Here is a 50,056-nt window from a genome sequence, read left to right as displayed (position 1 = left end):
ACAGCTAGTGAAAGGACAAGGATGATTCAGGTCGAAGGGCTGACCAAACGGTTCGGCCAGAAGCTGGCCGTGGACCGTCTCAGCTTCACCATTGAACCCGGCCACGTCACGGGGTTCCTGGGGCCGAACGGCGCGGGCAAGTCGACCACCATGCGGTTGATCATGGGGCTGGACCGGCCCACGGCGGGCCGGACCACGGTGGACGGCAAGCCGTTCACCGTCTGCGGGGCCCCGTTGCGCCAGGTTGGCGCCCTGTTGGACGCCAAAGCGGCCAACCCGAACCGGTCGGGCCGCGCCCATCTGCAGCAGTTGGCCGCCACGCATGGGATTGGCCGCCAAAGGGTGGACCAGGTGATCGGCATGACCGGCCTGGGCTCGGTGATCGGAAAACGGATCAAGACCTACTCCCTGGGCATGAACCAACGCCTGGGTATTGCCGCCGCCCTGTTGGGCGACCCGGCCAACGTGATTCTGGACGAGCCGGTCAACGGCTTGGATCCCGAGGGCGTGGCCTGGGTCCGCACCTTGGCCAAAAGCCTCGCGGCGGAAGGCCGGACCGTTTTCATCTCCTCCCACCTGATGGCGGAGATGGCGCTGACCGCCGACCGGCTGATCGTGGTTGGCCGGGGCCGGCTGATCGCCGATTCGTCAGTGGCGGACCTGGTGGCCGCGTCCAGCGGCGTGGCCGCCCGGGTGCGCTCGCCGCATGCGGGCCAGATCGCGGCCGCGCTCGCCTCGCCGGACGTCACCGTCACGGCCGAAGGCCCTGACACAATCATGGTCCGGGGGCTGTCGGTCGAGGCGATTGGGCAGGCTGCGGCCCGCCACGGCTGGATCCTTTACGAATTGACGCCGGTCACGGCGTCCCTTGAGGAGGCCTATATGAAGTTGACCGACACGGCCGTCGAATACCGCTCGGCCGCCCCGATCCCGGAGGAGGCGATCCGATGACCACCGCATTCATGGCCGCGCCCGTCGAGCGGCAGTACCAGTCCCGCGTTGGGCACAAACTGACCTTCGCCGGGATTGTCAAGTCGGAATGGATCAAGATCCGCTCGCTGCGTTCAACCTGGTGGTGCGGACTCCTGATGGTTGTGCTCCCGATCGGGTTCACGGCGTTGCTGGTCCCGAGCGTGGTCGGCTCGTTCGACGGCGGCGTCAATCTGCCGGTGGGGGACGACGGCTACGCGGTCAGCGTGGCCAACAACGGACTCTTCGCGATCGGCGAAGTCATCGCCATTGTCCTTGGCGCCCTGGCCGTCACCAACGAGTTCGGCTCCGGCTCGATCCGCTCCACGTTGGCGGCCGTGCCCCGCCGGGGCCCCGTCCTGGCCGCCAAGGCCATTGTGGTCGCACTGGTGACGGCCGCCTTCGCGGTTGTCGGCTTGGCCGGCAGCCTGGCGGTTTCCGCCGGGGTCATCGCCGCCAACGGGTACACGCCCCAATTCGGCCCGGACGCCCTCAAGATGGCGGTCGGAGTGGTCTTCTACCTGGTGGTCACCGCCCTGGTGGGCTTGGGCCTGGGCTTCTGCCTGCGTTCCAGCGCGGGGGCGATCGCCTCCGGGATTGGCCTATACCTGATCCTGCCCAACGTGATGATGATCGGCGCCACCAAGGAACTGGTCGCCCGCGCCATCGAGTTGCTGCCCAGCCAAGCCGGCGAATGGGCCAGCCGGATGACCTCGATGGTCAACCCTGAAGACCCGCTGTTGGGCGGCTACTGGGGCGCTATCGCGTGTCTGGCCGCCTGGGCCGCCGTCGCGCTGGTCGGCGGTTACATTGTCTTCAAGGAGCGCGACGCCTGAGCGTTTAGGCGCGCCAAGAAAACGCCGGGGAGCGTTCGCGGGAGGGGCGAACGCTCCCCGGCGCTATTGTTTGACCCGGCAAGGGGTTTCCAGGACGGCGGCGGGAAAGCCACCGTCCTCGGCCCAAGGCGGGGGTGGCGCTGGGAGGCGGGCGGACGGCATCGGGCACAACGGAATTTAGGCGACGTGACCGGGAGGTGGGGAGTTGGCGGAACAGGTTGGCGGCCAGGCGGCGGCCGATCCGGCCCTGCCCCAGCCGGGGCCGCTGCGGCGCTTCGCGGCGCGTCACCCGCGCGGCATGGACTTCGCCGCGGCGGGCTTCTACCTGGTGCTGAGCGGATCCTCCAACTCGCTGGCCGTGGAGCCCGGCGCGGGTCCCCTGACGATCATGGCCGCGCCGGACGCCCGCCCGGAACCGGCCCTCGCGGGCAGCCCAAGCTGGATGCTGGTCGCGTTCTTCGTCGGCTCTTGGCTGGCCGGCGGCGCCATGCTGCTGGCGTGGCGGCGGCCGAAACCGCTGTGGCTGTTGGCGGGCGCCTTGGTCGCTGACGCGGCCGGAGTGGTGGCCGCGGGGCGGTCGGAAGGTTGGCTGCTGCTCTTCGCGCTGTTCGCGGTGTCCCAGCGGGCGCCGGCCCGTTGGGCGTGGCTGGGGCTGGGCGCGACTTGCGCGGAACTGGTGATTCTGAACATGGTTTACCTGGGGCGCCAGAACGACTGGGCGTTGATAGTCCCCGAAGTGGCCATGTACGTGCTGGCCGTCAGCATCTTTGTGCATTTCGGCAACCGGCGGCGTTATGTGGCCGCCCTGGTCGCCAGCGCCCATCATCTGGCGCTTGAACGCGATCAGCGGGCGCAGATCGCGGTGGCGGCGGAGCGGGCGCGGATCGCGCGGGAGATGCATGACGTGATCGCGCACTCAGTGGCCGTGATGGTGACGTTGGCGGACGGTGCCCAGGCGGCGATCGACCGGGACCCAGACCGGGCCAAGGAGGCCTTGGCCCTGGTGTCCAAGACGGGACGGCACACGGTGGCGGACATGCGGCGGTTGCTGTCCGTGCTGCGCACCGAGCCGGAACTGGTGCCCCAGCCGGGCGCGGCGGACCTGGTGCCGCTGGTCGAGTCCTTCACGCGGTCGGGCCTGCCCGTGAGCCTGGAATTGGCCGCCGCGATCCCCGAGGACCAGGCGTTGGCGCTGGCCGTCTACCGGATAGCGCAGGAGTCGTTGACCAACGTGTTAAGGCACGGGGGCGGGCCCGACTGGGTGCGGGTCAAGGTCGACGAGCCAGAGCCTGCCACGTACCGGGTCGCCGTTGAAAACGGACCGCCCCGGTCGCCCGCCGCCGGGTCCGCCTCCAAGTGGGAGGGTTCGGGTCAGGGCCTGGTCGGCATGGCTCAGCGGGTTGCGGTCTTCGGCGGCGAATTGGAGGCCGGGCCCACCCCGGGCGGAGGCTGGCGCGTCGTGGCGACGTTGAAGGAGGAACGGTGACCGGGGATCTCATTCGGGTGTTGTTGGTGGACGACCAGTCGCTGATGCGGATGGGCTTCGCCATGGTGTTGGGGGGCGAGGAGGGGATTTCGGTGGTCGGCGAGGCGGCGGACGGCCGCGCTGCCCTGGACCAGGTGGCGGCGCTGGCGCCGGACGTGGTGCTGATGGACGTGCGGATGCCGCTGATGGACGGGATCGAGGCGACCCGCCGCATCGCAGATGCCTATCCCTCCACCCGCGTGATCCTGCTCACCACCTTTGACCTGGACGAATACGCGTTCGCCGGGCTGAAAGCCGGCGCCAGCGGCTTCCTGTTGAAGGACGTGCGCCCGGAGGAGTTGGTGGCGGCCGTGCGGGCGGTGGCGGCCGGCGATGCCGCCGTGTCGCCCCGTGTGACCCGGCGCATGTTGGAGTTGTTCGCGCCTCGTCTGCCCTCCGGCGGCGTCCCGGCCGGGGCGGGGGAAGACCAAGAGGCCGACATCACGGCTCGGGAATTGGCCGCTTTGACGCCGAAGGAGCGGGACGTGTTCGACCAGTTGGCCCTCGGCCTGACCAACGCGGAGATCGCCGCCAAGCTGTTCGTGTCCGAGGCGACGGTCAAGACCCATGTCGGCGGGGTGCTCCGGAAGCTAGGGCTGCGCGACCGCGTCCACGCCGTGGTCTACGCCTATGAGACCGGGCTGTTGAGTCCCGGCGACGGCAATCTTTGAGCCTTCGCCTCTCTCCGTCGCCTGGCGGATTCTGTGCCGGCGGGTTGCTGACTGGGCGGGCAGTTGGCGGGGTTTTTGTCCGCCAACTGGCGGTTTCGGCGGGTTTGGCCGAAGTGGTAGGACTTTAGGTATGGATTCGCTCCTCGCCATAACGCCCACTTTGACGATCCGTTCGACCTCGGTGTCAGACCTTGACAACAACGTCTACCTGCTGACCTCGAGCCAGACCGGCCACCAGATCCTGATCGACGCGGCCGACGACCCGGTGGCGATAGGCCGCCTGCTGGGCTCCGCGGACGGTGACGCGGCCGAGCCGCGTTTGAGCTTGATCGTCACCACCCACAGCCATCGGGACCACATCCGGGCTTTGGCTTCCCTGGTCCAGGCCGCCGGCGTGCCGGTGCTGGCGGGCCAGGCCGACGTTGCGGCGATCGAACGCCAGACCGGCGTGAAAATCGAGCGGGGCCTGGAGCACGGCAACCGCATGGGCGTGCCGGGGATTGTCCTGCGGGTGATCGCCCTGCGCGGCCACACGCCCGGCTCGATCGCGCTGGCGTACGAAGAGCCAGGCCATCCGACCCACCTGTTCACGGGCGACTCCCTTTTCCCGGGCGGCGTGGGCAACACGGACCACGACCCGACCCGCTTCGGTCAGTTGATGACCGACGTGGTGGACCGCGTTTTCGCGGTCTTCGACGACGCGACCATTGTCCATCCCGGCCACGGCGACCCGACCACCTTGGGCGCGGAGCGCCCTTCCCTGGACGAATGGTGGCGCCGCGGTTGGTGACCAACCGTCGTCAAGCGACTGCCGGTCACGGGCCGAGTAGCGCGGCGGGCACCACCAGCACATTGTCGGACTTGCGCCGGTACGGCTCGGGGCCGGTCGTGATGACCATGGCCTCCGCGAGCCTGGGGCCGAGTTTGCCGCGCAGCCAATTGAGGTGTCGTGCGTCCGCGTCGCCCACCGTGCGCGAGAGTTTCACCTCGACGGCGACAACCCGGCGCCCGCGCTGAATGATGAAATCGACTTCGTGGGCGCCGTCGCAGGTTCGCAGCCATCGGCTGACCAACCTGAAACAGCGTTCGCGTACGGCACTGGGCTAGCGTGAGCCGCCGAAGTCGGCACGGGAGTTGGCGACCGGGAAATGGGGACGGTACCCGTTCCCGTTGGAGGGCGGGTTCGGATTCCGCATTGTGCCTGGTCAAGCCTGTCAAGCACAAGGATCGCAGGTGTTCTAGGGTAAGGATCGCAGGTATTGCGGGGAGTGCGTCGGGCTGGTGTCTAGAGCGAGTCGCCGAAGTCCGCCCGGAACTTGGCCACCAATTCCTGTGCCCAGTCGCCGATGGGCGCCAGGCGGCCGTAGAAGAAGCGGAGGATCTCCGGCTCCTCGATCCAGCGTAGGCCGCCCACCAGGCGGCGGTTGGCGTGCAGCCAGCGCACCCGGTCTATGGCGTAGCTGACCTGGGAAAGCGTGAAGACCCGGCGTGGCACGGCCAGGCGCACCAATTCCATGTGGGCCAACGGCTCGGAGCCGTCGGGATTGCGCTGCTCGGACATGGTGCCGCGTTCCATGCCCCGCACGCCGGAGGCCAGGTAGACGGCCCCGGCCAGGGCCGCCGCCGGGTACTGGGTTTGGGGCAGGTGGTCTAGGAACCGCATCGCGTCGACATGGGCGCCCAGGCCGCCGGCGGGCTTGACCACGGGGACGCCGTAGGAGTCCAACTCGGTGACCATGTGCTCAATGAACTGGGGCCCCTGGTTGATCATGTCTTCGTCCATGGTCTCTTCCAGGCCCACGGTGATGGCCTCCATCTCGCGGACCGACATGCCGCCGTAGGTCAAGAAGCCCTCATACATGGGCACCAGGCCGCGCATCCGCCTGTAGGTCGCCTCGTCGCGGATGCAGATGCCGCCGCCGCGGCCGAAGCCCAGCTTGCGGGCTGAGAAATAGATGATGTCGCAGGCGTCCGCCATGGCACGGGTGATCTGCGGGATCGACAGGTGCGCGGCGCCCCGCTCGCGCTCCTTGATAAAATGCAGGTTGTCGGCCAGCAGGGAGGCGTCCATCACCAGGGTCAGGCCGTGCCGGGTGCAGGCCGCCCGCACCTGGCGGAGGTTCTCCAGCGAGAACGGCTGGCCGCCAATCAGGTTGGTTCCGGCCTCGACCCGGACGAACGCGATCGCCTCGGCCCCGCGCTCAGCCACCAAGCGGTCCAGGGCCGGCACGTCGAAGTTGCCCTTGAAGTCGCCGGGCGCGTCAACGGACAGGCCTTCGGGGCAGATTAGCTCCAGAACCTCGCCGCCCAGTTCGGTGATGTGGGCTTTGACGGTGGTGAAGTGGTAATTCATAGGCACCAAGGCGCCCGGCCGCACATACGTCTTGGCCAGGATGTGTTCGGCGGCGCGGCCCTGGTGCGCGGGCAGGAAGTACTGCATGCCGAACAGCTCTTTGAGCTTGGAATGCAGACGGGTGAAGGTGGCGGAACCGGCGTAGGCGTCATCGGCCAACAACATGGCCGCCTGCTGGCGGTCGGACATCGCGTTGACGCCGCTGTCAGTCAGCATGTCCAGGAAGACGTCTTTGTTCTCCAACAAGAACGTGTTGTAGCCCGCCTTGGTGATGGCGGCCAGCCGTTCCTCGATTGGCAGCAGAGTGAGCTTCTGGATGATTCGAACCTTGTGCATTTCCAGTGGCAGGCTCTGGCCGCTGTAATACGTCACCTTTGGCATATGGGGAACTCCTGAGATCGGTCCATTCGCCGCGCGCCGTAGCGCGGCCTGGTCCAGCCTACCGACCCCCGGCCAGCCGGAGAAAAGGGCCGTGCCGCCTCCACGTTGAGGCGACACGGCCCTGGATGCGTCCGAACCCGATCAGCCGGCGGGGTAGAAGCCCGAAGGCGACTCCGACAGGTTGATCATGATGTTCTTCTGCTGGGTGTAATGCTCCAGAATGACCTTGTGCGTCTCGCGGCCAATGCCGGAGGCCTTGTAGCCGCCGAACGGCGCGCCGGCCGGAATGGAATTGTACGTGTTGATCCACACGCGGCCGGTCTCAATCCCGCGGGCGACGCGGATGGCGCGGTTGATGTCCCTGGTCCAGACCGCGCCGCCAAGGCCGTAAACCGAGTCGTTGGCCATGGCGACGACTTCCTCCTCGGTCTTGAACTTGATGACGACGGCCACCGGGCCGAAAATCTCCTCCTGCGCCACCTTCATGTCATTGGTCACGTCGACGATCAGGGTGGGCTGCATGAACGCGCCCTTGGCCAACTCCTCGCCGGGTGCCCGCTCGCCGCCCACGGCGACCTTGGCGCCCTCGGTCTTGGCCTCCTCGACCCAGCCCAGAATCTGGTCGAGTTGGTTTTGGTCCACTTGCGAGCCCATCTGGGTGGAAGGCTCCCACGGCAAACCGACCTTGATCTTCTTGAACGCCTCAACCGCGTCCGCCACGAACTTGTCGTAAATGTCCTCGTGGACAAACACGCGCGAACCGGCGCAGCAGACCTGGCCCTGGTTGAACAGGATGCCTAGCTGCAGGCCGTCCATGGCCATGTCCCATTGGGCGTCCGGGAAATAGATGTTGGCGGACTTCCCGCCCAGTTCCAACGTGGCCGGGATCAGGCGGTCGGAGGCGGCGTTCGCCACTGCGCAGCCGATCTCGGTGGAGCCGGTGAAGGCCAGCTTGCGGAAACCCTTGTGGTCCAAGATGGCCTGCCCGGACTTCGAGCCCTTGCCCGTGACCACGTTGAACACGCCCTTCGGCAGCACGTCGCCAATCAGCCGGGCCAACTCCAACACGCTGAGCGAGGTCAGCGAAGAGGGCTTGAAGACCGTGCAGCAGCCGGCCGCCAGCACCGGCGCCAGCTTCCAGGCCGCCATCAGGAACGGGAAGTTCCAGGGCACGATCTGCCCCACCACGCCGATCGGCTCCCGCAGCACCAGCGACAGCGTCTCCTCGTTCAGGAGCGTGGCCGTGCCCTCTTCGGTCCGGACCGCGCCCGCGAAATAGCGGAAGTGGTCGGACGCGAACGGAATGTCGATCGCGCTGGTCTCGCGGATGGGCTTGCCGTTGTCGAGCGACTCCACCAGCGCCAGGTGCGCGGCGTTCGCGTCGATCACGTCCGCGATTTGGTTGAGGATGGCGGCGCGGGCCGCCGGTTCGACTTTCTTCCAGGATTCGAAGGCCGCCCACGCCGCGTCCACGGCCGCGTCGACGTCCTCCTTGGTCGCCTCCGCCACGCGCGCCAAGGGCTCGCCGTTGGCGGGGCAAGTGCTGACAAAAGTGGCGCCGTCGGAAGACGGACGCCACTCGCCATTAATGTACAAACCGTAGGTTTCTTGTAGATCGGCTTTGATCATCTGACACCTCTCACTTGGGGGGTTACGCCATGCAAGGTGCTTTCAGCTTACCGGCCGTTTCCTTTTCTGTCACCGGTCTTTTGCAAATCGCCGCGCCAGGCGTTTTCGCTGGTCGGAGTGGTTTCTTGGCGCACGATGCCGACCGGTCGGCCCGCCCGCCCCGGTCACGGTTTGGGGGTTGGCGGCGCCAGGGGGCGGCGCCGTTGGCAGCGGGCGCACAGGTGCGTGCCACGGCCGGCCACACGCGTCTTGAGGATGGGACGGCCGCAGCGTTCGCAGGGCTGGCCCTGCCGGCGAAAAACCTTGGCGAAGTCGAGGTAGGCGCCCCGTCGGCCCTCCGCGTCCACGTAGTTCCGGTCGGTTGAGCCGCCCAGGGACAAGGAGAGCGCCATGACCTCTGCGGCGGCTTCCAAGAGCCGCTTCAACGCCCTGTCTGACAGCGCCCCGACCGGAGTCTCGGGGTGGATGCGGGCGGCCCAAAGGGCCTCGTCCGCATAGATGTTGCCGATTCCCGCCACCACCGACTGGTCCAGGAGAACGGCCTTGACGGGCGCGCGCTGATGGCGCCGCGCGCGGCGGCGGAACTCCGGCCAGGCCTCCTGCTCGAACGGCTCGGGGCCCATTTTGGCGAGCAGCGGAATCTCTTCCACCTGGTCGGTGGGCATGACCGCCAACCAGCCGAATTTGCGCTGGTCGTTGAAGTAAAGGCGGGCGCCGTCCGCAAAGCCGATGATGACGCGGGTGGAATTGTCCGGCAGCGGGCCGATCAGGGAATCGGAGGGATGGCCGCCGCCCCACGCGCCGGGCGGGGCGGTTGGACCGGGCGCCAACGGCTGAGCCGAGGCGGCCGGGCCGGCGGGCGGCGGCCCGGCGGGACCGGGCGCGCGCCCGGAGGCAGTGTGGGCGGAGGGTGTGGCGGGCGTTGGGGCGGCGACCGGATCGGGGGAACTGCCGGTAGCTTTACCTAGGCGAGCGGGTGCCGGGCTGGCGGCGGACGACGCGGCGGCAGTTGCCGGGCGGAAGACCAATTGACCTGTCATCTTCAGGTGTGCCACCAAGGAATAGCCGTCTTGCAGGTCAACGATGAGGACTTTGCCGCGCCGGCGGGCGCCCAGGACGCGCCGGCCGAGGGCGCTGGCGACATCCCCCCGCAGGCTGGACGGCTGAAGGGGCTCAACGCTCGCGATGGTCGCGCCGACAATGAGGCGCTCCAACCCGGCGCGGACCGTCTCGACTTCAGGCAATTCCGGCACCGCCCCAGTCTAGGACGGCCTTCAGAGGGCTTGGCCGCCGTCTTGCCTGGTAGGCGCCCACTGACGGGGAAATTGTGCTCAGCCCAAATGGAATAGGCTGGTCAATCAGCGAAGTCGAAACGGCGCCGGGAGGCGGGGACTGCCCTCCTGCTGGCACTGAAAACGACCATGAGGGGGTAAAGGCGTTGAGGAAACACGAAGCTGGCGCGCAAGGGCGACAAGACGCCAAGGCCAAAGGAAACGTGGATAACGGGGGCAGCGCGGCTGCGCCCGCTTCAACGCTTGGATCCAGGCGCGCCCGCGTGGCGCGCGTGTTAGCCGCCTTCGTGGCGGCGGCCATCTGCGTTCCCGCGGTGCTGGTGAGCACCAGCCCCAAGGCCGACGCGGTTTTCGCGACCGGGGGACTGGGGCGGTTTCGGGGTCTGATCGACTGGTTCGAATGGGGCACCAGCGCGGCTGACATCCAACCGGGACCGGTCACGAACACGCGTCAGGTCGGAACCAACGAATTCCTAACGACACAATGCACGCTCTCTGATTTCGGGAAACATGCAGCAGGGGGGACTGACCAAATCAAGGTTTACGCGCCCGGCGGATGGCGGAACGACGGCTTGGATGACCTATACAACGACGGGAAAACCGGAACCAATAACAAGATGTACGTCGGGATAGCGAACTCCACAAGCGGCGCGACAGTTTCCTTCAGAGTCTCTTGCAGCATGTCGTTGCGGAGTCCGGACAATCCGGGCGGCGTGAACGTGCCGGTGCCGCTGCCGGTGCCGGGGCTGGTGGTCTCCGACTCCGAATCCTCGAACGACAAGCAGGGGGAATACGTCAAAGCCAAGCCGCTCGAAAGCGGGGTCACCTGGCGGATCATTGACCGCTACCGGATCGCCGGGTGCGCCGAATACACGGTGGCGGACCTCGCGGCGGACAATACCTTGACGCTCAAGCCTCCCGCGGGCGGAAAGGAATGCGAGCAGGGCGGCCCCGCCGCCGTGGCCTTCATGGAGGGCGCGACCGGAGCCGACATCGAGATCAAAGGCGGCGGCACCTCGGCCATCGCGATCGGCGTGGTCAGCTTTATCGACTGGGGGGACGCCCAAAACACCTACCCCACCGCCGGGGCGCAGGCGTTCCCCCAATGGAGTGGCGGCATTGTGGGACCGGGGCCCACCGAACAGAACGTGTTCGACCCAGCGTTCAGCTTGGCTGACCTGGTCCAGCCGCCCTTGCGGCTGGGCGCCGTGGTGGACGGCGAGGGCACGCAGCCGTACACGGCCACGGCGACGGGGGACGACGTCAACGCCCAGCCCAACGACGAAGACCTGGCCATCCCCAAGGCCCTCTCGGCCTACCGGGGCGGGACGGTGGTCCTGCGGGACTTGGCGTGCCAGGACTCGGGAAGGGACGCCAACGTCTGGGGCTGGATCGACTTCAACGGCAACCGGGTGTTCGAAGAGTCGGAGTTGTCCGGGCCGGCGCCCCCCGCCGGGCAGGCGGTCACGCCGAGCAAGGTGCCCTGCCCGGATTCGGGCCGTTTCACCCTGGCGTGGAACGTCCCAATCACGACGGCGCCGCAAGCGCAGGTGATCGGCAGGTTCCTCATCACGGACGACCCGCGCGTTGACAAGAAGCCGGTCGGAGTGGTCATGGACGGAGAAGTCGAAGACCACGCCATCGCGCTCACGTTGGACCCGTACACCATCACCAAGCGGTCCACGGCGGCCGGCACTCCCAGGCCGGACGACCAGATCACCTACACGTTGGAGATCGCGGGCCCGGCCAGCGCCGGTCCGGCCGTGCCGCCCGCCACCATCACGGTCCAGGACAATTTGGCGGGGGTTTTGGATGACGCGACTTGGCTGGGGGTCACCAGCGACAGCGCCAACCCGCACGGCGTGTTCACCTTCACCCCGTCCACCAAGCTGCTGACCTGGGTTGGACCGGCCCCGCCCAGTGGGCAGTCCGTGATCTTGCAGTACACCGTGAGGTACACGGAGGCCGGGAACCGGTCCCTGGACAACGTGGCCTGGGTTGACAATCCGAACGTGTCCACCACCCCCACTTGCGCGATCGACGCGCCCTCCGGCACCGACAGGGTGACCGGCGAGCCGTGCGCGGTCAACGACTTCAGCGCGCCCCACCTGGTCTTGTCGAAGTCTTCGAACCATCAGGCCGCCGACCGGTCGAACAGCCTGATCACCTACACCGTCACGGCCAAGAACGAAGGTCCGGGCAGTTTCACCACCGCCAACCCGGCGGTCATCCGCGACTACCTTGGCGACATCTTGGATGACGCCACCTACCAGCGCGACTTGAGCGTTGCCGGGGCGGCCGGCGGCACCCTGCTGGGCGCCAACGAGGCGGCCCCCCAGTTGATCGGCTGGAGCGGCCCGCTCGCCGCCGGCCAGACCGCCACCCTGACCTACTCGGTCCGTCTGAACTCCAGCGGGAACGGGACGTTGGAGAACGTGGCCTGGGCGCCGAACGACCCGGCCGACCCGGACCCGCCGACTTGCGCCTCGAGCCCAGATCCGCAGACGGGCGAGATCTGCGCGGCCTTGTCGTTTGGCCGGCCTTTGGCGCGGATCACCAAGCGCATGGTGGACCCGCCCTCGGACCTGGTTTCGGGCGCCGTGCTGAAATTCGAGGTCACGGCGCAGAACACGGGCCAAGAGCCGTTCACGGCGGATCGGCGGCTGTTCGTGGCCGACGACCTAGCCGACTTGTGGGACGGCACCAACTACGTGGCCGGCAGCGCCCAAGCCAAGGTCAACGGCCAAACGGTCGCGGATCCGACAATCGACCCCGCCAACGCCCGTCTCTACTGGTCCGGGCCCTTGGCCGTGGGCGAAACCGTGGTCATAACCTACGAGTTCCAGTTGACCGGCACCGGCAACGGCGTGATCGGCAACACGGCGTGGGCGCCGCGCGGCCAGACGCCGCCCACGGGCTCCGACCCGCCGCCCGTCCCGCCCGCCCAATGCGATTCCTCGACGGGCCTGGACGCGGTCACGGGCGAACCCTGCGCGGTTGTCCTGGAGTCCCGGCCGCTGCTCCGCTTGTCGAAGACCGCCCAGACCGACCCGTTGAACGGGCCGGCGCCGGGCACGCGGGTCCGCTACACCATCACCGGCGTGAACGTTGGCGCGGCGCCGTACGCGGTGCCGGTGCCGATTTGGGACGACCTGTCCGACGTCCTGACAGACGCCACCTTGGATCCGCTTTCCCTGACCGCCTCAGTCGGGGCCGCGCCGGTCTTCGACTCCGGCGATCAGACCATCCGCTGGTCCGGCACCCTGGGCACGGCGCCGGGCGAAAACACGGTTGTGATCACCTACGAGGTGACCCTGAAGCCGACCGGCGACGGGAGCCTGCGCAACGTCGCCTGGGTCCCACGCCACGATCCGCCGGCCGTTCCCGCCTGCGCGGGCGGGGTGACCGATCCGGACGACTTGGTGACCAGCGAGGTCTGCGCCGCGGTCCAGTTGGACCGCCCGCTGCTTGAGGTGGCGAAAACGGCCGACAACGACCCGAGGGGGGCCAGGATAGGCGACACAGTCCACTACACGGTCACCGCCAAGAACGTGGGCGGCGCCGATTTCACCACCAGCGTGCCCGCAGCCGTTTATGACGATTTGTCCGGCACTTTGGACGATGCCGTGGAGCCAGTCGGCCTGGCCGCCGCCTTGAGCGGTCCGGCCGGCTCGCCACGCCCGCCCGAGTTCGAGCGGGCCGCCGCCAGGATCGCCTGGTCGGGCGCGTTGCGGGTGGGCCAGACGGTCACGATCACCTACAGCGTGACGCTCACCGCCAAGGGCGACCTGACGGTCAAGGACGTGGCCTGGGTGCCGACCAACGGGGTCACGCCCCAGCCGCCCGCCTGCGCGGGCCCCGGCGGACTGATCGCCTCCGGGGCCGACCCGTCGACGGGGGAGCCGTGCGGGGCGGTCAGCTTCCCGCTGCCCAAGGTGGCCATCACCAAGGTCGTCTCGCCCGCCACCGGCGCGGCCAGGGTGGGCGACCACGCGACATTCACCATCACGCTGGAGAACGTGGGCCAAGTCGACTACAGCGCCGAGCGGCCCCTGGTGGTCAGAGACTTCTTGGCGGACACTCTGTCTGATTCGACCCTGGACCCCTTCAGCCCGCCCACGTTGAAACCCGGCGACACGGGCTCGGTCGGCTTCCCCGCCGCGCCGAACCCGCCGTTGGTCACCTACACGGGCGCGCTCGCCAAAGGCGACACCGCCACCATCACCTACGCCGTTCAGCTGACCGCCGCCGGCGACGGCCGGATTGTCAACGTGGCCTGGGCGCCGACCGACCCGGCCAGCACCGCTCCGCCGGCTTGCGCGTCGGCGCCGGACGGCCGAGACCAGTCGACCGGCGAGGCGTGCGCCCGGGTGGTCCTGGATTTCCCAGTGCTACGCGTCTCCAAGGCCTATAACGTCACCCGCGACTCGCAGGCTCTGGACACGCTCAGCTACACGGTTCGGGTCACGAACATCAGCCCCGTCCCCTATCAGGGGGCGGTGATCTGGGACGACCTCAGCGACGTTCTCGCCAGCGCCACCTGGGTTGACGGCGGGCTCAGCGCTACCGTGGGGACCGCCGTCTTTGACGAGCCGCAAGAGAGGATCACCTGGACCGGCGACTTGGCGGCGGCGGGCCAGCCCGACTCCTCGGCCGTCATCATCTACGAGTTGACGGTTGGCGGCAGCGCCGCCCCCGTGGTGGTCAACGTCGCCTGGCAACCAGACGATCCGAGCGACCCGGCCGCTGCCGCGCCCGCCTGCGACCCGGCCGTGGGCGGCCTAGACGCGGTCACTCAAGAGGCTTGCGCCCGGGCGGAGGCGCCCCAACCCGCCGTCGAGTTGGCCAAGACCCACCGGTTCTTGGACGCGGCCGACCCGTCCGTGGAACTGACGGAGGCGGTTCCCGGCGCCACGGTCGAGTACACCATCACGGCGAAGAACATCTCCGACGTGGACTACACGGCCGGCGCGCCGCTGGTGCTGCATGACGATTTGACCGCGATCCTGGCCGGGGCACAACTGCAGGCGGGCTCTTGGACGCAGGCGTGGGATGTGGACGATCCCCGCAACGAAGGCGCCTTCGAGTTCGGAAACAACCGCCTGATCTGGAGGGGCACGCTGCTCAGCGGCAAGAGCTTGGCGCGCGCCGCCGGCCAGACGGTGACGTTGACGTTCCGCGCGACCTTGAGCTCAGGCGGCGCGGGGACCATCGCCAACGTGGTCTGGGAGCCGTTCGACCCCTATGAACCGCTGCCGCCCACACCCGTCTGCGAGTCGAACCGTCTGCGCGAGGTCGAGGAGGCGTGCGGGGTGGACGTGATCAGGCGACCGGCCCTGACGGTCACCAAGACCTCGGACCCCCAGCCCGGAGCGGGCACGTTGCAGACGGATGACGTGGTCACCTACACGGTTGTCCTTGAAAACACCGGCGACGAGGACTTCACCACCACCAACCCGGCCCGTCTGCGCGACTCGCTTGTCCAAATGCTGCCGGGCGTTACCTACCAAGGCGACGCCACGGCATCGTGCCCCGGGAACTCCTTCCCCTGCGGAAACCCGGTTCTTGACGCGGGCGTGCTCACCTGGGAAGAGCCGCTGGCCGCCGGCGAATCGGTGACCATCACCTACAGCGTGGCGCTGACCGGCGCGGCCCCGGCCTCCTTGGTCAACGTGGCCTGGGCACCCCATGGCCCGGCCGACTTGGACCCGCCGGACTGCCGAGGTGGGACGGTTCCCGGAACCCCGCAGTCCTGCGCCCAGGTGACCATGCCGCGCGCGTTAGTGCACTTGGAGAAGACGGCCCAGGCGCCGGCGGTGCCGCGTCAGGGCAGCGAGGTCACGTACGTGATCCGGTTCACCAACATTGGCGACGGCGACTTCACGGCCTCCAACCCCGCCTACCTGCTGGACGACTTGAGCGACGTGCTGGCCAACGGCGTGTGGAAAACGGAGCCCTATGTGGCCCAGGCGCCGTCAACCGGGGCTGGGACGTTGAACTGGGACAGCCAACGGCTGAGCTGGACGGGCCAGCTCAAAGCGGGCCAGACCGTGGCGATTGTCTACTCGGTGACGCTGACCGCCCAGGGCGACGGCGACCTTTACAACGTCGCGTGGTCGCCGGTCGACCCGGGGGACACCACTCCGCCGGATCCCAGCGCTTGCCCGGTCACGCCGGACCTGCCGGACCCGACCACGGCCGGGCGCTGTGCGGCAGCCCATGTGGGGAAGGCCAACCTCGCCGTGGTCAAGACCTTGGTCAACCCGCCCGCCGCGCCTCACACCGGCGACCTGCTGACCTACCGGATAACGGCGACCAACACGGGCGGCGCGGCCTTCACGAAAGCCAGCCCGGCGCTGATCCGCGACGACCTGACGGGAATCCTGGCGGGGGCCGCCTTCCAGCGGCCCGCGTCCGCCACCTACAATCCGGCCGGAGCCGACCAGGCGAGGGAGCCGGACTACACGCAGCCGGTCCTGACCTGGGACGGACCGTTGGAGGCCGGCCAGAGTGTGGTGATCGAATACTCGGTCCGCCTGGTCGGGACCACTCAGACCGCCTCGACCGTGCTGGCCAACACCGCCTGGGCGCCCGCCAATCCGTTCACGCCCGGGGTGCCCGCCACGCCCGGTTGCGTGGACGGCCAAGGCGAGCCGCTGAGCGGCGGGATTGACCCGGCCAGCGGCGAGCCGTGCTCCAAGCTGCAACAGCACAGGGCTTTGCTGACGCTGTCGAAGCAGGTGGACGACTCAAACCCGGCACCCGGCGACACCCTCACGTACCAACTCCTGGTGGCGAACATCTCCGATGTGGCGTACACCGAGACCGAGCCGGCGGTGGTCTGGGACGACCTGTCCGGGATCCTCGACGAAGCGGACTGGGTCACCGGTTCTGAGACGGCCTACCAGGCGGGCGCGCCGGGGGTGTTGGCCGGCGAAGCCACGTATTATCCCGTGACCGGGCTGCTCCGCTGGGCCGGCCCAATCCCCGCTGGCGGCCAGGTCGTGGTCGAATACAAGGTCAAGGTCAACCCCGCCGGCGACGGGGCCTTCCGCAACGTGGCCTGGGCGCCGTTCGACCATGACGCCGTGGACCCGCCGCCGCCCACACCACCGTGCGTCCCCTCGACCGACGGCCAACCCGTCACCTCGGTGACGACGGGCGAGATCTGCGCGGGGCTCAACCTGCGCGGTCCTTTGCCGGCGCTGTCCAAGTCCTCCTTCCCCATGGGCACGGTGACGGCGGGCGAGGAGATCGCCTACACGCTGACGGCCACCAACGTGGGCCTGGGCCCCTACACCGACGCGGAGCCCATGGTGGTGGAAGACGACCTGGCGCCGGTCTTGGACGACTCCTCCTTGGTGGAGGGATCCCTGACCGCGAGCGTCGACGGGCAGCCGGTGGACGGCCAGCACCAGCCCGTGTTCGATTCGACAACCGGACGTTTGCGCTGGTCGGGTGCGCTTGATCCGGGCGCGAGCCTGGTGGTCAAGTTCGCGGTCAAGGTTCACGGGGGCGGCGACGGAGACGTGCGCAACGTGGTCTGGGCGCCGTTCGACCCGGCGGACCCCGCCCATCCCAAGGCGCCGGACTGCGACCAGGGCGTGGGACCGTTTGATCCGGACACCGAGGAGGCCTGCGCCGCCGACCACCGCCAGATTCCGCAGTTGACGGTGACGAAGAAGCTGACGAGCCAGCCGCCGCACCCGGCGGGCGCGACCTTGGCCTATGAGGTCGTCATCACCAACGTGGGGCCGGCCGACTTCACCGTTGGCCACCCGGCGGTGGTCGTGGACGACTTCCGCCAACTGCTGGACGGCGCCTCCTATGACGGCAACGCCGCCGTTCAGCCGGACGTCGGGGAACTCGACTACCAGGATCCCTATCTGACCTGGTCGGGTCCACTGGAGCGGAACGGCGGCACGGTCACGCTGCGGTACTCCTTCACCAAGGCGGCCCACGGCGACGGCTTCATCCGCAACGTCGCCTGGCAGCCGGACACTCCGCACCCGTCGGTGCCGCCTGAGACGCCCGATTGCGACGGGCCGGCCGGGGCGATCGTTGACCCGGACACCATGGAGCCTTGTTCCGCGATCGGCGAGTACTACCCTTCGCTGAAGATCGAAAAGACCTCGGACGGCCAGGGCCGCCAGCTTGCCCCAAGCGACGTGGTGACCTACACGATCCGCGCGACGAACATCGGCCAGGCGGACTACACCGACGCCAACCCCGCAGTGGTGATAGACGACCTCGCCACCGTCTTGAACGGCGCCGTCTTCAACGATGACGCGGAGGCGCGCGTGGGCGGGGCCATTGTGACGGCCCCGGCGCTGGCCACGCCGACCAGGCTGGTCTGGCGCTCGGCGCTGGCTCAAGGCGACACCGTGGTGATCACTTTCTCGGTCACCTTGACGGGCGGCGCGAACGGGATCACCCGGAATGTGGCCTTCACCCCGCAAGACCTGGGCGACCCGGACCCGGAGCCCCCCGCGTGCGACACCCAGGACCCGTCCGACCTGCTGGACCCCGTCACCGGCGAACCCTGCGCGGCCGACGAGTTGGTTCGGCCGGTGCTGGCGGTCGCCAAGTGGTCTGACGCGCAGAGCCCGAATCCCGGCGACACGGTCGAGTTCACCGTGTCGGTCAGCAACACGTCCTTCATGGACTTCGACGCGGACCATCCGGCCGTGTTCGTGGACGACATGCGAGACGTGTTGGATGACGCGGACTTCGGCGGCCTGGCCGACGTGCAGGTCACAGCGGATCCCCCCGGCGAGTTGACGTGGAACTCTCCTCTGCTCCGCTGGGAGGGGCCGTTGGCCTCCGGCCAAAGCGTGGTGCTCAAAGTCAAGGTGTTGCTGAAGGACACCGGCGACGGGTCGGTCCGAAACATTGTCTGGCGGCCCAACGACCCCGGCCGCCTCGACAAACCGGATTGCGACCAGGCCTCCGGCGGAGTCGACCCGAAGACCCAGCAGCCGTGCTCGGTCGAGGCGTTCGACAAGAGCGGGCTCCAGGTGACCAAGACGGCAACTCCGTCCGACCCGATGCCCGGCCAAACCGTCACCTACCGCGTCACCCTGCACAACACTGGCGCCTTCGATTTCAACGAAGGTTCCCCCGCCTGGCTGCTCGACGACCTGTCGGGTGTGTTGGAGTTCGGCGCCTTTGTCGCCTCGTCGGTTGCGGTGAGCCCAAACGTGGGCCAAATCGACCTAAGTCCGCTGGACACGGCGGGGATGCTCTTGTGGTACGGCCCGTTGGGGCAAGACGAGTCGGTGGTCATCACCTACCAGGTGCGCCTCGGCGACACCATGTCGGCGACCAGAACCGCCAACGTCGCCTGGACTCCGCGCGACCCGTTTGACCCGGTCACGCCCGCTTGCGACCTGCCGGACGGCATGGGCGCCGGATCGGACCCCGTGACCGGAGAGGCCTGCGCGAAGGTCCAACTGACTCCGCCGGTCCTCGACATCGCCAAGACCTCCGTGGTGGAACGGCCCGGCGAGGCGACCCCGCCGCCCTACGCGCGGCCCGGCGACCAGGTCAAATACACGCTGACCATCACGAACCGGGGTTCGGGCGCCTACACGGCCGCCCATCCGGCGGTGGTTGTCGACACTCTGACCGACGTGCTGGACGACGCGACCTGGGACGACCAGGCCGTGATCGTCAGCGGCGGCGGCCAACTCGACTGGGTCGAGTCGGCCGACCGGCTCAGCTGGACCGGCCAACTGGATCCGCTGGAAACCGTCGTGGTGACCTACTCGGTGACGTTGAAGCCCGGCGGGGACGGACGGCTGTCGAACGTGGTCTGGGTGCCGGACGACCCGCTCGATCCGGGGCCGCCGCCGTCCTGCGAGCAGCATTCCGGGCCGTGGTGCGCCAGCGACGAGTTCCCCATGCCGGAGTTGTCGATCAAGAAGACGGTGCGCCAAGACCCGCCCGACGGGAACTGGCAGGCGGGCGTGCGCCTGGTCTACACGTTGACGTTGGAAAACACCGGACCGGGCGACTTCACGCAGGCCGTACCGGCGGTTGTTCGCGACGACTTGAGCGGGGTTTTGGACGATTCCGTTTGGGTCGGCGTGGTTTCCGGGCCCGGCGCCGGGTCGACTGTTTGGGCGGACCCGGTCTTGACGTGGTCGGGGCCGCTGGCCTCGGGCGAGTCCGCAGTGTTGGAGTACGCGGTCAAGCTGACGGGCGGCGGCGACGGCGACCTGCGCAACCTGGCCTGGTTCCCCAACAATCCGGCCGTCCCGCCGCCGCCTCCGGACTGCGAGGCCCCGGTGGACGGCTTGGATCCGGCCACTGGCGAGCCGTGCTCGCTGATCGACCAGTCGCGGCCCATCCTTGAGATCGTCTCCAAGAGCGTGGACGGCGGGGCCTACGCCCGGCCGGGCGACTGGCTGACGTACACCGTGGTGGCCGCCAACGTGGGACCGGCGGCGTTCACGGCGGCGCGGCCGGCGGTGATCGAGGACTCGCTCGCCGCCGTTTTGGACGATTCCCGGCCGTTCGACCTGGCCACAGCCTCAGACGGCGGCGCGGGCGGCCAGTTCGCCTACGCGGAGCCGTTGCTGGAATGGCGCGGGCCGCTGGCGGCGGGGGCCGAAGTGGTGCTCACCTACCGGGTCCAACTGGGTGAGGGCGGCGACCACCGGATCGACAACGTCACCTGGGTGCCCGCCAATCCCAGCGAGCCTTTGGCTCCCGCTTGCGTGGAGCAGTCCACCACCCAGTCGGGCGCCGGCTTCACGCGGGCCGGGACGGGCCGGGTGGACCAGACGACCGGCGAGAGCTGCGCGGTGTGCGACCTGCGGCAGCCGGTGCTGGCGATCGCGAAAACGTCGCGGCTGGTCAGGGATGGCCAAAGCGACGAACCCGCGCACGCCCGGCCGGGCGACCGGATCGAATACACCTTCCGGGTTGAGAACACCGGCCAAGGCGATTACACGCCGGACCATCCGGCGGTCGTGGTCGACTCGCTGGCCGGCGCGCTGGACGACGCATTGCCGTTCGACCTGGCCACGGCGTCTGACAACGGCGCGGGCGGGCAGCTCGGCTACGAGGAGCCGTTGCTGAAGTGGTCCGGGCCTTTGGCGGTCGGCCAGCATGTGGACGTCACCTATTCGCTGACGTTGAGGCACGGTGGGGACGGGGACGTCAAGAACGCCGTTTGGGCCCCGGCCGACCCGGATGATCCGGGAGAACCGCCGGCCTGCGACAATCCGGGCCAGGACTGGTGCGCGAACGACCAGGTCAAGATGCCTTGGTTGAGCATCGCCAAGACGGTGGCGGAGAGTTCGGACGGAGCCGGCTGGCCTGCGGGCGCCCGCCTGGTCTACACGTTGACGTTGGCCAACACCGGGGCGGGCGATTTCACCGCCGAGGACCCGGCGGTGGTGCGCGACGATCTGTCCGACGTGTTGGACGATGCGGTGTGGGCCGGTTGGGAGAACCAGCCGGCAGCCGGTTCGGCGACCTGGGAGAGCCCGGTGGTCGCGTGGTCCGGGCCGCTGCCCGCCGGGGAGCAAGTCGAACTCGCCTACGCGGTGGAGTTGACTCTGAACGGCGACGGCCGGTTGCGGAACCTGGCCTGGTCGCCGAACGACCCGTCGCTGATGTCGCCGCCGGAGCCGGGCTGCACCGCGCCGGCCGGCGAACCGGATCCGGCGACCGGCGAGCCCTGCTCGGCGGTGGACCAAGAGCGCCCAATCCTGCAGGTGACCGCGAAACGGGTGGACGGAGAAGTGGACGGCGTGGTGGACGTCCGGCCGGGCGAGCCGCTGACTTACCGGGTTGAGGTGCGCAACGCCGGGCCGGCGGCGTTCACGGCCGCCAATCCGGCGGTGGTGGCGGACTCGCTGGCGGACTTGCTGGACGATTCGGAGCCGTTCGATCTGGCCAGCGCCTCCGACGGCGGGGCCGGCGGAACCTTCACCTACGAACAGTCGGTGCTGGAATGGCGCGGGCCGTTGGCGCCCGGCGCCACTGCGACGCTGACCTATTCGGTGACGCTGAAAGAGGGCGGGGACAGGCAGCTCAAGAACGTCGCCTGGGTGCCGCGCGACCCGGCGGTCCCCAATCCGCCGCCGCCAGGCTGCGACGACCCGGAGAACACCGGTGTTGACCCGATCACGGGCGAGGCGTGCGCCTCCTCCGACGTGACAACCCCGGTGATCGAGGTGGCCAAGTCTGTCGCGGCGCCCAGCCCGGTGGGGATCGGCAGCGTGCTCCGCTATTCGATCGTCGCGACCAACACCAGTCCGGTCGACTTCACGGCGGAACGCCCGGCCGAGCTGGTCGACGACCTGTCTGACGTGTTGGACGACGCGGTCTACCAGGGCGACGCCCGGGCCAGCCTGGGCGCCGTGGTCTATGCGGCGCAGCGGCTGCGCTGGTCGGGCCCGTTGGGCGCGGGGCAGAGCGTCACCATCACCTATTCGGTCAAGGTGGCGGGCAGCGGCGACGGCCTGGCCCGCAACACCGCTTGGGCGCCGGAGTCGACATCCTCGACCGCCACCCAAATCCCGCCCGCCGAGTGCGTCAAGTCCTGTTCGAGCGTCACCGTCGAGGTGCCCGGCCGCCTCCCGTTCACGGGCGCGAACGGCCTGTTGACGCTGGCGGCGCTGGCGGGCCTGGCGCTGATCGCGGGCGTGGTCCTCCTAATAATCCGCCGCAAGACCAAGACCAAAAACGGGGACGGTACCGTTTCCAGCTAACTCCCAGCTAAGAAATGGGGACGGTACCTTTTTCGGCTTGGGCCGAAAAAGGTACCGTCCCCATTTCCGGCGTCAGGCCGCAGCCGCCGCCGCGTCGACCAGCCACAGAGTGCGTTCGCGGCCCGCCACCCGCGCGGCCGGGACGGGAGCGCGGGCCGCGTCGGCCGGGCCGGCGGATTCTTGTTGCGGGGCCGGGCGCGCCGCCAAGCCGAGCGCCGCGGCCACCGCGTCCCGTTTGGCCGAACCGGCCGCCACCAGCCAGACCTGGCGTGCGGCGTTGATGGTGTCCAGAGTCAGCGACACCCGTGCCGGGGGCGGCTTGGGCGAGTTGGGCACGGCGAACGCGCCGGGCGCCGCCAGGCCCGTGCCGTCGCCAGCGCCAGGGAAGATCGACGCGACATGCCCGTCCGGCCCCACGCCCAACAGCACCAGGTCGAACCGCACCTGGTGGCGGCGCAGGTCAGCGGTGTAGCGTGTGGCGGCCTCCTCAAGCGACAACCCCTCATTGGCGGCGGAGACGGGATGCGTCCCGCCCGGCGCCTCAGGCAAATGATCCAGCAGCGCCCGGCGGGCTTGGGAATCGTTGCGCTCGGGCGACCCGGCGGCCACGAAGCGCTCATCGCCCCACCAAAAGTGCACGTCCGGCCAGGAAATCGCGCCCAACAGCGGGTTGGCGCGCAGACGGTCCAGCACCGCGATCCCGGTCCCGCCGCCGGTCAGCGCCACATGGGTGGCCGAGGCCAGGGACTGGGACTCAAGCAAGAACCCTGCCAGGCGCTGCGCGGCGGCCTCCGCCACCGCCATGGGGTCCGGCAGAACGATCACGTCCCTCATGAGGCGCCGCCCGTCGCCGCGCTTCCCGTCGCCGCGCTTCCCGCCGCGCCCAAGAGCGGCGGCGGGTCCTGCTCCCCGGCGGCGCCGGCACCCATCGCCTCCACGAACGCGGGCACGGCATCCAAGACCAGATGGCCGTAGGCGGCGTCCGGTTCGAGCCGCCGAAGCTCCTCCGCCAGCGCCTCGGCCCGGCTGCGGCGGCTGAGCGTGATCACGCGGTCCACCTGCCCGGTGATGCGCAGCACGGCTTGCGACTCCTCCAGTTCCTTGTCCAGCAGGATCCGCCGGCCGCCGGACAAGTGGAACTCGACGGCCGTCAGGAACGGCGAGTCGTTCGCCTGGTGCCGCGTCGGCACCCGCAAACGGTCGGTCAACCACGCCGCCATCAAGTACGATGCCGTCGAGCAAGGCCCCCTCACAGTCGCCGATGTGACGGGTTCGGTTGGCGGGATCTCCAAAGCCGCCGCCAGCCCCGCCCGCCAGGGCGTGAGCCTGGTCCAAGTCAGATCCGTGTCGCCCGGCCGGTAGCCCGAGGTCAACGCCGAGAGCAGGGGCGCCGCGTCGGCATCGCCGGCCAAGTGGCGTTCCGAGGTGGTCGCGTCGGTGATCCGGCGCGAGGCCAACGCTCCCAACCGGTCCTCAGCCGGCACGGCGGGACGCTGGTCCGGCCACCACGCCACGACGGGCGTGTCCGGCAGCAGGAGCGGCGTGGCGACCGCGTCGAGGTGCCTCCCCGGCTCGCCGCGGAGCCTGAGGACGATCACTTCTGAGGCGCCGGCGTCCGATCCGACCCTGATCTGCGCGTCCATCGACGCGGGTCCGTCCAGGTCCTCGGCGGTCAGCACGATCACCCGGCAGGGGTGTTCCATGGAGGCCAGGTTCGCGGCTTGGATAGACGTCTCGATGTCCCCGGCCTCGCACTGGATGATCAACGTCAGCACCCGCCCCAGGGCCGCCACCCCGCCGTCTTCCCGCAGTTCGACCAGCTTGGTGGCGACCTGCGCGGTGGAAGTCGCGTACAGCGGAATGATCACGGCCGCCTCCATTCCCGGCCGTCCCGCCTGAGCAGGGCGTCCGCTCCCGCCGGCCCCCAAGTGCCGGCCTCATACGGTTCGGGCCGGGTGTCCAACGAGGCCCAGTAATCCTCCACCTGGTCGATCACCCGCCAGGATTCGTCCACCTCGCGCGACCGGGGGAAGAGGGGGTCTTGGCCCAACAGCACGTCCAGAATCAGCGGCTCGTAGGCGTCCGGCAGCGACTCGGTGAAGGCGTGGCCGTAGGAGAAGTCCATGGTCACGTCCCGCACCTCCATGTTGGTTTGGGGCACTTTGGCGCCAATTCGCAGGGTGATGCCCTCGTCCGGCTGGATTCGGATGACCAGCGCGTTGGCTCCGGGCGGCGGCCCCTGCGCGGCGGCTCGGAGCTGGTCGGCGGTGCGCCGGAAGGTGATCGCCACCTCGGTCACGCGCCGTCCCAGGCGTTTGCCGGTGCGCAGGTAGAACGGCGTGCCCCGCCAGCGGTCGGTTTGGACCTCCAACTTGAGCGCCCCGTAGGTGTCCGTCCTCGAGTCGTCCGGGATCCGCGGCTCGTCCAGGTAGCCCGGCACGGGGATGTTGCCTTGCCAGCCGGCCGTGTACTGGCCCCGCGCCGCGCATTCGGCCACCGGGCCGGGAATGCGGACCGCCGCCAGGGCGGCCTCTTTGGCCGCCCTGAGGTCGGCCGGGCCGAAGGAGGCCGGCTCCTCCATCGCGGTGATCGCCAGCAGTTGGAGAAGGTGGTTCTGCATCACGTCCCGCGTGGCGCCAATCCCGTCGTAATAGCCGGCCCGCGAGCCGACCCCCAACTCCTCCGCCATGGTGATTTGGACGTGGTCCACGTGGTCGCGGCACCACAACGGCTCGAAGACCTGGTTCGCGAACCGGGTCGCCAACATGCCCCGCACCGTCTCTTTGCCAAGGTAGTGGTCAATCCGAAAGACGCTGGACGCCTCGAAGACCTGGCTGAGCGTCGAATCGAGCGCCCTCGCCGAGGCGAGGTCATGGCCGAACGGCTTCTCTATCACCACCTTGGCGTCCTTGCCCTGGCCCGCCAGGCCGGAGGTGGCCAGGTGGCCGCAGATGGCGTCGAAGGTGGCGGGCGGCATGGACAGGTAAAAGACGCGGCGCCCGCCGGTGCCGAAGCCGCGGTCCGAATTGTCCAGCACCTCGCCCAGGCGGGCATACGTGTCCGCGTCCTGGATGTCGCCGCTGACGTAGGCCATCGACGCGGTCAACTGCTCCCACACCCGCTGGCGGAAAGGCGTCCGGGCGCCCGAGGCCACCGCCGCGTGGGCTTGGCCCACAAACTGGGCCGTGGACCAGTCGGAGCGGGCCACCCCGGTCAAGGAGAACCCGGCGGGCAACAGCCCCCGGTTCGCCAAGTCGTAGATGGCGGGCAGCACCTTGCGGCGGGCCAAGTCGCCGGTCACGCCGAAGATCGTCAGCGCGCACGGCGCCGGGATCCGGGGGACGCGTTGGTCCAGCGGATCGACCAACGGGTTGACCGTCATGGAGTCCGCGCGGCCGCGATCGACTGCCGGGCCGCCTCGGCCACGTGTTCGGCGGTGAAGCCGTTCCGTTCGAACAGCTCCCCGGCCGCCGCCGACTCCCCGTAGGCTTCGACCGAGACGCACCGACCGGCATCGCCCACCCACTGGCGCCACGGCATGGCGATCCCGGCCTCGACCGAGACCCTGGCCTTGACCGCCGCCGGCAGCACGTCCTCGCGGTATTCGGGCGTCTGCTCCGCGAACCACTCCAGGCAGGTCGCGGACACGACACGGGCCCCGATCCCCTCCTTGGCCAGCAGCGCGCGGGCGCTCAACGCGAGTTGCACCTCCGAGCCGGTGGCCAACAAGACGACGTCGATCCTCGGCAGTTCCGAATCCGCCAGGACATAGGCCCCGCCGCACAGGTCGACCGCTTGGCCCAGCCCTTCCCCCAGCCGGTCGAAGACCGGAAGGTTTTGCCGGCTCAGGATCAAAGCGGCCGGACGGCGCCGCGCCAGCACATGGCGCCAGGCCCAAGCGACCTCGTTGGCGTCCGCGGGCCGGATCACGTCCAAGCCCGGGATGGCCCTGAGCGAGGCGAGTTGCTCGACGGGCTGATGGGTCGGGCCGTCCTCGCCCACCCCGATCGAGTCATGCGTCCAAACGAACGTGACCGGCAGGTTCATCAGGGCCGTCAGCCGGACCGCGCCCCGCATGTAGTCGGAGAAAACCAGGAAGGTGCCGCCGTAGGGGAGGGTCGGGCCGTGTAGTGCGATCCCGTTCAGGATGGCCCCCATCGCGTGCTCCCGCACCCCAAAGTGGATGGTGCGCCCGCCCGGGTTGTCCGGCAGGAAGGACGTCGCCCCCGCGATGGTCGTGTTGTTGGAGCCCGCCAAGTCCGCCGAGCCTCCCCACAGTTCCGGCAGGACCGGTCCCAGCGCGGACAGCACCTTGCCCGATGCCGCCCGGGTCGCCATCGAAGACCCCGCCGCGAACAAGGGCAGCGCGTCTTCTATGTCCGCCGGGAGCGCCTTTTGGCTCAGCCGGTCCCAGAGTTCCGCCCCCGCCGGGTTGACAGCGCGCCACTGGTCGAAGCGGGCCCGCCAGGCCACGTGGGCCTTCGCGCCGCGCTCGCGGGCCTGGCGGGTGACCGACAGGACCTCCTCCGGCACGTTGAACGTCGCGTCCGGGTCCAGGCCAAGCGCGCGCTTGAGCCCCGCCACCTCCGGCGCGCCCAGCTTGGAGCCGTGGATGCCGCCCGTGTTCTGCTTGGTCGGGGCGGGCCAGCCGATGATCGAGCGCAGCCTGACCAGGGACGGCCTGCCCGTTTCCGCCTTGGCGGCCTGGAGCGCCTGGTAGAGCGCCTCGTAGTCTTCGTGGTAGCGGCCGCCGCTGGTCCAATCGACCGTCTGGGTGTGCCAGCCGTACGCCTCGTAGCGTTCGACCACGTTCTCCGTGAAGGCCACGTTCGTGTCGCCCTCGATCGAGATCTGGTTCTGGTCGAACAACACCACCAGGTTGCCCAGCTTCTGCGTGCCCGCCAGGGAGGACGCCTCGGAGGTGATGCCCTCCTCCAGGTCGCCTTCGCCGGCGATCACCCAAATGGTGTGGTCGAAGACGCTGTCGGGGCTGGTGGTCGGCCCGGCGGCATCGTCGGCCTGGGGGGCCGGATCGAAGAGGAAGCGCTCGCGGCGGGCGGCCATGGCCATGCCGACCGCGCTGGCCAGACCCTGGCCCAGCGGGCCGGTCGACATCTCCACGCCGGGGGTCATGCCCACCTCGGGGTGGCCGGGGGTGATGGAGCCCGCGGTGCGCAACGCCTTGAGGTCGTCTAGGGAGACGTCGTAGCCGGCCAGGTACAACTGGGTGTAGAGCATGACCGACGTGTGCCCGGCGCTGAGGATGAAGCGGTCCCGGCCCGGCCACGCCGGATCGGCCGGATCATGGGTCATGAGGCGCTGGAAGAGCAAGTAGGCGGCGCCGGCCAGCGAGATGGCGGTGCCGGGATGGCCGGAGCCAGCCTTCTCGACCGAATCTGCGGCGAGGGCTTTGGCGGCGGCGACGGCCTCATTGTCAAGGTTGGTCCAGTGGAACGATTGCGACATGACCACAATCCTAGGGGCGGCCTGCGCGCCGGACTGGGCCGATCCACCCGGTGCGCCAGTATTGAGATGTGCTGATCACGGCGGCTCGGAAGCGGTTCTTGGCCCACTTGCGGGTCGAGCGGGCGGTCAGCGCCGCCACTATCGAGGCCTACGAGCGCGACCTGGAGCGGTATTGCGCTTATGTGGGCCAGGTGGAGTTGGCGGCGGTCGGGCCGGCGGTGATCGAGGGGTTCCGGTCCGGGCTGGTCGCCTCCGGGTTGGCCGCCTCCTCGGTGGCGCGCGCCTTGTCCGCCGTGCGCGGCCTGCACAAATTCGCGTTCATGGAGGGCTGGACGCCGGACAACCCGGCGGCGGAGGTGAAGCCGCCCAAGGCGGGTTTGCGGCTGCCGAAGGCGCTGACCGTGGAGCAGGTCGAGTCTTTGATCGCCGCGTGCGGGGAGGACTTGACGGCGCGCGCCTTGGTCGAGTTGCTCTACGGCACGGGCGCGCGCGTCTCCGAGGCGCTTCAGCTGGATCTGGACGACCTCCCGGAAATGGGGACGGTACCTGTTTCTGGCAAGCCAGAAACAGGTACCGTCCCCATTTCCGATCCGATGCCCGCCGAACAGTCATGGGTGCGCGTGCTCGGCAAAGGCGGCAAAGAGCGGGTCATACCGATGGGCGTGTGCGCCCGCGTCGCGGTTGAGCACTACGTGGTGCGGGAGCGGCCGGCCCGTGTGGCGCGGGGCCGGGGCACCCCCGCCCTGCTGGTCGGCCCGCGCGGCCGCCGGTTGTCCCGACAGGCGGCGTTTGAGCTGGTCAGAGCTGCGGGCGTGGCGATCGGCCAGCCGCAGGCCACGCCGCACACGCTCCGCCACTCTTTCGCCACCCACCTGCTGCAAGGCGGCGCCGACATTCGCGTGGTCCAGGAGTTGCTGGGCCACTCCTCGGTCACGACGACTCAGATTTACACCAAGGTCACCCCGGAGCACCTGCGCGAGGTCTACGCGTCCGCGCACCCCCGCGCGCTCGGGGCATGACTGTGTAGCTGTGATACTGTGTGACTGTGAAGAATGTGACGTTGAGCGTGCCAGAGGACGTGTACCGGTCGGCCCGTATTCGCGCCGCGGAGGCGGGCACTTCGGTCAGCGCGCTGGTGGCGGCATATCTGCGGTCGCTGGGCGGGCCGGACGGGGAGTTCGAGCGGCTGGCCGAATTGCAGCGGCGGACCATGGCCTCCATCGGCGGCTTCTCCGCCCGCGACCGACTCGACCGCGAATCGGCGCATGACCGTGCGCTTCGTTGACACGAACGTGCTGCTGTACGCGATCTCCACCGACCCCGGGGAGGCGGACAAGGCGGCGGTGGCCCGCGACATCCTTGACGGCGCCGATCTGGCGCTGTCGGTCCAAGTGCTACAGGAGTTCTACGTCCAGGCGACCCGCGCCACCCGGGCCAATCCGGTGAGCCACGAGCAGGCCGCGGACTTGGTCGAATCGTTCACGCGCTTTCCCGTTCAGGATCTGACCCTGCCCGTTGTACGCAACGCCATGCGGACCCGCGAGCGCTACGGGCTGTCATATTGGGACGCCGCGATTATCGAGTCGGCGCGGACCCTCGGCTGCCGCGTCGTCTTGTCCGAGGACCTGGGCCATGGCCAAGAGTATGGGGGCATCACCGTTGTCAACCCGTTCCTTGGGGGCCAAGCCAATGCGGCCGCCTGACAATCCCGCGCCTTGCCCGCCGCCGGCGGGGACAGGAGCGGTTACGGGACCACAAGAAAAACGGTACCGTCCCCATTTTGTTAGGGATGGCGGGAGCGGCGGATCAGGCCCAGGACCAGTAGGTTCAGGCCGATCAGGAAGACCGTGGCGCCGACCACGCTGCCTGCGATCTCCCAGTGGGCGGAGTTGAGGCCGGCGCCCATCATGCCCAAGAGCCCCAGGCCGAAGTCGACTGCGGGGCTGATCACGATGAGCGCCACCCCGATTATCGGCATGGCGGGGCCCGGGCGTTTGCCCGCGTCAGCCCGGAGATCGGGCGCCATCACGCCTGCCATGGGGTCAAGCTAGACCGGGTGGCGCGTCTGGTTCAGCCGATTGTGATCCATCTCACATGGCGGCCAGCGCGGCCGTGCCCCGAAATGGTCAAGAGCCCACCAAAGGCGAGAGATAATTGGATGGAAAGGTAGTAGAGTAGCATTTACCTCGACGTCGAGATACATGCACCGGGCACCCCCGCGACGGGAAGCCCAGAAAGGGATTTTCCACACTCATGGCCTCACTTGATACATTCGGCGCCCGCTCGCAGTTGAGCGTTGGCGGCAACAACTACGAGATATTCCGCTTGAGCGCGGTCGCAGGGCTGGAGAAGCTGCCCTTCTCGCTCAAGATTCTGGCGGAGTCGATCCTGCGCAACGAGGACGGCGCCACCATCACGGCCGACCAGGTCAGGGCGCTCGCCAACTGGGATCCGGCCGCCGACCCGTCGGTCGAGATCCAGTTCACGCCAGCGCGCGTGGTGATGCAGGACTTCACCGGCGTGCCCTGTGTGGTGGATCTGGCCACCATGCGCGAGGCGGTGGCGGAACTGGGCGGCGACCCGAACAAGATCAACCCGCTCGCCCCCGCGGAGATGGTGATCGACCACTCGGTGATCATCGAGTACGCGGGCACCGACAAGGCCTTCGACCTCAACGTGGCCATCGAATACGACCGCAACCGCGAGCGCTACCAGTTCTTGCGCTGGGGCCAGGGCGCCTTCAGCGAGTTCAAAGTTGTGCCCCCCGGCACTGGCATTGTCCACCAAGTCAACATCGAGTACCTGGCGCGCGGCGTCATGGAGCGCGGCGGCCAGGCCTACCCGGACTCCTGCGTCGGCACCGACTCCCACACCACCATGGTCAACGGCCTGGGAATCCTGGGCTGGGGCGTGGGCGGGATCGAGGCGGAGGCCGCCATGCTGGGCCAGCCGGTCTCAATGCTGATCCCGCGCGTGGTGGGGTTCAAGCTGCACGGCGCCATCCCGCAGGGCGTGACCGCCACGGACGTGGTGCTGACCATCACCGAGAAGCTGCGCCAGCACGGCGTGGTCGGCAAGTTCGTCGAGTTCTACGGCGAGGGCGTCTCCCAGGTGCCGCTGGCCAACCGCGCCACGATCGGCAACATGAGCCCGGAGTTCGGCTCCACCTGCGGCATCTTCCCGGTTGACGGCGTCACCCTGGACTACTACCGCCTGACGGGCCGCTCCGAGGAGCAGGTCGCCCTGATCGAGGCCTACTGCAAGGAACAAGGCCTCTGGTTCGACCCGGCCAGCCCCGACTACGTGGAGCCGGTCTTCTCCGAATACCTGGACCTGGACCTGTCCACGGTGGTGCCGTCCATCGCCGGGCCGAAGCGGCCGCAGGACCGGATCGAACTCGCCCAGGCCAAACAGGCCTTCCGGCGGGACTTGCCGAACTACGCGGCGGATGTGGCGGCGGCGGCCGGGGACGAATCGGAAGCCGAATCCTTCCCGGCGTCCGACCCGGCGGCATCGGACCCCGTCAAAGCCAAGGCGGTCCCCGTGAGCGTGCCCGGCAAGGGCGAGTTCACGCTCAACCACGGCGACGTCTGCATCGCGTCGATCACGTCCTGCACCAACACGTCGAACCCGTCCGTGATGTTGGCGGCCGGCCTGCTGGCGCAAAAGGCCGCTGACAAGGGGCTCAAGTCGAAGCCCTGGGTGAAAACGTCCATGGCGCCCGGCTCCAAGGCCGTGACCGCCTACTACGACAAGGCGGGCCTGTGGCCGGCGCTGGACGCGCTGGGCTTCAACGTGGTGGGCTACGGCTGCACCACCTGCATTGGCAACTCGGGGCCGCTGGCGCCGGAAATCTCGCAGGCGATCGGGGAGAACGGCCTGGCCGTGACCGCTGTCCTGTCCGGCAACCGCAACTTCGAGGGCCGGATCGGGCCGGACATCGCCATGAACTACCTGGCCAGCCCGCCGTTGGTGGTGGCGTACGCGCTGGCGGGGACGCTCGACTTCGACTTCGAGACGGACCCGCTGGGCTTTGACCAGGACGGGCGGCCGGTTTTCCTGAAAGACGTCTGGCCCACGCCGGAGGAGGTCCAGGCGACCATCGACGCCACGATCTCGCGGGGCATGTACGAGGCGTCCTACGCGGACGTCTTCGCGGGCGACGAGCGCTGGCGCTCGCTGCCCACCCCCGAGGGCGCGGTCTTCGAATGGGACGACGCCTCCACGTACGTGCGCAAACCCCCCTACTTCGAGGGCATGGGGGCCGCGCCGGAGCCGGTGGCGGACATCGCCGGCGCCCGGGTGCTGGCCAAGCTGGGCGACTCGGTCACCACGGACCACATCTCCCCGGCCGGCAACATCAAGGCCGACTCGCCGGCCGGCCGCTACCTGGCGGACCACGGCGTGGCGGTGAAGGACTTCAACTCCTACGGCTCGCGCCGGGGCAACCACGAGGTCATGATGCGGGGCACGTTCGCCAACATCCGGCTGCGCAACCAATTGGTGGACGTGGCCGGCGGCTACACCGTCAACTTCTTGGACGGCGGCGTCCAGACCACCATCTTCGAAGCCGCCGAGGCATACAAGGCCGCCGGCGTCCCGCTGGTGGTGCTGGGCGGCAAGGAATACGGCACCGGGTCGTCCCGCGACTGGGCTGCCAAGGGCACGCTGCTTTTGGGGGTCAAGGCCGTCATCACCGAGTCGTTCGAGCGCATCCACCGTTCCAACCTGATCGGCATGGGCGTCCTCCCGCTGCAATTCCCGGCTGGCCAGTCGGCCGATTCGCTGGGGCTCGACGGCACGGAGGTGTTCGACATCCAGGGCGTTCAAGAGTTGAACAACGGCGTCACCCCCAAGACCGTCAGGGTCACGGCCACCAGGGCGGACGGCACGGCCGTGGTGTTCGATGCCGTGGTCCGTATCGACACGCCCGGCGAAGCCGACTACTATCGGAACGGCGGCATTTTGCAATTTGTATTGCGTCAACTGACCGCTTGAACGCTGGCCGCAGTGGGGTGAAGGGGCTTTCAAAACTCTGTCGGCCCAGCGTCTGAGGCGGGGCGTTCCGGTTCTTCCGGGCGCCCCGCCGTATTATTGAGGACCAGCAACGTTGAGGCACAACAACAGAAAGGTGCTGCGCTGTTGAATGCCGCGCGCAGGGATCTCGGCCGAGGCCGGACCCGCCCGCCCGGGACGGTGTTGTCCCAGGTGTCCAACCCAAGGCTGCTGAAGAAGCTGCCGCCGGAGCTGATCGGGGATTTGGCGGCGGACATCCGCGATTTCCTGGTGGACAAGGTGTCCAAAGCCGGCGGCCATCTGGGGCCGAACCTCGGGGTGGTGGAGTTGACCATAGCTCTGCACCGGGTGTTCGACTCGCCGCGAGACACCATCGTGTTCGACACGGGCCACATCGCCTACGTCCACAAGATCCTGACCGGCCGCCAGGACTTCGACCGTTTGCGGCAGGAGGGCGGCCTGTCCGGCTACCCGTCGCGGGCCGAATCGGTCCACGACGTGCTGGAGAACACCCACGCCTCCGCGGGGCTGTCCTGGGCGGCTGGGATAGCGGCCGGCCGGCGTCTGGCCGGGCAAACCGACCGCTTCACCGTGGTGGTGGTCGGGGACGGCGCCCTGACCGGGGGCATGAGCTGGGAGGCGTTGAACAACATCGCCGAATCAGACGAGGGGCGGCTGATCATAGTCGTCAACGACAACGGCCGCTCCTACGCGCCCACCATTGGCGGGCTGGCGCATCACCTGTCCGGGCTGCGCACCACGCCCTATTACGAGCGGCTGCTCGGCTGGGGCAAACGCCAACTGCGGTCCCACGGCGGCCGTTTTGGGCGCTTCGTTTACGGCGCCTTGCACGGTCTGAAGAAAGGCGTCAAGGACGTGGTGGCCCCGCAGGCCATGTTCGAGGATCTGGGCCTGAAATACATCGGCGCCGTGGACGGGCACGACGAGGCGGCCGTGGAACGGGCGTTGCAGCAGGCGAAGGCCTTCGGCGGCCCGGTCTTGGTCCACGTCATCACCGAGAAGGGGCGGGGCTACGTCCCCGCCGAGGGCCACGGGCCGGACCGTTTCCACTCCGTGGGCCGCATCCACCCGGAGACGGGCCTGCCGCTGGAGCCCTCGCGTTTCGGCTGGTCCTCGGTGTTCTCCGACGAGGTGGTGCGGATAGGGCGGAAGGATTCGTCGGTGGTGGCGATCACCGCCGCCATGTTGGAGCCGGTCGGATTGGTGCCTTTCGCGGCGGAGTTCCCGGACCGGGTCTTCGACGTGGGGATCGCCGAACAGCACGCCGCGGCGCTGGCCGCCGGGTTGGCCTTCGCCGGCGCGCACCCGGTGGTGGCCGTCTACGCCAGCTTCCTCAACCGCGCCTTCGACCAGGTCTTGATGGACTGCGCCCTGCACCGCGCGGGCGTCACCTTCGTGTTGGACCGCGCCGGCGTCACCGGCCACGACGGCCCCAGCCACAACGGCCAATGGGACTTGGCCCTGTTCCGCCTGGTCCCGGGCCTGCGCCTGGCCGCGCCCCGTGACGCCGCCACTCTGCGCCGGCTCTTGCGCGAAGCCGTCGCCGTGGCGGACGCCCCCACCGTCATCCGCTACCCCAAGGGTCCGATGCCGCGCGACCTGCCCGCGCTTAGCCGCCAGGACGGTTTGGACTTGCTTTTGCGGACGGGCCCCAACTCGGTGGTCTTGCTGGTCGGGATAGGCAATGAGACCGGCACGGCGTTGGCCGCAGCCGAACTGCTGGGGGAGCGCGGCGTGGCCGCAACCGTGGTGGACCCGGGCTGGGTCTACCCAGTGGCGGAGGGACTGCCGAGGTTGGCCGCCGCCCACGAACTGGTGGTGACGGTCGAGGACGGCATGGTCTCCGGGGGCGCGGGCGAGGCGATCGCCCGCGCGGTCGCCGCCGAGGGCCTGACCCTCCCGGTTGTCAACTGCGGCCTGGCGAAGCAGTTCTTCGCCCACGGCGACCGCGAGGACATCGCCGCAGGCCAGGGCCTGACGGCCCAGGCGGTCGCCGCCCGTGCCCTGGCGACTCTCCCGGCGGTCCTCTGACGGGTCCGAAAAACGGGGACGGTACCGTCCCCGTTTTTCGCGTTCAGTTGACGGGCGCCGGACCCGAACTGCCCCCGATCACAAGGCGGCAGGGCAGCAGGGCCAGCGTCGGCTCGCGCTCCACTCCCGGCGGCGCCTGAAGGGCCGCGATCAGCAGGCGGGCGCCCATGCGGCCCAGTTCGATCGCCTGGGGTTCAAGGGTTGTCAACCGGGGCCGGAACATCTCCGTGACGCGGGTCGAGGAGGCGATCGACACGACTGAGAAGTCACGGGGCACGTTCGCGCCGATTTGCTCTATGGCGCTGAGAACGCCGGCGGTCGCCCGGTCGTTCATGATGGCTATCCCGGTCAACTCCGGATCGGCCGCGATCAACTCGTGGAACGCGGCCTCCCCGGACTCGGTGTCCTCGCCGCACGGCCGCTCCAGGTACCCGACCGAGAATTCGGCGGCGGCTCGCCGGAAGCCAGCCGCCGCCCGCACGGACGGACCGTAGGAGGCCGAGACGTCCGAGGCCGAGTGGTTGAGAAAGGCGATTCTGCGGTGCCCCAGTTCGACCAGGTGCTTGACCGCGTCTCGGGCGGTCTGGTCGAAGTCGATGTCGGCGCAGTCGATCCCGTCTGGGTCCTGCGGCCGCCCGATCATTGAGAACGGGATGCCCGCGTCCCGGAGCAAGGCGATGCGCTCGTCGTTGAGGCGGACCTCCATCAGGATGGCCCCCGCGATCAGCCCGCCCTCGTTCAGCTCCGCCACCTGATCCGCGGTGTTCTGGTTTGTCACCGACAGGACCAGTTGGTGGTCCAGTTCCCTGGCGGCCTGCGCCGCGCCGGTCGCGAACTCCATCTCGGTGAAGCCGATTCCGCGCTGGGATGCGGGGAGCAGCAGCGCCACAATCCGGGACCGCCGACTAGCCAGGCTGCGCGCCAGCTCGTTGGGCTTGTACCCGAGTTCCGCGATGGCCTGGAGCACGCGCTGGCGGGTGGACGGCGAAATGGTTCGCTGGCCGCTGAGAGCGTAAGAAACTGTGCTGGGAGCGACTCTTGCCCTTCGCGCGACGTCGATCATGCGGGGATTCGCCACGGGCCTTCCTTTCGATTCGGCTGAAGGCAGCTTACGCCGCGCGTCGGCGAACTAACGAGGAGCGGCCCGGAGGGGCGCTCCACCGGAATGGAGCCCGTGCCGAAGCCCCTGATCAACAAGGTGGCCCGCGCTTGACAGGGTCACATTTTGGCTTCAGCTATTGACGCGCGAGACCCCGTGTGCAAGTATTCGAAGCGCTTCGAGTCTCACAGCGGGGGATGTTGGCTCGCTCAAATTCATCGGCAGTGATGCCGCAACGGCGAAGCTGCCGCTACCGAAGGGAATCAAAGGAGATGCACCAAACCGGTCGGCTAAGTGCCGCCAAACGAACTGTCGCGGCTTCGGTGGCTGCGGCGGTGGTTGCTTTTGGGTTGGTTACCACCCAGGACGTTCAGACTATGGCCGCGCCCGCCAGCGCGAGCGGCGTGGCATACCCGTTCCAAGACACCTCGCTCAGCGACGACGCACGCGTGAAGGACTTGATCTCGCGCCTCACCCTGGACGAGAAGGTGGGTCTGCTCCACCAGTTCAGCACAGCTATCATCCGCCTCGGCGTGCCCCAGTTCCGCACCGGCACGGAGGGCCTGCACGGACTGTCCTGGTTGGGCTATGCGACGGTTTTCCCGCAGAACACCGGCATAGCGATGACCTGGAACCCCGAACTGGCCGAGAAGATTGGCGACGTGGTGGGCGCGGAGGCGAGGGCTTACAACTCCGTGGACGCGCGCTTCAACGGGATCGACATTTGGGCCCCAGTGGTCGACCTTGCCCGTGATCCAAGGGCCGGACGTGCTTCGGAATCGATGGGCGAGGACGCCTATCTGACCGGCACCATGTCCTCCTCAATGGCTGCGGGCATCCAAGGCGGCGAAGACGGCTACTACCAGGCCATACCGACCTTGAAGCACTTCGCCGCCTACGGCCAGGAGTCGAACCGCACCGGGTATTCGGCCAACGCCGGCCCCCGGAACCTCTACGAGTACTACCTCCGGGCCTTCAGTCGCGGCATTGCGGACGGCAACGTCAACGGCATCATGACCGCCTACAACCTGGTCAACGGCAAGCCGACCATGGTGATGCCGGAAGTCATGAGCGAACTGTACGGCGAGTGGCTTGACGGCGGGTACGGCACGGGCGGCGGGTCCTTCTTCGCCGTGACCGACGCTGGATCCCCCGGGAACCTGTCCGGCTCGAACCTCTATTACCCCGCCAGCACCCTGGGGCAGGCCGCGTCGATGGCCGACTCGCTCAAGAACGGCATCGCCGTCATGACGCCGTCCGACACGGACACGCCTACCACCCGGCGCTGGTTCTACGAGGCGCTGGCCCGCGGCATGATCACAGAGGCGGACATCGACGAGGCCATCTACGGCATCTTGCTGGTCCGCCTCCACGCCGGCGACCTGGATGTGGACGCGGGCAACCCGTACAAGGCCTACAACAAGCTGAACGCGCTGGACACCGCAGAGAACCGGGCGGTCGCCGCCCAGGCGGCGAAGGAACAGGTGGTCTTGCTGAAGAACGAGGGTGGGATCCTGCCTTTGTCCAAGTCCGCCAACGTCGCCTTGGTCGGCCCGTTGGGAGATGAGAACTCCACGGACTTCTACGCGGGCACTTACCCCTACACCACGTTGATCAAGGACCAGATGGCCCAGAAGCTGGCGGGCTCCGGCTCGCTCGCGTTCAGCCGGGGCGTTGACACGGTGGCCTTCCAGGTCACCGGCACCTCCGCGACCACGGCCGTGACCGGCAAATTCCTGGTGACCGGGGCGACGGGCGCCGACCCGCTGACCGGCACCGGCACGTCATCGGCCGACCCGAAGGCCCAGTTCTACCTGTATGACTACGGCTACAACAACATGTTGCTCCGTTCGGTCGACACCGACCGGTACCTGGCCGCCCGCGGTTCTGGCAACACGCTGGTCGCCAACGCCGACCCACCAGGCTACGAAGGAGCCAACCGGGCCAGCCAGCAGTGGAGCACCGACCAGAACCTGGGCATTGTGCAACGGTCCGGCAACGTTGTCTCCCTGCGCTTCACCAAGGGCACGGGCGTGACGGCCACCACAGCGCAGCCTGCGGTTTACGTGAACCAGAATTCGCCCTACAACGTGCTCCACAACGGCAACAACACCTCCGCAAACCGGCAGTTCGAGTTGATCACGGTCCAGGACGGCGTTGACGATGCCGTCGCGAAGGCCACAGGCGCTGGAGTCGCCGTCGTCGCGGTTGGCGATCAGCCGCACTTGACCTCGCGCGAGACCTACGACCGGCAGGCGACCGCTCCCGACATCCAGTTGGCCCCCGAACAAGTCGAGTTGATCGACGCCGTCGCGGCGGCCAACCCGAACACTGTGGTCGTGATTGTGGGCTCCTACCCGTTCGACGTCAGCGCCGTCCAGGCAAACCCGAACGTCAAGGGCATTGTCTACACCAGCCATGCGGGCCAAGAACTCGGCACCGCCGTGGCGGACGTGCTGTTCGGCGACTACGCCCCGGCCGGCCGGCTGAACCAAACCTGGTATGCGGGCCTGGGCGATCTGCCGCCGATCACCGATTACGACATCATCAAGGGCAACCGCACTTACCAGTACTACGACGGCACGCCGATCTACGCGTTCGGTTACGGCCTGACCTACACGACCTTCGCCTATTCGGGCGTGACGCTGAACCCGGCGACGGTCGCAAACACCAACCTCAACGCCACCGTGCCCGTCACCGTGACCGTGTCCAACACGGGAACCAGGGCCAGCGACGAGGTGGTGCAGATCTACTCATCGTTCAACGGCGCCGCGAGTTCGCGGGTCGAGTACCCCAACCGGACGCTGGTCGGCTACAAGCGGATCAACGTGGGCGCGGGCCAGACCCAACAGGTCACAATCAACGTGTCCCTGCGCGACATGGCGATCTGGGATGCGGCCGGCGAGCGGTATTTCCTCGAGCCGGGCACCTACACCATCGCGGCGGCCCGGTCCTCGGCGACAGCCGACCAGCTGGCCTCCGCCAACCTGACGGTGACCGGCTCTGGGCTGCAACCGCGAGACCTCAGCACCGCCAAGTCCGCGTTCAACTTCGACGACTACTCGTTCACATCGGTGACGAGCACCGGCACGCAGGCGGACGTGATCCCGAGTTCGGTGCATGAGACCGACTCCTACGGAATCACCTACCGCGCCGCGACTGGCGGCTGGGTCAAGTACGCGGACGTCAACTTCGCATCCCAGACGGCCTTCGCAGTTCGGGCCTCCAACTCGAACGCCGCGCCGGTGGCTTTGGAGGTCTGGCGGGGCGGCCCGGACGCCGTCTCCGGCGGCACTCCGATGGGCACCATCAACATCCCGCCCACCGGTCACGTTCAGACCTTCGTGAGCGTGGGCGCCACCCTGGCGGCGGCTCCGTCCGGCACGGCCGACCTCTACCTGGTCAGCCCGTCGAGCGGCGTGTCTGTCGCCTGGTTGCGTCTTGGCGCGTCCTTCGCCTCGGCACAGAACTCCGACGTGTCGATCACCCCCAACCACTACAACACCAACATTGCGACCTCGCTGACGCGGTATCACGTCGAGGTTCCGGCGAAGATCGAACAACGGTCGGGTAACCTGGTGCTTGAGGCCAAGATCGCGGCACCCAGGGTTGTGACCGGCGCGGCGACGTGGACGGTGACGGATTTGTCGGGCAACCCGACCACTCTGGCCACTATCAACGCGAACGGACAGCTGACTGCGGCCGGCACGGCCGACGGCTTTGTGCGGGCGGTGGTCACCTACCCGACTACCGCTGGCCAGGCGTCGGCTTCGCTGGACGTGGCGCTGAGCAACCAGACCGTCGCGGCGGGCACCAATGCGGAAGCGGTCATCATCCGCAGTGGTTGGGATTCCCGGCCCAGCGACATCTCCTGGGGGCCGAACCAGTTCGACACCTTCGGGGCCATCCACCAGTACAAGGGCGAGTTGCTGCTGAGCGCGGTCACCTACCCGTTAGTCACCACCTCGACCCCGCGGCCGGTCACCTTCACCGTGGCCGACAAGAACGGCCAGCCGACCAACCTCGCTGAGATCGTTCCGGGCAGCGAGGGGGCCGGCTTCGTCGAGGGCCAGACCAGCGGGAACAACAACCGGGCCTACAACGCGACGCTGCGCGCCACGGGCAACGGCGACGGCGAGGTGTATGTGACTGCGACCACCAGCAACGGCCTGTCCTACACCTCTCGGATTGTCATCCAGGGCCAGGGGATCCGCACCGCGTATCCGCTGCGTTACGAGGCCGAGTTGTTCGACTCGGCAGGCAACGTGGACGGCGTCACCGTGGCCAACCTGCGCGCTGACAACGTCCACGGTGATGACGTCGGCTTGCAGCTCAACCGCATCCGCAACGGTGACTACGCCGTCTACAACCGGGTCTACATGAACGACCCGCAGGCGACGGAAATGACGTTGCGGTACGTGAAGGTGTCGACCGAGCCGGCCAAGATCACCGTCATGGCGGACGATCCGGTGACGGGGACCAAGCTGGGCGAGGTCGAGGTTGCGGGCACCTTGGATTTGGCGTCCGCCGCCGACTACCAGAACCCCGTCTACCACTGGCAGGATGTGACGTTCGAGTTGCAGCCTCTGGCCGGCGTGCACGATCTCTACTTCGTCTTCGAGGTGTCCTCGGCCATCCCGGACACGGATATCTCCAGCACCTACGGGGCTGTCGCCGGCTGGCTTGACCTGGGGATCAACTGGTTCACCATCCACGGGATCCAGCAGGGCGATCCGGTGGCGACCGCGAAGCAGGTCACCATCGGCGAGTCCGACGGCAACGGCACGCTCAAGTACGTGGTGTTGGACGCCGAACCGGTGGCCGATCCGGCGATCTCCACCGCCTCGATCGACCTGCTCTCGACTCAAATCGGCACGATCACCTCCGCTGATGGCGACGTCAGCGCGGCCGATGCCGTGGTGTTGTCTGACGGCAGAGTCCGGTTCGCGTCATCGGAGCCGGGCGTCTACGAGATTCCGGTCACCTACTACGACAACCTGGGCAAGACCGTGGCGGTGACGCACGTCGTCACCGTCCAGGCGATGCCCGCCGCGCAGGGCGGCCAAGCACTGATCGCCGAAGACGGCACGCACGCCTTCCCGGCGCCGGCTGGTGTCGGCTCCGCGACCGGCGCGGTGACCTCGCCGCCTGCGGCTGGAACCGTGAACGTTGACCCGAGCGGCGTTGTGACGTTTGACGCCGATGGCGTGCCGTCCGGCACGTACACCTTCGTGGTGACGTTCACCGACCAGCTTGGGCAGTCGGTCCCGGTCACCTACGTGGTCGCGGTGCAGGCTCCGCCCGCAGCGGGCGGGGGCTCCGCCACCGTGTCAGAGGGCGGCGAACACGCTTTCCAAGTCAATGTCGCCACGACTGGGAGCATTGTGGCCGGCACGGCCTCAGGCGTTCCGGCCGGCGCGACGGTCACAGTCGGCCTTGACGGCACCGTCGAGTTCGCGGCCGGAACGGCCGCCCCCGGGACCTACCAGTTCACCGTCACATGGGTCGACGACCTGGGCCAGACCGGCACCAGCGTGTTCACCGTGACCATCGAAGCTGGCGAGCACGGGGAACCCGGCGAACCGGGTGAGCCTGGAGAACCGGGTGAGCCCGGAGAACCCGGCTCACCCGGCGAGCCCGGTGAACCGGGCGGGCCTGGGGAACCCGGCGAACCTGGTCAGCCTGGAGAACCCGGCGAACCCGGTCAGCCTGGAGAACCCGGCGAACCCGGCCCGTCCGGCCCGCCTGGGCCCCCCGGACCTGCTGGTCCGTCTGGGCCTGCCGGGCCTCCCGGAACCAGAACGCCCAGCCCCAGCGGGTCAGCCGACGGCGAGGAAACCCTGCCAATCACCGGCGGCACCGCGATTTGGCCAACCACCGGTCTGGCGGCCCTGCTGATCCTGGTCGGAGGGTTTGCCGCAGCCGTCTCGCGCCGCCGGAAGCGGATTGGTGAGGTCGACTGATTGACTGACGGCCCCTTTTGGGTGGGGCCCCGCCCCGGCGACCCCACCCAGAAGGGCCCAGTTGGCCAACACATTGCCAATAGTCAACACCGTAGATAAATAAGAGAAGGCCAGCCGGGCCCAAGCTGGGCCCGGCGGAAAGAAGGAAGCAATGAGACAATCAACACGCGCAAGAATGGCGGTCGCAATGGTCGCCGCCGGTATGCTTGCCCTAACCGCCTGCGGCGGCGACGAGAAGGACACTGACAAAAACAACGGCGGCAACGGAGGCGGCGCCTCAGGCGGCACCGAGACCACGCTGATCTTTTGGCATTACGAGGGTGAAGACGCGGCCATGACCAAGTCTTGGAACGCCGCGATCGAGGAGTTCGAAGCCAATAATCCGGGCGTCAAAATCAAGGTCGAAGGTCAAACGTTCGAGCAGCTCCAAAAGAACGCGAAGATTGTGCTCACGGGCAACGACGTGCCGGACATTATGGAGTATAACAAGGGCAACGGAACAGCGGGCCAGTTGGCCTCGCAGGGTCTGTTGACCGACTTGAGCGCCTACGCCTCGCAATATGGGTGGGACTCAAAGCTCTCACCGTCGCTGCAGACCACGGCCCGCTACGACGAGAACGGCCTCATGGGGTCCGGCAATTGGTACGGTGTGCCGACCTACGGCGAGTATGTCACGCTGTTCTTCAACCAGGACATGTTCGAGGCCAACGGAGTCGCGGTGCCGACCAGTTTCGCAGAGCTTGAATCGGCGATGGAGGCGTTCGTGGCCAAGGGAATCATTCCTCTGGCGGAATCTGGCGCTGAATACGCTTTGGGACAATTGTGGTACGAGCTGGTGCTGTCAAAGGGCGATCGCTCGTTCATCGACTCCTACCAGTTGTTCCAGGGCGACGCGGACTTCACTGCGGGACCGCTGCTTGAAGGCTCCGAGCTATTGGCCGAGTGGGTCGAAAAGGGCTTTATCGCGAAGGATTGCACCGGCCTGACCGCAGAGGACATGGGGACGGCATTCATCGCCGGCACCTATCCAATGATGTTCTCCGGCTCCTGGTGGTTCGGCCGCCTCAACACCGAGGTGCAGTTCACGCTTGGGCAAGTGCCATTCCCGGGGTCCAGTTTCTCCCCCGGATCAAGCGGCAACCTGCTGGTGATCCCGTCGAACGCCAAGAACGCCGACCTTGCGGCCAAGTTCATCGACACGGCCCTGGGCGAGAAGGCCCAGAACGTTATGGCCGAACTGGGCGGCCTGCCCGTGGCCGGCGACTCGTCCGTCATCACGGACGCGAACACCAAGGTGCTCCAAGAGAACTGGGATTCGATTGTCGCCGCTGACGGCCTGGCCTACTATCCCGACTGGCCGGTGGCCGGCTTCTACGACCAGATCGTGGCGTTCGGGCAGTCGATAGTGAACGGTTCCAAGACGCCCGCCGCCGCGCTGGCGGAACTGGGCGACTTCTACAACGCCGGTAAAGCCGACCTCCTGGGCGGCTGACGCCCGGCGTTTAGCACGGTTAGTTGGACAGCCAACCCGTGCCCCGAGGGGCGGCCTGGCCGCCCGTCGGGGCACGGACCAAACGAGAGCAAATCGCTGAGGCCCGCCGCACGGCGGGCCTCAGCCTGTGTCGGAGCGAACGAGGGGAGCGGACATGGCGGAAAGCGTGGGCAGGAAATCGATTCGCCGCCGCCGGCGGGTCTATTGGCTTTATTTGATTCCCGGCGCTGTCGGCCTGTTGACGGTCATAGTCATTCCGTTTGGGATGAACGTGTGGTTCAGCTTGCACCGGTGGAAGGGCGGTCTCGCGCCGATGCACTGGAATGGGCTGGGCAACTACGCCGACCTGTTGGGCGATTCGGCGTTTTGGGGGTCGTTCAGGAATTCGGTGTGGATGGTCGTCTCGATGGTGCTGGTGCCAACTCTGATCGGCCTGATCCTGGCGGCGATGTTGTTCGACTATGTGGCCACCCACGTTGGGCAGCGAATGGCCGGTTTCCTGCGCGCCACCTACTATCTGCCGCAGATCATGCCGATCGCCGTGGCCGGCATAGTCTGGAACTGGATCCTGAACGCCCAAACCGGGGCCCTGAACGAGGTGCTGCGCGCGTTTGGCGTGACCCAGCCGCCAAACTGGCTGGGAGAACCCAAGACCGCCTTGCCGGCCGTGATGGTGGTGCTGGTCTGGATCCAAATCGGCTACCCGACCGTCATCTTCATGTCGGCGCTCCAACGAGTGGATCCAGAGCTTTATGAGGCGGCGGAACTGGACGGCGCCGGATGGTTCCGGCGCTTCCGGGCGATCACCGTGGCGCAAATCCGGCCCGAGACTTTCGTGGTCACACTGACCTGCACGGTCGCCGCGCTGAAGGTGTTCGCGCCAATCTATGTGCTCACACGCGGCGGTCCGGAAAAGTCCACCTTGGTGCCCTCTTACTACTCATACCTGAACTTCTTCGACACGTCCAAAGTCGGCTACGGCGCCGCTGTGGCGACCGTGCTGACGGTCGTCATCATCCTGGTGGCGGGGCTGATCCAAGTTCTTCAGAACAGGTCGGAGCGGAAGAACATGGAGGTTCCAGCATGACCACGATCGCTTCCGCCTCCCGGCAAGCGCCCGCCAAGCGTCCGCGTGACCGCCACCATCGGGGCGTTTTGAGGTGGTTTGTGCTCGCCGCCGCCATCTTGATCGCCCTGGCCATGCTGGCGCCGTTCGCCTTGATGGTGGTCAACGCCTTCAAGGCCCCGTCGGAATACTCCACCAACGGCCCGCTGGCCCTGCCGAGCGAGGTCTACACCAAAGGCCTGGTGGACTTCTGGACCCGTGTCAACTTCCCCCGGAAGCTCTGGAACTCGGTCTGGACCTCGGCGGCGGTCGCCTTGTTCGGAACCACGTTGTCGTTGCTGTCCGCCTACGCGCTCGGGGTGGGAAGAGTGCGGGGGCGGTCATGGCTCATCGGCGTCTTCCTGCTGGCCAACATGCTGCCGCAAGAAGTGCTGCTGTACCCGCTCTACGACATCGCCCAAGAGGTGGGGCTGAACAACTCCGGTTGGTCAATCGTGATCATCTTCACCGTCATCCAGTCCGCTTTCGGCACCTACCTGGTGGCGTCCGTGCTGGGAACCTTCCCGGCTTCGTTGCTTGAGGCGGCGGCCCTGGACGGCGCCAATTCCTGGCAACAGCTTTGGCGGGTGGTGTTCCCCATTGTGCGTCCCACGTTGTCAGTCCTCATGATTTTCTTCTTCATTTGGACGTGGAACGAGTTTTTCATCCCGCTGGTGATGCTCACGTCGCCGGACTCGCAGACCGTGCCGATCACGCTCTCCTCGCTGCAAGGCGACAGGATGCTTGACGTGCCCACCCTCAATGCGGGCGCGTTGGTGTCGTTGATCCCCACGCTAATCTTCTTCCTGATCTTCCAGCGGACTTTGACGCGGGGCGTCACCGCCGGATCCATTAAATAGCCGCTAACTAGCCGCCCCAAGGACGAAACAATGAGATTCTCAGACGGATACTGGAAAGTTCGCGAAGGCTTCTCCGTGCTGCACCCGCGGGAAGTGCGTGACATCCGCGCCGATCCGGAGGCTGGCACCCTGACCGTTTACGCGCCGACGGCGCGGATCCGGTCGCGCGGCGACACGCTCAACCGGCCCCTCATCACAGTCACCTTGGGTTCGCCGGCGCCGGGTGTGATCAGCGTCCGCGTCTCCCACCACGAGGGCAAAGCCGTGAGCCCGCTCGGATTCGAGTTGGCGGCTTCCCCCGGTTACCGTCCCCTGATTGAAATAGGCGAGGCGACGGCGTGTCTGCGGGCGGGCGGCCTTGAGGCCCGCGTCCACCGAGGCGACGGCTGGCGGATCGAGTTTTGGGACCAGGGCCGCATGCTGACCTCATCGGTCGGCAACTCGGTCGGTTTGGCCACGGCGGACGACGGGGCTGTGTACGTGCACGAACAGCTCACATTGGACGTCGGCGAATCGGTCTACGGCCTGGGCGAACGCTTTGGCCCGGTCGTCAAGAACGGCCAAAGCGTGGACATCTGGAACGAAGACGGCGGCACCTGCTCCGAGCAGGCCTACAAGAACGTGCCCTTCTACCTGACGTCAAAGGGCTACGGCGTGCTGGTAAACGATCCGGGCCGTGTTTCTTTCGAGGTGGCGTCGGAGATGGTGGAACGAGTCCAGTTCTCGGTCGCGGGCGAAGCCCTCGAATACTGCGTGGTAGCGGGCCCCACGCCGAAGGACGTGCTGCGGCGCTACACGGGCTTGACGGGTCGTCCCGCCAGGGTTCCCGCGTGGTCGTTCGGCTTGTGGCTGTCCACGTCCTTCTCGACCTCCTACGACGAGGCGACGGTGTGCTCTTTCGTGGACGGCATGGCGGATCGCGGGCTGCCGCTCTCGGTATTCCACTTTGACTGCTTCTGGATGCGCGAATTCCATTGGACGGATTTCGAATGGGACCCGGAGCAATTCCCGGAGCCCACCGAAATGCTGGCGCGCCTGAAAGCGCGCGGTTTGCAGATATGCGTGTGGATAAACCCCTACATAGCGCAACGGTCCCGCCTGTTCGAGGAGGGCCGCGCAAACGGTTACTTCCTTCGCCGGGCGGACGGGAGCGTCTGGCAATGCGACAGCTGGCAGGCAGGAATGGCAGTGGTGGACTTCACCAATCCCGCCGCAGCCGAATGGTACGCGGCCCACCTGCGCCAGTTGCTGGCGCAAGGGGTCGACTGTTTCAAGACGGATTTCGGCGAAAGGATCCCTGTCGAGGCGATCCGCTACCACGACGGCTCTGACCCCGAGCGCATGCACAACTACTACGCGTTGATCTACAACCGGACGGTCTTCAAGGTGCTGGAGGAAGTGCGTGGGAAAGCCGAGGCGGTGGTGTTCGCCCGGTCCGCCACCGCCGGCGGCCAGCAATTCCCGGTGCACTGGAGCGGCGACAACGACTCCAGCTACCCATCCATGGCTGAAACCCTGCGCGGCGGACTGTCGCTGGGGCTGTGCGGCTTCGGGTTCTGGAGCCACGACATCGGCGGCTTCGAAGGCACCCCGGATCCCACGCTGTTCAAACGCTGGCTGCCGTTCGGGCTCCTGTCCTCGCATTCAAGACTCCATGGATCGACGTCGGTGAGGGTGCCCTGGGCATTCGACGAGGAGGCGGTCGGGATAACCCGGCGCTACGCCGAACTCAAGCACAAGCTGATGCCGTACTTGGCGCGGATCGCCGAGGAAGCGCACACGGACGGTCTGCCGGTGCTGCGACACCTGCTGTTGGAGTTCCCCGACGACCTGACGGCCCGCCACGTCGAGACCCAGTACATGTTGGGGGACAGTGTGCTGGTTGCGCCCGTGATGCGCGGGGACGGCCAGGTCGACGTGTACGTGCCGGAGGGGGTCTGGACCTCGCTGCTGGACGGCTCGAAGGTGACCGGTCCGCGTTGGGTCCGCCAAGTCCATCCCCACGACTCGCTGCCGGTCCTGGTGCGTCCGGGAACCGTGCTGCCCCTTGGGCGCGGCGGCCAACGTCCCGACTACGACTGGGCCGAAGGAGTGACTCTGATGGTGTTTGACCTGCCAGACGGCGAAAGCCGCGAGCTGCCCATCCCCAGCGCGACGGGCGGCCCCGCAGCCCAATTCACAGTCTGCAGGGACGGTCAAAGCCTTGTCGCGACCGGGCCTAAGTCCGTCGCGTGGCGGCTCGCGGCCGGCGACCGCACAGTCGAAGCCGCCAACGGCACAGCCACGCTGCGCGTCTCGGATTCCTAGCCGGGCCCCAAAGCAGCGGCCTGACGCCCCCGGCCGCCCTGGGAGGCCGGCTCAGGGCCCGATCAGGGGCCCAGCAGCGCCGCGGGAACGACCGCAATCCCGTCGGCGGAGCGCCGATAGGCGGCCTGCCCGGTGTTCACTATCAGCGAATCCGAAAGACTGTCGCCCAGTTTGTCTTGCAGCCAGCGCAGATGCTTGACATCGGCGGCGGTCACAGTTGGGGCGGACTTGATCTCTATGGCCAGGGCCCTGCCGTCTTGTTTGGTGACCATGACATCCACCTCGTGATCGCCATTTCTGGTCCGCAGGTGGCTGGTCCGGGCACCCAAGAGCTGGGCGTAGACCCTGATTGAAAGCGTGACAAGAGATTCGAATAGGGCGCCGAACGCGGTGCCGGGGCGTCGAAACGCCAACTCGCCGGGCTTTGGGCCTGACAACAGCGTAGTGGCGCTCAGGCCCAGCAAGTGTGCCGCGAGCGCGGGGTCGGCGAGTTGGTGCTTGGGAACCTGGCCAAGCCGCCCGAGCCGCCGCAACGGGTCATCCCAGGGCGGCAGAGGGTCAAGCAGCCACATGGCCCCCAGCGCCTCGCGCCAAGCCAGCGTGGTCGCCTTGGTCGGCTTGTCGGCGTCCGCCGCCATGGCGTTGTCCAATATGTCCGTATAGCTTGCCGTGGTGCAGGTGGCCCCAGCGTATGAACGCAGCCAGGCCCGCAAGGTGTCGCGCCGACGGACGGGGCGACCAAGTTCGGGCAACTCTCGGTTCAGGACTTCGTCCAAGTAACCGGACCAGGCGAGTTGCCGAAACTGAGGTGGAACCGCCCGCAACGCCGGGAAGCCGCCTTTGACTACTTCTTCGGCGTAATCCGGGGCGGCCAGGTCGCAAGTTCCGCTGATCGGCGGGCGCGCGCCGCCCATCAACTCCGCCAGCGAGATCTGGGCTGTGGCCAGACGCTCGGCAAGTGAAAAAGGGCGCATCCGCAAGTGGACAATGCGTCCGGCCCCCGAATGCTTGGGGGATTGCACGGGAGTGGCCGAACCAGTCAGGATGAACCGCCCTGGGCTCGGATCATGATCGACTGCCCGCCGCACCTGGTCCCACACCGACGGGTAGAGCTGCCACTCGTCGATCAGCGCGGGCCGGGCCAGCCGTTCGATCCGAGTGGGATCTTCGGCCAACGCCTGACGTTCGTCTTCCCGATCCAGTTCAATTATCGACTTGGCCAGTCGGGAGGCCGTGGCGGTCTTCCCCACGCCTTTGGGACCGTCCACTGCGATGGCTGACAGGCCGGTCAGCGCGTCGGCCAACAGCCCGTCAAGAGCTCGCGGAAAATACGTCGCCACCGCGCTATTGTACCAACAGCCGAACTTCTATTAGCCAAACAGCCGAACTTCTATTAGCCAAACAGCACGGATGGCGGTCGGTTCGGCCGGCCGCAGGCCGCCGGGGCGGGCGACAGCCGTCACGGTCAGCGCGGTTCCGGGTGGTCCTCGATGGCCGTGACGACCAGGGGCGCGACGGCCTCGATTTGCCAGCCGCGGGCGCCGCGGGCGGCCATCGCCTCAGCCACGTTGCGCGGCGCCTCGAACACCACGGAGCGCACCAGGTCGGGTTGCATCAGGTTCTCGACCGGGATCTGCTCGTCTTGGGACAGCTCCGCCAACTGCGCTTTGACCTGGGCCATGCGCGCGGCGGCGGCCGGGTGCCGCCGGCCCCACTGACGCACCGGCGGAACCGAGTCGCGGCGCGGCCCGCGCATTGGCGGGAGGTCCGCCGCCGGCAGCGCCAGACCCGCCGCGACCGCCGTCCACCAGTAGGTGAGCAGCCTGATCTGGCGCCGGCCGTCGAAGGGCGGGATCCGTACCAGGTCCTGACGGGACTGCGGGAGGGCGGCGGCAGCCGCCACCAGGGCCGCGTCCGGCAGGACCCGGCCGGGGAAGATGTCCCGCTTCGCCGCCAGCCGGTCGCGCGCCTGCCACAGCGACCGGAGCACGGCCAGCTGGCGGGGGTTCTTCAGGGCGCCCGCGCCCGCTGTGCGGCGCCACGGTTCGACCCTGGGCGCGGGCGGCGGGGCCGCCAGCGCCGCGGCCGCCTCCGCCCGTGCAATGCCCAGCTTCCCGGCCTCTTCCAGCTCCCGTTCGAGCACGTCCCGCACGTCGACCAGCACCGCCACGTCAAGCGCCGCGTAATTGAGCCAGGACGCCGGCAGCGGCCGGCGGGACCAGTCCTGGGCGGAATGCTCCTTGGCCAAGCCCAGTCCCAGCGTCCTGGCCACCACCGCGGCCAGGCCCACGCGGGGTTCGCCCAGCAGCCGTGAG

At 68.0% G+C, this 50,056-nt stretch carries 28 protein-coding genes (1 of these 28 cut by a window edge); 16 read left to right on the top strand and 12 right to left on the bottom strand.

Features of this window, described 5'->3' with window-relative positions; all coding sequences use genetic code 11:
- The 5 genes from LBC97_06425 to LBC97_06405 form a co-directional block, all read left to right on the top strand.
- A partial coding sequence (locus tag LBC97_06425) for an ABC transporter ATP-binding protein (protein ID MDR2565684.1) occupies window positions 1-951 on the top strand: 951 nt, incomplete at its 5' end.
- A complete protein-coding gene (locus tag LBC97_06420; GenBank protein ID MDR2565683.1) occupies window positions 948-1,805 on the top strand; it encodes an ABC transporter permease in 858 nt (285 codons plus the stop codon). The genes LBC97_06425 and LBC97_06420, both read left to right, overlap by 4 nt.
- Before the next feature lie 205 nt (window positions 1,806-2,010).
- Window positions 2,011-3,291 (top strand): histidine kinase, encoded by a 1,281-nt coding sequence (locus tag LBC97_06415; protein MDR2565682.1) that lies wholly within the window; start codon window positions 2,011-2,013, stop codon window positions 3,289-3,291.
- Entirely contained in the window at window positions 3,288-4,001 is a 714-nt protein-coding gene (locus tag LBC97_06410) for a response regulator transcription factor (protein MDR2565681.1), read from the top strand. Before LBC97_06415 ends, LBC97_06410 begins: the two co-directional genes overlap by 4 nt.
- A 130-nt stretch (window positions 4,002-4,131) precedes the next feature.
- A complete protein-coding gene (locus LBC97_06405; protein MDR2565680.1) occupies window positions 4,132-4,791 on the top strand; it encodes an MBL fold metallo-hydrolase in 660 nt (219 codons plus the stop codon).
- Between the two features lie 25 nt (window positions 4,792-4,816).
- On the opposite strand, the gene LBC97_06400 is transcribed toward LBC97_06405, so the two are convergent.
- From LBC97_06400 to LBC97_06385, 4 genes are all read right to left on the bottom strand, one after another.
- Window positions 4,817-5,074 carry a hypothetical protein gene (locus LBC97_06400; protein ID MDR2565679.1) on the bottom strand — a complete coding sequence of 86 codons (258 nt, stop codon included), beginning with the start codon at window positions 5,072-5,074 and terminating at the stop codon, window positions 4,817-4,819.
- A 212-nt stretch (window positions 5,075-5,286) separates the two neighbouring features.
- Window positions 5,287-6,735 (bottom strand): tryptophanase, encoded by a 1,449-nt coding sequence (locus LBC97_06395; protein ID MDR2565678.1) that lies wholly within the window; start codon window positions 6,733-6,735, stop codon window positions 5,287-5,289.
- Window positions 6,736-6,876: 141 nt separating this feature from the next.
- Window positions 6,877-8,364, bottom strand: a complete 1,488-nt coding sequence (locus LBC97_06390; GenBank protein ID MDR2565677.1) for an aldehyde dehydrogenase family protein — start codon at window positions 8,362-8,364, stop codon at window positions 6,877-6,879.
- A 164-nt stretch (window positions 8,365-8,528) separates the two neighbouring features.
- Window positions 8,529-9,617, bottom strand: coding sequence for a hypothetical protein (locus LBC97_06385; protein ID MDR2565676.1), 1,089 nt, complete (start codon window positions 9,615-9,617; stop codon window positions 8,529-8,531).
- A 302-nt stretch (window positions 9,618-9,919) separates the two neighbouring features.
- Between LBC97_06385 and LBC97_06380 the strand changes: the two genes are divergently transcribed.
- Window positions 9,920-22,381 carry a CshA/CshB family fibrillar adhesin-related protein gene (locus LBC97_06380; protein MDR2565675.1) on the top strand — a complete coding sequence of 4,154 codons (12,462 nt, stop codon included), beginning with the start codon at window positions 9,920-9,922 and terminating at the stop codon, window positions 22,379-22,381.
- A gap of 72 nt (window positions 22,382-22,453) precedes the next feature.
- Here the strand turns inward: LBC97_06380 and pgl are convergent, their stop codons facing one another.
- The 4 genes from pgl to tkt are packed head-to-tail and all read right to left on the bottom strand — an operon-like array spanning window position 22,454 to window position 27,847.
- The gene (pgl, locus tag LBC97_06375) at window positions 22,454-23,215 is read right to left on the bottom strand and encodes a 6-phosphogluconolactonase (GenBank protein ID MDR2565674.1); all 762 of its coding nucleotides are present in this window, start codon (window positions 23,213-23,215) and stop codon (window positions 22,454-22,456) included.
- Entirely contained in the window at window positions 23,212-24,249 is a 1,038-nt protein-coding gene (locus LBC97_06370; GenBank protein ID MDR2565673.1) for a glucose-6-phosphate dehydrogenase assembly protein OpcA, read from the bottom strand. Before LBC97_06370 ends, pgl begins: the two co-directional genes overlap by 4 nt.
- Window positions 24,246-25,763, bottom strand: a complete 1,518-nt coding sequence (zwf, locus tag LBC97_06365; GenBank protein ID MDR2565672.1) for a glucose-6-phosphate dehydrogenase — start codon at window positions 25,761-25,763, stop codon at window positions 24,246-24,248. The genes LBC97_06370 and zwf overlap by 4 nt, the downstream gene beginning before the upstream one ends.
- Window positions 25,760-27,847, bottom strand: a complete 2,088-nt coding sequence (gene tkt, locus LBC97_06360) for a transketolase (protein ID MDR2565671.1) — start codon at window positions 27,845-27,847, stop codon at window positions 25,760-25,762. The genes zwf and tkt overlap by 4 nt, the downstream gene beginning before the upstream one ends.
- Window positions 27,848-27,915: 68 nt before the next feature.
- Here tkt and LBC97_06355 point away from each other — a divergent pair, with 68 nt between their 5' ends.
- Genes LBC97_06355 through LBC97_06345 form a run of 3 tightly spaced genes read left to right on the top strand, consistent with a single transcriptional unit; the run spans window position 27,916 to window position 29,550 of the window.
- Window positions 27,916-28,866 carry a site-specific tyrosine recombinase XerD gene (locus LBC97_06355; GenBank protein MDR2565670.1) on the top strand — a complete coding sequence of 317 codons (951 nt, stop codon included), beginning with the start codon at window positions 27,916-27,918 and terminating at the stop codon, window positions 28,864-28,866.
- Window positions 28,867-28,901: 35 nt separating this feature from the next.
- Complete coding sequence (locus LBC97_06350) at window positions 28,902-29,132, top strand: DUF6364 family protein (protein MDR2565669.1); 231 nt, start codon at window positions 28,902-28,904, stop codon at window positions 29,130-29,132.
- Window positions 29,113-29,550 carry a PIN domain-containing protein gene (locus LBC97_06345; protein MDR2565668.1) on the top strand — a complete coding sequence of 146 codons (438 nt, stop codon included), beginning with the start codon at window positions 29,113-29,115 and terminating at the stop codon, window positions 29,548-29,550. The genes LBC97_06350 and LBC97_06345 overlap by 20 nt, the downstream gene beginning before the upstream one ends.
- Window positions 29,551-29,630: 80 nt before the next feature.
- Here LBC97_06345 and LBC97_06340 read toward each other — a convergent pair whose 3' ends face one another.
- A complete protein-coding gene (locus LBC97_06340) occupies window positions 29,631-29,885 on the bottom strand; it encodes a hypothetical protein (protein MDR2565667.1) in 255 nt (84 codons plus the stop codon).
- Between the two features lie 215 nt (window positions 29,886-30,100).
- On the opposite strand from LBC97_06340, the gene acnA reads away from it, so the two are divergent.
- Window positions 30,101-32,845: an aconitate hydratase AcnA gene (gene acnA / locus LBC97_06335; GenBank protein ID MDR2565666.1), complete on the top strand. Its 2,745-nt coding sequence runs from the start codon at window positions 30,101-30,103 to the stop codon at window positions 32,843-32,845.
- 198 nt (window positions 32,846-33,043) lie between these two features.
- Window positions 33,044-34,915, top strand: a complete 1,872-nt coding sequence (gene dxs, locus LBC97_06330; protein ID MDR2565665.1) for a 1-deoxy-D-xylulose-5-phosphate synthase — start codon at window positions 33,044-33,046, stop codon at window positions 34,913-34,915.
- A 43-nt stretch (window positions 34,916-34,958) separates the two neighbouring features.
- Here the strand turns inward: dxs and LBC97_06325 are convergent, their stop codons facing one another.
- The gene (locus LBC97_06325) at window positions 34,959-35,993 is read right to left on the bottom strand and encodes a LacI family transcriptional regulator (GenBank protein MDR2565664.1); all 1,035 of its coding nucleotides are present in this window, start codon (window positions 35,991-35,993) and stop codon (window positions 34,959-34,961) included.
- Window positions 35,994-36,391: 398 nt separating this feature from the next.
- On the opposite strand from LBC97_06325, the gene LBC97_06320 reads away from it, so the two are divergent.
- From LBC97_06320 to yicI, 5 genes are all read left to right on the top strand, one after another.
- Window positions 36,392-41,977, top strand: a complete 5,586-nt coding sequence (locus LBC97_06320; GenBank protein MDR2565663.1) for a glycoside hydrolase family 3 C-terminal domain-containing protein — start codon at window positions 36,392-36,394, stop codon at window positions 41,975-41,977.
- A gap of 151 nt (window positions 41,978-42,128) precedes the next feature.
- Window positions 42,129-43,469, top strand: a complete 1,341-nt coding sequence (locus LBC97_06315; protein ID MDR2565662.1) for an extracellular solute-binding protein — start codon at window positions 42,129-42,131, stop codon at window positions 43,467-43,469.
- A gap of 154 nt (window positions 43,470-43,623) precedes the next feature.
- The gene (locus LBC97_06310) at window positions 43,624-44,556 is read left to right on the top strand and encodes a sugar ABC transporter permease (protein ID MDR2565661.1); all 933 of its coding nucleotides are present in this window, start codon (window positions 43,624-43,626) and stop codon (window positions 44,554-44,556) included.
- A complete protein-coding gene (locus LBC97_06305; GenBank protein ID MDR2565660.1) occupies window positions 44,553-45,434 on the top strand; it encodes a carbohydrate ABC transporter permease in 882 nt (293 codons plus the stop codon). The genes LBC97_06310 and LBC97_06305 overlap by 4 nt, the downstream gene beginning before the upstream one ends.
- 30 nt (window positions 45,435-45,464) lie before the next feature.
- The gene (yicI, locus tag LBC97_06300) at window positions 45,465-47,741 is read left to right on the top strand and encodes an alpha-xylosidase (GenBank protein ID MDR2565659.1); all 2,277 of its coding nucleotides are present in this window, start codon (window positions 45,465-45,467) and stop codon (window positions 47,739-47,741) included.
- 62 nt (window positions 47,742-47,803) lie between these two features.
- Here yicI and LBC97_06295 read toward each other — a convergent pair whose 3' ends face one another.
- Together LBC97_06295 and LBC97_06290 are read right to left on the bottom strand one after the other, a co-directional pair.
- Window positions 47,804-49,081 (bottom strand): DUF4143 domain-containing protein, encoded by a 1,278-nt coding sequence (locus LBC97_06295; protein ID MDR2565658.1) that lies wholly within the window; start codon window positions 49,079-49,081, stop codon window positions 47,804-47,806.
- A 125-nt stretch (window positions 49,082-49,206) separates the two neighbouring features.
- Window positions 49,207-50,056, bottom strand: partial view of an HRDC domain-containing protein gene (locus LBC97_06290; GenBank protein MDR2565657.1) — the 3' portion only. Its footprint extends 353 nt past the window's final position; 850 of the gene's 1,203 nt are visible here — the last part of the coding sequence; its start codon lies beyond the right edge, outside the window; it ends in the stop codon at window positions 49,207-49,209.

The sequence above is a fragment of the Bifidobacteriaceae bacterium genome, from assembly GCA_031281585.1.
In the GTDB taxonomy this organism is placed as follows: domain Bacteria; phylum Actinomycetota; class Actinomycetes; order Actinomycetales; family WQXJ01; genus JAIRTF01.
This window is presented reverse-complemented; position numbering and strand designations above follow the sequence as displayed.

Excerpts from the sequence above, each read along its gene's own strand:
- LBC97_06420 (MDR2565683.1), top strand. The coding sequence starts at position 948 with ATGACCACCGCATTCATGGCCGCGCCCGTCGAGCGGCAGTACCAGTCC.
- LBC97_06405 (MDR2565680.1), top strand. The coding sequence starts at position 4,132 with ATGGATTCGCTCCTCGCCATAACGCCCACTTTGACGATCCGTTCGACC.
- LBC97_06395 (MDR2565678.1), bottom strand. The coding sequence starts at position 6,735 with ATGCCAAAGGTGACGTATTACAGCGGCCAGAGCCTGCCACTGGAAATG.
- LBC97_06390 (MDR2565677.1), bottom strand. The coding sequence starts at position 8,364 with ATGATCAAAGCCGATCTACAAGAAACCTACGGTTTGTACATTAATGGC.
- pgl (MDR2565674.1), bottom strand. The coding sequence starts at position 23,215 with ATGAGGGACGTGATCGTTCTGCCGGACCCCATGGCGGTGGCGGAGGCC.
- zwf (MDR2565672.1), bottom strand. The coding sequence starts at position 25,763 with ATGACGGTCAACCCGTTGGTCGATCCGCTGGACCAACGCGTCCCCCGG.
- tkt (MDR2565671.1), bottom strand. The coding sequence starts at position 27,847 with ATGTCGCAATCGTTCCACTGGACCAACCTTGACAATGAGGCCGTCGCC.
- LBC97_06345 (MDR2565668.1), top strand. The coding sequence starts at position 29,113 with ATGACCGTGCGCTTCGTTGACACGAACGTGCTGCTGTACGCGATCTCC.
- LBC97_06340 (MDR2565667.1), bottom strand. The coding sequence starts at position 29,885 with ATGGCAGGCGTGATGGCGCCCGATCTCCGGGCTGACGCGGGCAAACGC.
- acnA (MDR2565666.1), top strand. The coding sequence starts at position 30,101 with ATGGCCTCACTTGATACATTCGGCGCCCGCTCGCAGTTGAGCGTTGGC.
- LBC97_06320 (MDR2565663.1), top strand. The coding sequence starts at position 36,392 with ATGGCCGCGCCCGCCAGCGCGAGCGGCGTGGCATACCCGTTCCAAGAC.
- LBC97_06315 (MDR2565662.1), top strand. The coding sequence starts at position 42,129 with ATGAGACAATCAACACGCGCAAGAATGGCGGTCGCAATGGTCGCCGCC.
- LBC97_06310 (MDR2565661.1), top strand. The coding sequence starts at position 43,624 with ATGGCGGAAAGCGTGGGCAGGAAATCGATTCGCCGCCGCCGGCGGGTC.
- LBC97_06305 (MDR2565660.1), top strand. The coding sequence starts at position 44,553 with ATGACCACGATCGCTTCCGCCTCCCGGCAAGCGCCCGCCAAGCGTCCG.
- yicI (MDR2565659.1), top strand. The coding sequence starts at position 45,465 with ATGAGATTCTCAGACGGATACTGGAAAGTTCGCGAAGGCTTCTCCGTG.